This window comes from Reyranella sp. (assembly GCF_017305915.1).
Lineage (GTDB): Bacteria > Pseudomonadota > Alphaproteobacteria > Reyranellales > Reyranellaceae > Reyranella.
The window spans coordinates 225,830-278,840 of sequence record NZ_JAFKJN010000005.1 but is presented as its reverse complement, the minus strand read 5'-3'; the positions used below and the strand labels follow the sequence as shown (position 1 = coordinate 278,840).

The window sequence follows — 53,011 nt, the reverse complement described above, 5'->3', positions numbered from 1 at the left end:
CGGGGCGACAGGCTCGGCGCATGCATAAGTACGTCGTTCCGGACGCCATCCGCGCCCGCGTGATCCGCCTGCAGGGCAAGCCGTTCGCGCTCGACCGCATCGATGCCGCGCGTGCCGCGCTGGTCGTGGTCGACATGCAGAATTACTACGTGGCCGAGGGTTTTCCCAACGAATCGCCAAACGCGCGGGCGATCGCGCCCAACATCAACCGCATGGCCGCGGCGATGCGCGCGGCGGGCGGGCGCGTCGTCTGGATCCAGACCGATTCGGCCGAGGCGCTCGCCAAGTGGGGCAACCATCACAAGTACAAGCTCACGCCCGAGAACGCGGCGCGCCGGCTGAAGCTGCTGTCGGCGAGCGACGAGGGCTTCAAGCTCTACAAGGCGCTGGAGCCCAAGCCGGACGACCTTTACGTGCGCAAGATCAAGTTCAGCGCGCTGGTCGGCGAGTCCTCCAATCTCGATGCAGTGCTGCGGGCGCACGGGATCGAGATCCTGCTGATCGCCGGCACCAAGACCAACGTGTGCTGCGAATCGACGGCGCGCGACGCCTCGATGATGGAGTACCGCGTCGCCATGCTGTCCGACGCCAACGCCACGCTGACCGACGAGGAGCACGCCGCCGCGCTCAACGGCTTCCAGATCTCGTTCGGCGACGTCATGACCGTCGACGAAGCCCTGGCCCGGATGGCGCCGGCCCAGAAGCGCAGCGCGGCTTAGCGCTCATATTCCTCTCCCCCGAACGGGGGAGAAGAGGAAGACTAGCTGCCCGGGATGATGCCCGGCTTCATCGCGATGCAGTGATCGGCGATCGCGCCGGGCGTGGTGGGCCACACCCGGTCGAAGTCCTTGTGCCCCTTGATGCGGCGGAAGATGTCGCGCAGCACCCTCAGGCGGTGTGGCTGGCCCATGATGAAGGTGTGCAGCGAGATCGCCATAACCAGCGGCCGCTGCACGCTCTGCTCCAGCATCTCCTCGAACTGGCGCAGCACCACCTCGCCATAGACCGGCGCGTCCTGGCGGAGGTGGATCACCGACAGGTAGTCGTTGGTCTCGACGGCGTAGGGCACGTTGAGCAGCGGGCCGGCCCGCGTCTTCATCCAGTAGGGCTGGTCGTCGCACGGCCAGTCGACGATGTACCTGTAGCCCGCCTCCTTGAGCAGGTCGGGCGTCACCAGGCTCTCGGCCTGCAGGGGCGTCATCCAGCCGGCCGGCGCCTTGCCTTCCTTCTTGGTGATGGCCTCGGTCGCTTCCCGGATCAGCGCGCGTTCCTCGGCCTCGGGCCGCTGGCCGGGCTCCTCGGAGTTGGTGCGGCCGTGGCCCATGATCTCGTCGCGCGGCCGCTTCTTGAGCGCCGCCATGATCTCGGGATGGGTGTCGTAGAGGTAGGAGTTGATGTGGTGGCCGAGCGGAATCTCGAACCGGTCGGCCATCTCCAGCATGTGCCAGATGCCGACCCGGTTGCCGTACTCAAGCCAGCACCAGTTGCGGTGATCGGGATAGGGCAGGGGATTGCCGAAGGTCGGGCCCTTCAGGCCGAAGCCGAAAGTCTCGACGTTCAGCGCCACCCACAGCGCGAGCCGCTTGCCGCCCGGCCATGAATAGTCCGGGCGGTTGGGCAGCGGGACGTAATCGAAGCGACCGTGGACCGGCAGCGGCCGGTTCACGGCTTCACTTTCCGCTGCAGCATGGTCTCGTAGACGCGCAGGACCGAGGAGCTGTCGTCCGGCCCCCAGCCCATGCCCTTGGCGAGGCGCTGCAGGTTGTGGGTCGAGGCGCCCTGCTGCAGCGGCACGCCCAGCTCGTCGCCGAGCTCCAGCGCCAGGTGCAGGTCCTTGTAGGCGAGGTCGAGCGCGAACGACGGCGGCGAGTAGTGGCCCTTCAGCGCCCGCAAGGTGAAGTTCTTGATGGCGTTGGAGTTGCCGCTCGAGCTGGCGATCACGTGCAGCAGCTTCTCGGGATCGAGGCCGTAGCCGGTGCCCAGCATCATGCCCTCGCACAGCGCGGCCATGTTGCAGAACGACAGCATGTTGTTGACCAGCTTGGCCACCGTGCCGCTGCCCAGCCCACCCATGTGGATCACGTTGGCGCTGAACGACTGCAGCACGGGCAACGCGTCGTCGAACACCTTCTTGTCGCCGCCCACCATGATGGCGATGGTTGCGGCCTCGGCGCCGGTCGTGCCGCCGCTCACCGGCGCGTCGAGCATGGCGATGCCCTTGTCGGCGAAGGCGGTGCCAATCTTCTTCACCATCGACGGCGCGTTGGTGCTGAGGTCGATGTAGGTCTGGCCCTTGCTGATATTGGCCAGGATGCCGCCGTCGCCCATTGCCACCTTCTCGACATCCCGGGGCATGGGCAGCGAGGTCATGACGATGTCGGCGCCCTTGGTCGCCTCGGCGACAGACTTGGCCCCCGTGCCGCCCAGATCGGTGCAGGTCTTGAGCGCCGCCGGGTTGAGGTCGAACACCGTCACCTGGTGGTTCGAGCGCTTGATGATGTTGCGGCACATGGGCCCGCCCATGTTGCCGACGCCGATGAATCCGACCTTCATGGCCATCTCCCCAAAAAAACTGCGACCGGCGCACTATATACGAGGGATGGACCAGTATTCGCCTCTCCCGGCCCGCGATGCGGACCGCGCGCAAGCGCGCGACGCGGATCGTGCTCGGGCGCTCGCCCGCATCAAGCTGGTGGCGACTCTGCTGCTGCTCGCGATGGCGGCGCTGTTCATCGTGGCGCGGCATTACGAGCCGGCGCACTGGGCCTGGGGGTACGTCGCCTCGTTCGCCGCCGCGGCCACGGTGGGCGGGCTGGCGGACTGGTACGCCGTGGTGGCGCTGTTCCGCCGGCCGCTCGGCCTGCCGATCCCGCATACCGCCATCGTGCCGCGCAACCACGAGCGCATCGCCGACAATCTCGGCAACTTCATCGAGACCAACTTCCTGGCGCCCGAGGCGGTCGAGCAGAAGCTGGGCGAGGTCGACTTCGCGAGCCACATGGCGACTTGGCTGGCCGACCGCGGGCGCAGCGCCGCGCTCGCCGGCTTCGTGATCCGCATGCTGCCGCAGGCGCTGGCGGCGATCGACCAGGGCGGCCTGCGCCAGTTCTTCGGCGAGCGGGTGCAGACCGAGCTGCAGCGCATCGAGATCGCGCCGCTGGCCGCGGGGTTGCTCGGCGCCGCCACCGAGAAGGGCCAGCACCGGCGCCTGTTCGACGAGCTCCTGAACGTGCTCGACAGGCTGCTCAAGAACAAGAAGACGCTCGAGGCCCTGCGCGAGAAGATCCGCGACGAGATCCCCTCGGTCTTCAACTGGTATCGCGCCGATGCCTATGTCCTGAAGAAGATCGTCGCGGCGACGACCGACTTCATCGACGAGGCGCGGGCCGATCCCGGCCATCCGCTGCGCAACGACTTCGACAAGTTCGCCAGGGGCTTCGCCGAACGGCTGCGAACCTCGACGTCGTTCGCCCGCCGCGCCGAGGAGCTGAAGCGCGATCTGCTGGCCCGGCCCGAGGTGACGGCGCTGGCCGAGGGGGCCTGGGACAGCCTGCGCGCTTTCCTCGAGCGCGATGTCGCGAGCGACGACTCGCAGGTCCGCCGCCAGCTCGAATCGATGCTGTTCGAGCTCGGCGCGCAGCTTGCCCGCGACGCGGCGGTGCGGGCCGAAATCAACCGCGGCGTGGTGGAGGTGCTGGGCGATTTCGTGCAGAGCCAGAAGAGCGGCGTCGGCCGCTTCATCGCCGACCAGGTGAAGTCGTGGGATATCGGCGTGCTGATCGGGCGTATCGAGCTCGTGGCCGGCCGCGACCTGCAATACATCCGCTTCAACGGCACGCTGATCGGCGGCCTGGCCGGTTTGGCCTTGCACGTCCTGGAACAGGGGTTGAAGCTTTGACAGCAATGTCCTCTCCCCCGTTAGGGGGAGTGGTTAGGTGAGGGAGAATCGACGTGCGTAGCCCCTCACCCGTCCTCTCCCCCTGACGGGGGAGAGGTGAATGAAGGGGAGGAAGTCGATGGACCGGTTCTGGCTGAAGAATTATCCGCCGGGCGTGCCGGCGGATGTCGACCCGTCGGTCTATCCCAGCCTGGTGTCGCTGCTCGAGGAGAGCTTCGGCAAGTACCGCGACGCCAAGGCCTATATCTGCATGGACAAAGCCATCACCTTCGGCGAGGTCGATGAGCTGTCGAAGGCGCTGGCGGCCTGGCTGCAGAGCCGCGGCCTCGCGAAGGGCGCGCGGGTCGCGATCATGATGCCCAACGTGCTGCAGTATCCCGTCGCCGTCGCAGCGGTGCTGCGGGCCGGCCTGATCGCCGTCAACGTCAACCCGCTCTACACTGCGCGCGAGCTCGAGCATCAACTGCACGATTCGGGCGCCGAGGCGGTGATCGTGCTGGAGAACTTCGCTGCGACCCTGCAGCAGGCGCTGGCCGGCGGCACACCGGTGAAGCACGTCGTCGTCGCCGCGATGGGCGACCTGCTGGGCTTCCTGAAAGGGGCGATCGTCAACTTCGTCGTGCGCACGGTGCGGAAGATGGTGCCGGCCTGGTCGCTGCCCGGCCATTTCGCCTTCAACGCGGCGATCGCCGCCGGCCGCTCGATGAGCCTCGCCAAGCCGGATATCGTGCCGGACGACATCGCGGTGCTGCAGTACACCGGCGGCACCACCGGCATCGCCAAGGGGGCGATGCTGTCGCATCACACCATCGTCGCCAACCTGCTGGCGTCGGAGGCCTGGATGCAGCCGGGGCTGAAGCGCCGGCCGATGAGCGGCCAGCGCACCATCGTCTGCGCGCTGCCCCTCTATCACGTCTTCGCCTTCATCACCTGTGGCCTGCTCGGCATGCGCACCGGCGCGGTCAACCTCCTGATCCCCAACCCGCGCGACATTCCCGGCACGGTCAAGGAGCTGGCGAAGCACCACATCAACATCTTCCCGGCGGTGAACACGCTGTTCAATGCGCTGGCCAACAATGCCGAGTTCGCCAAGCTCGACTTCTCGGGCCTGCTGATCTCCAACGGCGGCGGCATGGCGGTGCAGGAGGCGGTCGCCCGCAAGTGGCTCGCCGTCACCGGCTGCCCGATCGTCGAGGGCTACGGCCTCAGCGAGACCTCGGCCGGCGTGACCTGCAACCCGACAGATTCGGATTCCTATACCGGCACGATCGGCCTGCCGATGCCCAACGTCTGGATCGAGATCCTCGACGACAACGGCAACACGCTGCCGCTCGGCCAGGCGGGCGAGATCGCGATCAAGGGGCCGCAGGTGATGAGCGGCTACTGGCAGCGACCCGACGAGACGGCCAAGGTCATGACGCCGGATGGCTACTTCAAGTCGGGCGACATCGGCGTCATGGACGAGCGCGGCTACGTCAAGATCGTCGATCGCAAGAAGGACATGATCGTCATCTCGGGCTTCAAGGTTTTCCCCAACGAGATCGAGGATGTCGTTGCCAGCCACCCAGGGGTGCTGGAGTGCGCCGCCGTCGGTGTGCCGGACGAGAAGTCGGGCGAGGCGGTGATGCTGTTCGTCGTGCGCCGCGACAAGAGCCTGACCAAGGAGAAGCTCGCGGCCGACTTGGCGAAGGAGCTGACCGGCTACAAGCGGCCGCGGCACATCGAGTTCCGCGACGAGCTGCCCAAGACCAATGTCGGCAAGATCCTGCGCCGAGAGCTCAGGGACGAGGTGCTGAAGAAGGCAGCCTGACTGCACCCCGGGGCGCCGGAACCTGCCGGGGCCTTTCGCGTTGCCGCGTCAGGCCTTTTCCAGAAGGAGCGCCCCCATGGTTCGCACCGCTTTCGCTGTCGTGGCCCTCGGCCTTGCGGCCGGCGCCTGTTCCTACAGTTCGACCACCACCGCCCAGATCCCGACGGCCCCCGGCCCGATCGTCGTCGCGTCGCCCGCCGGCCAGGCCTGCGTCGACTACGGCTTCGTGCCGGGCACCATCGCCTACAATCGCTGCGTCGAGCGCGCGGAAGCGGCTCGTGTCCGCGGCCGGGTGGCGGTGATCACCGCCGAGGCCGATGCACGAGATGCCTGCGCCTCCTACGGCCTGGAGCCGGGCTCACCGTACTTCAACCGCTGCGTCGGTCGTGAGATGGATGCCCGCCGCATACGGGCCGACCAGGCGGCGGTCTATGTCCCGGCGCAGGTCGCCGCCCCGCCGGTCCCGCCGCCGCCCCCGGCCGGCGTTCAGGCCTTTAGGGATGAGTATGGTTTCCGCTATGATGGCCAGGGCAACCGGCTCGACGCGCGGGGCAACATCATCAGCCCGGCGTCGACCCAGCCCTAGAGTTCTGGCCATGGGGGAGTTTGATGGCGTCTGTTCGTGTCGTTGCCGCGCTGCTGCTGAGCGGCGTCAGCCTGGGCGCCTGCAATCTCCCTGTGCCTGACTACAAGACGATCCCGTATCCGGCGCCGTACCGCAAGGAAGCGGACGGCGCGGTGCTGGACAACGAGGACATGAGGCTCGACGCCCAGGGCTACCGCCTGGACAAGCAGGGCCGGCGCATCGGCGAGGTCGACGTGCAGACCAAGACCTCGGGCGAGAGCTCCAACGCCATGGCCGGCTACTACATCAGCAGCCGCGGCGCCAACGCGCCGGGCAACGTGATGGTGCCGAGCGAGGGCGCCAACACCGGCGCGGGCTACGGGCCGGGCAGCGCCACCATCACCCCCGGCGTCGAGCCGACGGCTCCGATGATGCCGCCGGCAAGCGGTCAGCCTGTGCCGCTCGCGCCGTCGCGGTAGCCGCTACTCGATCCTGACGCCGGCGGCCTTGATGACTGGCGCCCACTTGGCGATCTCGTCCTTGATGAACTTGGCGGTGCGCTCGGGCGAGGTGTCGGTCGCCGGCACCGCGGCAATATCCTCCAGGAACTTGATCATGTCGGGATCCTTCATCAGCGTGCGCGACGCCTTGTCGAGCACGTCGACCACCGGCTGCGGCGTGTTCGCGGGACCCAGGACCAGGTTGAAGGTATAGGCCTCGTAGCCTTTCACGCCGGCCTCGATCATGGTCGGGATCTCGGGCGCGATCGGTGCGCGCTTGGCGTGGGCGTAGGCGAGGATGCGCAGCTTGCCGGCGCGATGCTGCTGCAGCGTGGTGCTGAAGGTCTCGAACATCCAGGCGACGTTGTCGGACATCACGTCCTGTAGCGCCGGTCCCGAGCCCTTGTACGGCACGTGCACGACGTCGATGCCGCCGACCTCGCGCTTGAAGTACTCGGTGGCGAGATGGAGGATCGAACCGTTGCCCGACGAGGCGTAGGAGTACTTGCCCGGGTTCTTCTTCATCAGGTCGACCAGGCCCATCACCGAATCGGGCATCGACGGATGGGTGACCAGCACCAGCGGGTTGACGCAGATCGAGGAGATCGGCGTGAAGTCCTTCACCGCGTCGTAGGCGGGATGGACGAAGGCGGTCGGGTTGACCGCGTGGGTCGAGGACGGCGCGAACAGCAGCGTGTAGCCGTCGGCCTTGGCGTTCTTGACCTCGACCGCGCCGATCGAGCCCGCGGCACCGGCCTTGTTGTCGACGATCATGGTCTGGCCGAGCAGGCCGGTCATCTTCTCGGCGACCTTGCGGCCGATGATGTCGGTCGGGCCGGCCGGCGCGAAGGGCACGACCAGGCGGATGGTCTTCTCGGGGTACTTGGCCTGGGCGCGGACGATCGATGGGGCTGCCAATGTACCCAGGCTCGCAACCAAAAGATCTCGACGTTTCATTGACTTATCTCCCGTGGGTCACACCAAGAGCGCCGCATCGGCGGGCGCCGTTTCACTCCCGGTGCAGACCTTAGACGAGGTCGCCACGGCCACGCCATAGCGCCGGGGCGGCCTCGCCGATCCGGTTACTCGACCCGGACGCCGGCCGCCTTGATGACCGGTGCCCACTTGGCGATCTCGTCCTTGATGAACTTCGCGGTGAGCTCGGGGCTGGTGTCGGGCGTCGGCGCCGCCGCGACGTCGTTCAGGAACTTCACCATCTCCGGGTCGGCCATCAGCTTGCGCGAGGCTTGATCGACCGTGTCGACGAGCGGCTTCGGCATGTTGGCAGGGCCGAGGATCAGGTTGAAGGTGTAGGCCTCGTAGCCCTTCACGCCGGCCTCGATCATGGTCGGGACATCCGGCGCGATCGGCGCGCGCGAGGGGTAGGCATAGCCCAGGATGCGGATCTTGCCGGTCCGATGCAGCGGCAGCATGGTGGCGAAGGTGTCGAACATCCAGGCGAGCTGGCCCGACATCATGTCGTTCAGGGCGGGCGCCGACCCCTTGTAGGGGATGTGCTCGACATCCATGCCGCCGACCTCGCGTTTGAAGTACTCGCCGGTGAGATGGAAGATGCCGCCGGTGCCCGACGAGCCGTAGGAATACTTGCCCGGGTTCTTCTTCATCACGTCGACCAGGCCCATAACGGTGTCCGGCATGTCCATCCGCGCCGCCAGCACCGCCGGATTGACGCAGATCGAGGAGATCGGCGTGAAGTCCTTGACCGCGTCGTAGAGCGGCTTGGCGTAAGCGGTCGGGTTGATCGCATGGGTAGAGGAGGTCGCGAGCAGCAGCGTGTAGCCGTCCGGCTTGGCGTTCTTGACCTCGACGGCGCCGATCGACCCGGCGGCGCCGGCCTTGTTGTCGACCACCCAGGTCTGGCCCGTCAGGCCCGACATCTTCTCGGCGACCTTGCGGCCGATGATGTCGGTCGGGCCGGCCGGCGCGAAGGGGATCACCAGGCGGATCGGACGGTCGGGGTATTTGGCCTCGGCGCGAACGATCGCGGGGGCTGCCAGCGCGCCCAGGCCGGCAACCAGAAGATGACGACGCTTCATTCTGCTACTCCACGCTACACACCATCGGCCCCCTTGGGCGCCGTTGCCCCTCCTTAGACGAAGCTCCCTTGACCCGCCAATGCGCCATCGTCACAAGACCCGTCGATGGCTGTTGTCCGTTTCGCGCCGAGTCCCACCGGCCTGCTGCATGTCGGAAACATCCGCGCCGCCCTGTTCAACTGGCTATTTGCACGGCGGCATGGCGGCAAATTCATCCTGCGCCTGGACGACACCGACCGCGCCCGCAGCAAGGCCGAGTTCGAGGCCGCGATCGAGTGCGACCTCGGCTGGCTGGGGCTCGGCTGGGATACCAAGGAGCGGCAGTCCGACCGGCTGGCCCACTACGACCGGGCGCGCGATGCCCTGATCGCCTCGGGCCGGCTCTATCCCTGCTACGAGACGCCGGAGGAGCTGGAGTTCAAGCGCCGCCGCCTGCTGGCGCAGGGCCGCCCGCCGGTCTACGACCGCGCCGCGCTCAGGCTCGACGAGGCTGCGCGCCGGGCGCTCGAAGCGGAGGGCCGCAAGCCGCATTGGCGCTTCAGGCTCGAGGCGACCGAGGTGAGATGGGACGACCTGGTGCGCGGACGGCAGCATGTCGACGAGGCGAGCCAGAGCGACCCGGTGCTGGTGCGTGCCGACGGCTCGTACCTCTACAGCTTCACCTCGGTGGTCGACGACATCGCCTTCGCCATCACGCATGTGATCCGTGGCGAGGACCACGTCACCAACACCGGCGCGCAGATCCAGATGTTCGAGGCGCTCGGCGGACCGCTGCCGACCTTCGCCCACCTGCCGCTGCTGGTCGATGCAGCCGGCGGCGGCTTGAGCAAGCGCATGGGTTCCTTGTCGATCGCCGACCTGCGCGAGCGCGGCGTCGAGCCGCTTGCGATCTCGGCGTTGCTGGCGCGGCTCGGCACCGCCGACCCGGTCGAGCCGGTGACGTCGCTCGAGCCGCTGATCGCGTCGGTCGACTTCGCCCGCGTCGGCCGCGCCGCAGCGCGCTTCTCCGAAGAGGAGCTGGCGCATCTCAGTGCCCGCACCTTGCACGCGATGCCGTACGCAACCGTGCGCGACCGCCTGCCGTCCGACGTGACTGAGCCGCTGTGGCTCGCCGTGCGCGGCAACCTCTCGACGCTCGACGATATCGCCCTCTGGAAGCAGGTCGTCTCGGGGCCGATCGCGCCGGTGGTCGAGGATGGACCGTTCCTTGCCGAAGCGGCGGACAAGCTGCCGGCCGAGCCGTGGGACGATACGACCTGGAAGCAGTGGACGTCAGGCCTCGGCCGCAAGGGCCGGGCGCTGTTCCATCCGCTCAGGCTGGCGCTGACGGCGCAGGAGACGGGGCCGGAGATGGCCAAGCTGCTGCCGCTGATCGGCCGGGCGCGGGCCGCGGCGCGGCTGCGCGGGCAGCCGGCCTGAAGCAGAAGATTCTGCACGCCATGGTTTGCGCGGCACAAACGCTTCGTATAAAGAGGCCGCATGTCGTTCGTCTTCCTCCCGCGATGTTTCGAGGCCTGACGCCCGTTCCGGGCCGGTCAGCCATCGTTCACGTCTGCAATCGGGAGTAAGGGACGATGTCCCTCAAAGACCAACTGGTCGTCTACAACACGCTGTCGCGCGAAAAAGAGCCGTTCGTGCCGATCGATCCGGCGCATGTGCGGATGTATGTCTGCGGCCCGACGGTCTACGACTACGTCCATATCGGCAATGCGCGGCCCGTCGTGGCGTTCGACGTGCTCTACCGCCTGCTGAAGCGGCGCCATCCGCGCGTCACCTACGTGCGCAACATCACCGACATCGACGACCGCATCATCGTGCGCTCCGCCGACAACAAGGAGACGATCGAGTCGCTGACCGCGCGCACCGGCTCGGCCTACCAGAACGACATGAAGCGGCTGGGCGCGCTGCCGCCCGACCACGAGCCGCGGGCGACCCAGTATGTCGGCCAGATGATCGAGCTGATCGCGCGGCTGATCGAGCGCGGCCATGCCTACGCTGCTGAGGGCCACGTGCTGTTCAGCGTGCCCAGCATGGCGGACTACGGCCGGCTGTCGCGCCGCAGCCGCGACGAGCTGGTCGCTGGCGCGCGCGTCGAGGTCGCGCCCTACAAGAAGGACGCGGCCGACTTCGTGCTGTGGAAGCCGTCGACCGCGGCGCAGCCGGGCTGGGCGAGCCCGTGGGGCCGCGGCCGGCCGGGCTGGCACATCGAGTGCTCGGCGATGAGCGGCAGCCTGCTCGGCGAGACCTTCGACATCCATGCCGGCGGCATCGACCTCATCTTCCCGCACCACGAGAACGAGATCGCGCAGAGCCGCTCGGCGTTCGGCCACGCCATCATGGCGACCTACTGGATGCACAACGGCTTCGTGAACGTCTCGGGCGAGAAGATGAGCAAGTCGCTCGGCAACTTCTTCACCGTGCACGAGCTGCTCGACCAGTTTCCGGGCGAGGTGATCCGCCTGCTGCTGATGACCTCGCACTACCGTCAGCCGCTCGACTTCACGCACGAGGGCCTGCAGCAGGCCAAGGCGACGCTCGACCGCTGGTACGGCGCGCTGCGCGGCACGGCGGTGACGCCGGCCGACGCGGTGCCGGCCTCGGTCGAGGATGCGCTGTCGGACGACCTCAACACGCCGCTCGCCATCAGCGCCCTGCACCAGCTCGACGATCCGGCCGCGCTGCTGGCCGGCGCGCGAGCGCTCGGCCTGCTGCAGCAGGAAGCCGAGTCCTGGTTCCGCTGGGCGCCGACCGGCAGCGGCGGGCCGACCGAGGCCGAGATCGAGGCCGCGATCGCCGCCCGCCAGGCGGCGCGCAAGGCCAAGGACTTCAAGGAGTCCGACAGCATCCGCGACGAGCTCAAGGCCAAGGGCGTGATCCTCGAGGACGGGCCGAAGGGTACGACCTGGAAGCGCGGCTAGCCGGCGGCCGCGTCCGGCCCGCAATCCGGTGGCGGCCGGACAGCTCCGATGTCCATTCATAAGGGTTTTCTCGAGAATCCGGGAATCCGGCGCCACCCCCCAGGCCGGACGCGTCCGGACGCCCCGGACGCGCCGGACGAGAGACTGCAATTAGTTTTCCGCTCTTAGCGCCTCTCGAACAGGACGCTCTGCACGGCGCGGCCGAAATAGCCGTCGCGGTCGGCCAGCCGCGCCGCAGCGATGCCGATCGAATCGGGGCCGGCCCAGGTCTCGGCGTCGAGCAGGATCCAGTCGCCGACCGGTTCGCGAGCGAGGCTGAGGGTCAGGTCGCCGTTGATGAACGTCCAGGCGCGGAAGTCGAGCACCGCCGAGGTGCCGTTGCAGAAATCGGCGGCGATCGCCGCGCGCATCAGCGGCGAAATCGGCGCGGCTTCGACGATCGGCCGCTCGGCGCGATACCACACCGCCGCCGAGCCGGGCAGGTGGAAGGAGCCGCGCGCGATGCGCATCGAGATGCCGCTCAGGAACGGCGTGTGGGCCATGCCGAGGGTCTTCGGATCGCGCAGCATCTCGGGCGCGCGCATGTCGTGCGGCGGCGTCGAGGCCGTGCTCGGCAGCGCGCGCTCCGCGCGGCGGATGCGCAGCGCCGTCGCGCGCACGACCTCCGTGCCGTTCGCCAGCAGGCGCACCTCGGCGAGCTGGATTTTCTTGCCCTCGCGCAGCACCTTGACGTCGAGCGAGAGCGGCGCCACCGGCACCGGCCGCATCAGGTCGACGGTGAGCCGCGCGACGCGCATCGGCACGGGCGCGGGCAGGCGCTCGACGGCCCAGCAGATCAGCGACGAGGGCGCGGCACCGTGTTGCAGCTTGGGATCCCACGGGCCGCCGGCGAAGGCGCTGGTTTCGACTGACTCGCCGTCGACGCGGTAGATCGCTTCCATCAGGGGCGCCCTCATAGATTTCCCCGCGGCGGCCGGCAATACCGCGCAGGTAATGAGCCCTTGACTCTCTTCTGTATTTAACTAACTTGTTAAATATGGATGCGCTCTCCCAGACCTTCTCGGCACTGGCCGATCCGACCCGCCGCGCCATCCTGGCCCGCCTTGCCGACGGCGAGGCGACGGTGGGCGAGCTGGCGGAGCCGTTCGAGATGTCGCTGCCGGCGGTGTCGCGGCACCTGAAGGTACTGACCGCGGCCGGCCTGATCGAGCGCAGCACCGAGGCGCAATGGCGCCGCTGCGCGATACGCGGCGAGGGCCTGCGCGCCGCCGCCGACTGGATCGAGTTCTATCGCCGCTTCTGGGAGGAATCGTTCGACCGGCTCGACGCTTTCCTGTCGCGCACCGCGCCGAAGCCGGACGCCCCGAAACCAAACGCCCCGAAATCGACCAGGGAGAAACGCCGTGGCCGCCGCTCTTGACGACAAGACCCTGCGGATCGTGCGCGTGTTCAACGCGCCGCGCGAACGCGTCTTCGACGCCTGGGTCGTGGAGGACAACTTCATCCAGTGGATGTGTCCGCCCAACGTCCATGTCGACGAGGTGAAGCTCGACGTGCGCCCGGGCGGCGCCTGGCATCTGCGCGGCCGCAACGCGTCGCGCAACTTCGTGACCTCGGGCAGGTATGTCGAGGTCAAGCGGCCCGAGCGCCTGGTCTTCACCTGGGCGCATCACGCGACCGACGACAAGGCGAGCCCGCGCGGCCACGAGACGACGGTGCACCTGGAGCTGCGCGCGCTGGGCGACAAGACCGAGCTCACCCTGATCCACGGCCCGTTCGCCGACACGCCGAGCTGCAACGCCCACTTCGAGGGCTGGACCGGCTCGCTCGACAAGCTCGAACCCTACCTGCGGAGGACTGCATGACCGCGCATCGCATTGTTTCCCAAGCGGAATGGCTCGAGGCGCGCAAGGCGCTTCTGGCGAAGGAGAAGGCGTTCACCCAGCAGCGCGAGGAGCTCGCCCAGGAGCGCCGCGCGCTGCCCTGGGTGAAAGTCGAGAAGGACTATGTCTTCGACGCGCCCGAGGGCCAGGTGACGCTTGCCGACCTGTTCGACGGCAAGGGCCAACTGATCGTGCAGCACTTCATGTTCGGCTCCGACTGGAACGAGGGCTGCCCGAGCTGCTCGTTCTGGACCGACAACTTCAACGGCATCGACGTGCACCTGGCGCATCGCGACACCGCCTTCGTGCTGGTGTCGCGCGGGCCGATCGACCGGCTCGAGGCCTATCGCAAGCGCATGGGCTGGAACCTGCGCTGGGTGTCGTCGCTCAACAACGACTTCAACTTCGACTTCGCCGTGTCGTTCCCGGGCGAGCCGAAGGAGCCGGTCTATAACTTCGGCACGATCAAGCCGTACGGCCAGGAGACGCCCGGCCTCAGCGCCTTGCGGCGCGGCGACGACGGCGCGATCTATCGCACCTATTCGACTTACGCCCGCGGGCTCGACATGTTGAACGGCACCTATCAGCTGCTCGACATCACGTCCAAGGGCCGCGACGAGGAAGGCCTGTCCTTCTCGATGGCCTGGGTCCGCCGCCACGACAAGTACTAGGCCCGAACCCCAGGTCCGAATGAGGAAGCTCAGCATGGATACCGTCATCGACACCCGCACCCTGCGGCTGGTTCGCGTCTTCAATGCGCCGCGCGAGCGCGTGTTCGCCGCCTGGACCGATCCCGATCAGTTCATCCAGTGGATGTGCCCGCCCGGCTTCGGGCTCGACCGCTGCGAGCTCGACGTTCGCCCGGGCGGCGCCTGGCGCGCGCACGGCTACAAGCCGGACGGCTCGCACTTCGCGAAGTCCGGCGTCTATCGCGAGGTCAAGCGGCCCGAGCGTCTGGTCTTCACCTGGGCGCACCACGGCGACGACAGCTTCGCCAGCCCGCGCGGCCACGAGACCACGGTCGAGGTGACCTTCCGCGCGGTCGGCGACAAGACCGAGCTCACGCTGGTGCAGGGTCCGTTCATCGACCTGCCGAACTTCAACGGGCACAACGAGGGCTGGAACGGCGCCTTCGACAAGTTCGCCGCTTTTCTGGACGAGGGAGAATGATCATGGCCATGCTCAAGATCCACGGGCTGTCGCCCAGCACCTTCACCCGCACGGTGCGGCTGGCCTGCCACGAGAAGGGCATCGACTACGAGATGGTCGACGCCATGCCCAACAACATCGGGCCGCTCAATCCGTTCGCCAAGATTCCGGCGATCACGCACGGCGACGTGACGCTCTACGAATCGATCGCGATCCTGCGTTACCTCGAGCGCGTCTTCCCGGGCCCCAGGCTGTGGCCGGACGACGCGGTCGCCGCGGCGCTCTGCGACCAGTGGGCGAGCGCGGTGGCCGATTCGCTGGCCAACGCCTCGCTGCGCTACTTCGCGGCGCGCGCCGGCTTCCTGCCGGTGCCGGCGGAGATGGCGCAGAAGTACCTGGCCAAGACCGTCGAGGTCGTGCCGATCTTCGACCGCCAGCTCGGCAAGCATCGCTTCCTGGCGGGCGAGCAGCTGACGGCGGCGGATCTCTATCTCTACCCGCTCTACGCCTATTTCCCGGACGTGCCGGAGCTCAAGGCGATCGCCGACAAGGCGCCGAACTGCAACCGCTGGGCGGCCGAGATGACGGCGCGCCCGAGCGCCAAGGCCACCGAGCCGAGCTTCAAGCCGCAGATTGCCGCTTGAAACCAGGCCTGCGGTGCTCACCTAATGGGCGAACTATTTGGGGAGATCGCCCATGAAAGCCACCTGGCAAGGCAAGGTCATCGCGGAGAGCGACAAGACCGTCGAGGTCGGCGGTTACGTGTACTTCCCGCGCGACGCGGTGAAGATGAACCTCCTGAAGATCGCGCCCAAGACGGCCAACGACCTCAAGTGCCCACACGGCGTTCAGTTCTACGACGTGGTCGAAGGCGGCACCGCCAGCCCGCGCGCGGCGTGGTCCTACGAGGCACCGCAGGCGAAGATGAAGCCGGTCGATCACTGGATCGGCTTCTGGGAAGACGTCGCGGTCGCCTGATCGTCGTTTGCAACGCCGGCTCCCTTCGGCACAGTTCTCGCTGACTGTGCCCGAAGGGAGGAACCCCTGTCGAAATATCGCTTCCTGCTGATCAACGCCTTCAGCCTGGCGCCCGGCAGCGATTTCAAGCTGCGCTCGTTCTCCGGCGCGAAGGAATCGCAGCTCTATAACTACGAGGACGTGAAGCCCTTCCTCGAGGGCATCGACTGGGACCTCCATCCCGGCGCGCCGTCGACGCACGGCAACTGGCCGGTCCAGAGCAAGTGGGAGTTCATGTCGGTCGGCTACAACCGCCAGGCCGTCGTGCGCGAGGCCTGTGCCAGCGGCAAGTACAACGCCATCGTGCTGCTGGGCGGCGGCGATCCGGGCTACTTCGAATCGCGCGAGATCGGCCGGCAATACCGCATCCCGGTGACCTCGTGCGCGCATGCGCAGATGCACATGGCGGGCCTGCTGGGCAACAAGTTCGGCATCGTCGATATCGGCGAGACCCACAACATGCAGATGTACCACCTGGTGGTGCAGTACCGCATGACCGACCGCTGTGCCTCGATCCGCAACATCAATTATCCGCTGCCCAGCCCCAACTTCCCCAACGACAAGCCGATCGAGGTCGAGCGCGATCGCGCGTTGAACGGCGCGCAGTCCGGCATGCTCGATGCCGCGGTCACCGAATCGATCGCGGCGATCGAGGAGGATGGCGCCGAGGTCATCGTGCTGGGCTGCTCGGCTGCCTACTGGATGCAGCCGCTGCTGCAGAAGAAGCTCGCCGAGATCGGCTGGGACGTGCCGGTGCTCGAAGGCTATCGCTGCGCCCTGGGTGTCGCCAAATCGCTGGTCGATCTCGGCGTCGATGCCAGCGGCCTTGCCTTTCCCGGCGAACGTCCGGCGAAATGGCGGCGACGGAAGGTGTTCTGACCATGACGCTCACACGAAGGCTGTTTCTCGCGGCGACCGGCGTCGCCGCAACAAACGCTGCCCGCGCCGCCGGCTATCCCTCGGACACGATCAGGGTCGTGGTGCCGCGGGCGCCGGGCGGCGGCACCGACAACCTGATCCGGCTGATGCAGCCGGGGCTGGAGAAGAAGCTCGGCGTGTCGATCCTGATCGAGAACAAGCCGGATGCCTCGGCGGTCGTCGGCGCGCAAATCGTCAGCAAGGCCAAGCCCGACGGCAACACCGTCCTGCTGGCCGACAACGCGCTCTACCAGAATCCGGCGATCCTCGAATCGCTGCCCTACGACACGCTCAAGGATTTCAGCGCCGTCACCATGGTGGCGCAAGGGCCGGTGATCCTGATCGTCCATCCCGACGTGCCGGCCAAGGACCTCAAGGAACTGATTGCGCTCGCCAAGACCAAGGAGCTGAGCTTCGCCTCGGGCGGCATCGGCGCTTCGACCCATCTGGTCGGTGTCATGGTGGACCTCAAGGCCGGCGTGAAGATCCTCCACGTGCCGTTCAAGGGCTCGGGGCCGGCGCTGAACGCGCTGCTGGGCGGCCATGTGACGATGCAGTACGGCGGCATCAACTCGGCGGCGCCCTACGTGAAGTCGGGCAAGGTGCGGGCGATTGCCGTCACCGGCGCGCACCGCGATCCCTCGTTGCCCGACGTGCCGACCTTCACCGAAGCGGGCTTGGCCGGCGCCGACGTCACCAGCGTCTGGGGCATGCACGCCCCGCTCAACACGCCGATCGAGATCCGACGCGTCCTGCGCGACGCCATCGCCGAGGTGCTGCGCGATCCGGCGCTCGCCACGAAGCTCGCCGAGTTCGGCTACGAGCCGATCGCCAACACACCCGAGCAGCACCAGGCGCAGACCGTCGCCCTGGTGAACCAGTGGATCGAGGTCGGGAAGACCGTGAACCTGAAGGAGTAGGGCTGGGAGCGCACCACTCCAGTGGTGCTCAATTGGACCGCCGGCTTCCAGCCCGCTCATGAGCGCGCAGGATGCGCGCGGTCCAAAAGAGGAAGAGCGGCACTGGAGTGCCGCGCTCCCAGCAGGAAGACTACCTGGCCGGCGCGATCGCCGTCACCAGCAGCGGCGTCGAGAGCCCGATCACCACGTCGCCGACCTTGATCTTCTTCAGCATGTCCTGCTTGGCGATCGAGGTCGCGGCATAGGTGCGGATCGGGCCGCCGCGGCCGTCGATCACCGATACCTTGTTGTTGGCAAGGTCGACCGCGGTCACGGTCATCGTCAGGCGGCCGATGTCGGTGTCGGTCGAATCGGGCTTGCCGCCTTCCTTGCGCGCCTCGCGCGAGCCCGGGCCCTTCTGGCGCAGGTTCAGCAGGGTCACCACCTCGTTGTAGGTGATGTTGGCCTCGGCATTCTCCTGAACCTGGTCGAGGTTCTTGACGCCGTCGCCGACGGCGACGTTCAGCAGCCGGCCGTCCGGCGTGGTGAAGACCACGGTGCGAGTCTCGGCGTCGATCGATTCGACCCACGCCTTCACCGTGACGTTGTTGGTGAAGGACACGCCCGCGCGCGGCACCGCCTGGACCTGGCCCTGCGCCATCGCCACGCTCGCGCCCGAGACGAGCATCGCGGCGAGAACCGAAGTGCCAATCGAGCGGCCGATCGAGCGGATCGTCATGTCTTACCCCCGTGAAACCTTGAACGCCGCCGGACAATAGCGCCCCGGCTCGCGGGTGCAACCATGAAGGCGCCAGTTGCGGGCGTCAGCCGAGATGGCCCAAAACGGCCTTGGCCACCGCTTCCGGCTGGTCGAGATAGGCGAGATGGCCGGCGTTGGGGATGGTTTGCACCCGCGTCGCGCCGTCGATCCCGGCTGCGAACTTTTTCGCATAGCTGGGCGGCAGCACCCGGTCGGCCTCGCCCCACAGCACCAGGGTCGGCGCCTCGATCAACGGCAGCCGCTTCTCCAGCTTGGTGTTGCCGAGCGGCCAGAAGGCGCGGGCGGCGGCCTCGGCGGCGCGCGTCATCTCGATCGGCCATTCGATCGAGTTGGCGCCCTCGGGCGGCGCCACCAGCGCCTCCCAGTGCTTCGGATCGGCGCACATCAGGGCCGGAACGTTGTCCTTGCGCTGCGCCCACGGATCGGCGGCCGGCTCGGCCTCGTCGAACAGGCCGAACGGCGCGATCAGGGCGAGCTTGCGGACATGGCCCGGGAAGAGCGCCGCCATCTCGGCGGCGAACGAGCCGCCGACCGAGGCGCCCACGAGGTCGGCGCCGGCGAGGCCTGTCTTGTCGACGATCTGGCGCACCGCCAGCAGCCAGTCGAGATGGCTGTCGAGCGCGGTGTGGCCCTGGGCGCCGCCCGGATAGCCGGGCAGGGACGGCACGATCACCGTGCGCGACTTCGCCAGCGCATCGAGGAACGGCACCCAGCGCGGCAGGCCGCCGAAGCCCGCCAGGAAGCCGAGCTTGGGGCCGCTGCCCTTGGTCCAGACGCGGCAGGGGAAGCCGTTGACCTCGACGGTGGTCGTCTGCGGTTCTGACAAGGTCTACTCCGCGGCGACGGTCTGCGGACGGAAGGCGGGGACGGCGGCGCGCTGGCCTCTGGCCATCGGCTTGGGCCACCACTTGTCCTCCCAGTCGGAGAACAGGTCTTTCACGTGCGGCATCACCTTCTCGGCGAAGAGGCGCGTGTTGTACTGGGTCGTCTGCTTGCTCATGTTGCCGTACTGCAGCAGCAGCATCAGATGGCCGACATTGAGGCTGGTGCCGACATGGCGGATCTGCTCGATCACCTCGTCGGGCGAGCCGATGATGACATAGCCGCCGTCGACGATGTCCTTCATGTTGGTCGCCTTGAGCGCCGCCTTGGTCGCGGGATTGGCGAGGTTCGCCGCCTTGGTCATCATGCCTTCGATGCCGGCGCGCTGCGTCGCCTCGGTGGTGTAGCCCGGCGGCAGCGCGAAACGCGCATCGACATGCAGGCAGCGGCCGTAGAAGTACTCGGCCGGCTCGCTGTAGAGGTCGAGCGCCTGCTGGCGTGACTCGGCGACGCCGACGAACTGCAGGAAGCCCGCGCGGTAGGGATTGCGATCCTTGCCGAGCTTGGCCATCTCGTTCCAGAAGCCGTTCATCGTGGTGAGGCCGGCCTTGTAGCCGTAGTACGAGAGGTAGCAGTAGACGTAGTCCATCTCGGCGCACCACCGCCACGTCTCGATCGAGCCGCCGCCCGGGATCCAGATCGGCGGATGCGGATCGTTCTGGATCGGCCGCGGCCAGATGTTGACGTAGCGCTGCTGGTTGAAGCGGCCGGAGAAGGCGAAGGTGTCCTTCTCGGTCCAGGCGCGCTTCACCAGGTCGTGCGCCTCGTAGTAGCGCTCGCGCAGCAGGCTCGGGTTCTGGCCGTAGGCGTAGCAGGTGTCCATCGGCGAGCCGACGGGGAAGCCGGCGATCAGCCGGCCGCCCGAGATGCAGTCGATCATCGCGAACTCTTCGGCGACGCGCGTCGGCGGATTGTAGAGCGCGAGGCTGTTGCCCATGACGCAGAGCGCGGTGTCGGTGGTGCGGCGCGCCAGCGACGAGGCGATCAGGTTGGGCGAGGGCATCAGCCCGTAGCCGTTGGAATGGTGCTCGTTCACGCAGATGGCGTCGAAGCCGCATTCGGCGGCGTATTCGAGCTCGTCCATGAAGTCGTTGTACATGTGGTGCGCTCGGCGCGGGTCGAACAGCGACGAATGGATGTCGACCCACACCGACGGATGCTTCTTGTTGAAGTCGTCCGGAAGCTCTGTGTACGGCATCAGATGGAACCACATGAGCTTCATTGCGCGTCCTCCCGGTGACTCGGACCGTAGCGAATAAACGTTCGTTTACCTCTAACCCTCTGTCAATACGTGACTCTTGCTCCGCGCAATAATATTGTGTTCAAGGAACCTTCCTGTGCAGGAATCGTATTTTGTGCGTTGCAACTTCGCGCGTGCAGCAATAGCTTGTCGCGCTGCAGGAGGAGGTTTCCACTCATGTCCGTGGTCGCCATGACGGCTCGCAATCATCCCACCGCCAGCCAGCCGGTGAAGGATCTCTACGAGGTCGGTGAGATCCCGCCGCTCGGCCACGTGCCCAAGAACATGTACGCCTGGGTGATCCGGCGCGATCGCCACGGCCCGCCCGAGCAGTCGATGCAGCTCGAGGTCGTGCCGACCCATACGATCGGCGAGGACGAGGTGCTGGTCCTCGTGATGGCCGCGGGCGTCAACTACAACGGCGTCTGGGCAGGCCTCGGCCTGCCGATCAGCCCGTTCGACGTCCACAAGCAGCCGTTCCATATCGCCGGCTCCGATGCCTCGGGCATCGTCTGGGCGATCGGCGCCAAGGTGAAGCGCTGGAAGGTCGGCGACGAGGTCGTCATCCACTGTAACCAGGACGACGGCGACGACGAGGAGTGCAACGGCGGCGATCCGATGTTCTCCACGTCACAGCGCATCTGGGGCTACGAGACTCCCGACGGCTCGTTCGCGCAGTTCTGCAAGGTGCAGGCGCGCCAGCTCATGAAGCGCGCGCAGCATCTGACGTGGGAGGAGAGCGCCTCCTACACGCTGACGCTGGCGACGGCCTACCGCATGCTGTTCGGCCATCGTCCGCACATCCTGCGGCCGGGCCACAACGTGCTGGTGTGGGGTGCCGCGGGCGGCATCGGCTCGATGGCGGTGCAGCTCATCGCCACCGCGGGCGCCAACGCGATCGGCGTGATCTCCGATCCGTCGAAGAAGGACTTCGTGATGAGCCTCGGCGCCAAGGGCGTCATCAACCGCAACGACTTCGATTGCTGGGGCCAGCTGCCCGACGTCGACGACCAGGCGGGCTATGCCGAGTACATGAAGAAGTGCCGCAAGTTCGGCGCCGCGATCTGGGAGCACACCGGCAAGGGCAACGACGTCGACTTCGTGTTCGAGCATCCCGGCGAGCAGACCTTCCCGGTGTCGTGCTTCATCGTGAAGCGCGGCGGCATGGTGGTGTTCTGCGCCGGCACCACCGGCTACAACCTGACGATGGACGCCCGCTTCGTGTGGATGCGCCAGAAGCGCATCCAGGGCAGCCACTTCGCCAACCTGCTGCAGGCCAGCCAGGCCAACCAGCTCGTCATCGAGCGCCGCATCGATCCCTGCATGAGCGAGGTGTTCGACTGGGCCGACATCCCCAAGGCGCACACCAAGATGTGGAAGAACCAGCACAAGCCCGGAAACATGGCCGTGCTGGTCTCGGCCAAGCGCCCGGGCCTGCGCACGCTCGAGGACGCGCTGGACGACTGACGCCGCATCCTCGCGGCCCAGGGCATCAGCTAGCGCCGCTGCAGGCTCTCGAGGAAGGCGACCGATTTGGCGAGCGCCTGCTGCGCTTCCGGCCGGTCCAGGTCGAACTGGTACTCGTGAAAGAGCGGCGGCTGGGTGTCGGTCGGGAAGATCAGCCGCTCGACCCGCACGCCTTGCTTCTCCAGCGCGTCCGCCAAGGCGATCGACTGCCGCCGCAGGTCGTCCTTGCTGCCGACCGAGATGAAAGCCGGCGGCAAGTTGCCGTTCAGGCGGTCGATCACCCACGCCGTCGCGAAGACTTTGTCGTTCAGGAAATCGCGACTGCCGCTGTAGGCCCAGAACTCGATGGTCAGCACCGTGTTGTCGACGTCCTTCGGCTCCATTCGATAGATGCCGCAATAGAGCAGCAGGCCGGCCAGCTGGCCCCGGCCGAGGGCCGGCGCGATATGGAGCAGCTCCGCATACGACGGCTGTGCGGTGAACGTCGCCAGCTGCAGGGCGATCTGCGCCCCGGCCGAGTCGCCGGCCAGCACGATGCGCGACGGATCGATCTGCAGGCGATCGGCCTCCTGCATCAGATAGCCGAGCGCTTGGTTGACCTGCTGCACCGGGGTCGGATAGGTGGCGCCCGGCGCCAGCGCATAGTCGATGGCGACGACCGTGAAGCCCTTGGCGGCCAGGATACGGGCGTAGGGGGCGATGTGATCCTTGCTGCCCGCCACCCAGCCGCCGCCATGGATCCACACGACCGTGAGCCGCGGCCGCGGCGGGCCGGCCGGATGGAAGACATCGAGCCGGTCGCGATAGTCCGTTCCGTAGCGCTGGTCGAGGATCGCCGTCACGTCCTGCGGAACATGCGGCGCCAGCTTGCGCACCGTCTCCCGGCCGGCCGCGTCGAACTCGTGGCGCAACAGCAGGGCGCGCGGCCAGGGCGTCAGCAGATAGAGAGCGGCCGCCGTGGCGGCGACGACGGCGACCACGCCGGCCACCCAGAGAAACAGAAGCTTCACGCTGGCGGTTGTGGCCGCCCCCGGCCATGCTGACAAGCGTGCAGCAGCAAATCTCCGTGATCACGCTCGGCGTCGCCGACCTCCCACGGTCGCGCCGCTTCTATGTCGAGGGCTTCGGCTGGAAACCCGTGCTCGAGGTTCCCGACATCATTTTCTACCAGATGAACGGCCTGATGCTCGGCACCTGGCTCGCCGCGTCGCTGGCCGAGGATTCGCGCCGCCCGCCGCCAGCCGGGCCCGGCGCTTTCTCCTTGGCGCACAACGTGACCAGCAGGGAAGCCGTGCAGCCCGCGCTCGACCGCCTCGTGCAGTTCGGCGGCACGCTGCTGCGTGCGGCCGACGCTCCGCCGCATGGCGGCTTCCGCGGCTACGTCGCCGATCCCGATGGCCATGCCTGGGAAATCGCCTTCAATCCGGCGTGGCCGATCAGCCCCGAAGGCTACGTCACCTTCGGCACCTAATAGGCGACCTTGTCCTTGTTCTTGTGCATCCAGACCGGCTTGTAGCCGCCGCGCCAGTCGGGCGGCATCTCGACCGGCCGCGTGTCGAAGCTGGCGAAGCGGGCCGGCAGGCCGCGCACGATGTCGCCCTGGTGCGGGCTGGGGATCGGGCTCGGCGTGATCGGGAACGAATCGGCGGAGGAATAGACCGGCAGCAGCAGGGGCCGCGCCGCCGTCTCCGTGTTGGGTGCCGAGCCGTGCACCGCGCGGCAGTTCAGCAGCAAGGTCGTGCCCGGCCCACCGGTGATGCGCCGGATCTTGTCGTCGGTCAGCCAGCCGAGATCGCGGTCGCGGATCTTCACGACGTAGTTGCCGTCGTCGTCGTACATCGAGAACAACGGTCCGTCGTGGCTGCCTTCGGCGACGCTGAGCGGGCCCTGCTCGGGCGTGCAGCCGTCGATATAGACGCCGATCGTGACCGGGCTGAAGTCGGTGTGCGGCCAGGCCGGGATGTCCTGGTGCCAGCTGAAGCCGCGGCTGCCCTTGCCCGACTTCACGTTGAGCTTGGCGTGATGGAACTTCACGTCGGGGCCGACGACATCGGCGGCCAAATCGGTCATGACCGGGTCGGTCATGAACTCCCAGAAGGTGGGATGCTGATCCTGCGGGCTGGCCACGCGATGCAGCCGCGGGTCGTTCGCCGAATGGCCTTCCTCGAGCACGTAGATGCTGTCGGTTTGCGTCTTGGCGCGGCTGCAGTCGAGCAACTCGGCCATCGCGGCGCGCAACCGCGCCAGCCAGCGCTCCGGCACATAGTCGGGCAGCGCCACGAAGCCCTTGTCGAAGAACTGCCGGCGCTGGGCGGCGGTCAGGACGTTGGTCGGATGCTGCAACACGTCTTGCGGCTTCATGGCGTCCTCCGGTCTTGGTTGTTGGGCCCGATTGTGCCTAGCGGTCGGCGTCGGCCGCAATGGCCGCGGCGAGCGCGTTGAGCGGCGCGCCGTATCGCCTGCCGGCTTCGTCCTCGGTCATCGCCGAGCGGATGAAGCGCATCGACAGGCAGCCCATCACCCGCTCGCCGTCGCGGATCGCCACGCCGATGCCCTGCAAGCGGCCGCTGCGCGGCAGCACCGTGAAGGCGTAGCCGTCGCTCCTGATCCTGGCGAAGGCCGCCGCGAGCTTGGCGTCGGGTTTGACGCCGAGATGGCGCAGCACGCCGCGCCGCTCCTCGGCCGGGCAGAAGGCGAGCCAGGCGCGGCCGAGCGCGCTCGACAGCAGCGGGCTGCGGCGCTGCAGCGCCGTGCGCTCGAAGGACATCGGGCTCTCGGTCGCCGTCGAATGGCGGATGGTCATCGCCCGGTCGCTGATCGTGCCGAGATAGAGCGGCCAGCCGTAGCGCCGCGTGAAGCGGCTCATGTGCGGCGCGGCCGCGTCGATCAGGCGGTCGACGAAGCGGATGCCCTGGGCGAGGCCCAGCACCTTGTCGGTGAGGCGATAGCCCGCCTCGCGCGAGATCCGCGTCGCATAGCCCAGCTCGACCAGCGTCTTCAGCAGCCGCACGACGGTCGGGCGGGGCAGGTGCGTTTCGCCGGCCAGCACCGCGACCGTGCCGCGCGGCCGGCGGCTCAGCGCCTCCATGATGGCGAAGCTGCGACTGACGGGTTCGATCATCCTGGAAAGGCTATTCCGTAATACGAACTTTGTCGACGTGTGGCGCGCATTCCGCCGCGGGCCTGCCTATCTTGCGGGCATGTTCGATCGTCGCCGGTTCATCGGGGCAACAGCGGCGGCCTTGGCCGCTCCCGCCGTCGTGCGGGCGCAGAGCTGGCCGCCGAGCCGCGTCACCGTGGTGGTGCCGTTCCCGGCGGGTGCCGCGACCGATATCGGCGCGCGCATCTATGCCGAGCAGCTCTCGGCGATGTGGGGCCAGCCGGTGGTGGTCGACAACAAGGGCGGCGGCAACGGTATTCCGGCCGCCGAATCGGTGGCGCGCGCCAAACCCGACGGGCTCACGATCTTCGCGACGTCGGCGATGACCCAGACGGTCAATCCGGCGATCTACGACAAGCTGCCGTACGATCCGATCGCGAGCTTCGAGGCGATCACGCGCCTCGGCACCTCGCCGTTCGTGCTGCTGGTCGACAGGAACAGCCCGATCGACACGCCGGCCGCGCTCACCGCCAAGCTGAAGGCCGAGGCGGGCAAGCACAATTACGGCGCCGGCGCGCTGCCGGCGCGCGTCGCGTCGGAGCTCTACAAGTTGGCGGCCGGCGTCGAGGCCGTGTACGTCGGCTACAAGAGCAACCCGCAGGCGATCCCCGACGTGCAGAGCGGCCTGCTCACCTTCATGATGATCGACACGGTCAACGCCAAGATCGCGATCGACCGCGGCGCGCTGAAGGGCCTGTTCGTCACCGACACCACGCGCTACGGGCCGCTGCCCGACGTGCCGACGGCGGCCGAGGTCGGCCTGCCCGACGTGCTGCTCACCACCTGGACCGGGCTCTATGCGCCCAGGGGCACGCCGCGCGAGGTGGTCGACAAGATCAATGCCGACGTCCGCGCCGTCGCCGCCAAGCCGGCGGTGCTGGAGCGGCTGGAATCCATGGGCACCGGCCCCAGGCTGATGAGTCCCGACGAGTTCGCTGCCTTCACGCGCTCGGAAAAGGAGCGCTGGGGCAAGATCATCCAACGCGCTAACATCAAGCTCGAGTAGGAGATTGCCATGCAAGGATCCCTGAGCGGCCGCCAAGGCCCCCGCATCCGCCACGTCGCAGACGAGAGCGCGCCCTACGAGACCATCGCCATCGACAAGATGACGCCGATCATCGGCGCGGAAGTGAGCGGCATCGATCTCAGCAAGCCGCTCAGCAACCGCCAGCAGGACGAGGTCCATCGCGCGCTCGCCGAGAACTCGGTGATCTTCTTCCGCGACCAGCACATCACGCCCGACCAGCACGTCGCCTTCGGCCGCCTGTTCGGCGACCTGCACGTCCATCCCGCGGCGCCGCACGAAGCGGGCCGGCCGGAGCTGATGGTCATCCACGCCGACAAGGACAGCCCGCGCGCCAACGGCGAGGGCTGGCATACCGACGTGAGCTGCGATGTCGAGCCGCCGATGGGCAGCATCCTCTACATCAAGAAGTGTCCGCCCAAGGGCGGCGACACGCTGTTCGCCTCGATGTACGCCGCCTACGACGCGCTGTCGGACCGCATGAAGACCTATCTCGACGGCATGACCGCGTTCCACGACGGCGAATCGGTCTATCGCGGCCTCTACAAGAACTACGGCGTCGCCGAGAAGGAGCAGTATCCGCGCGCCACCCACCCCGTGGTCCGCACCCATCCGGTGACCGCCAAGAAGGCGCTCTACGTCAACCGCGGCTTCACGCGCTACCTGATCGGCGTGCCGCGCGACGAGAGCGACGGCATCCTGAACTACCTCTACCAGCACATGGAGAACCCGCTGTTCCAGTGCCGCTTCCGCTGGCAGGAGAACTCGATCGCCTTCTGGGACAATCGCTGCGTCCAGCACCGGGCGATGTGGGACTACTGGCCGCATACCCGCAGCGGCAACCGCGTCACCGTCGCGGGAGACAAGCCTTACTAGCCCTTGTCGTCCTGAGCGGAGCGAAGGACCTCATGGCATTTCGAGCGGAATGCCGGTAGCAATCGCCATGAGATCCTTCGCTTCGCTCAGGATGACAGGGTTGTGCTGGTAATCTTCGATTGCGACGGCGTGCTGGTCGACAGCGAGCCGCTCGCTAACAAGAGCTTTTCGGCAGCGTTGAGGCCGCACGGCCTCGACTGGACCGTCGAGGAGACGATGCGCCGGCTGATGGGCCGGTCGCTCAAGTCGTGCGTCGAGATCTGCGAGGCCGAGCTCGGCCGCAAGCTGCCCGACGACTTCGTCGAGAAGATGCAGGAAGTGACCTACCGCAGCTTCCGCGAGGCGCCGCTGCAGCCGGTGCCCGGCGTGAAGGACGCGGTCGTGGCGTTGCAGGAGGCAGGGCTCGCGACCTGCGTCGCAAGCTCGGGCTCGCCGGAGAAGATGGAATTCACCCTGGGCCTCACCGGCCTGTGGGAGCTGTTCGACGGCCGCATCTTCAGCGCCAGTCAGGTGCCGCGCGGAAAACCGTTTCCCGATCTCTTCCTGCATGCCGCGATCGCGATGAACGAGCAGCCGTTCGACAGCATCGTGGTCGAGGACTCCGTGCCCGGCATCCAGGCCGCACGCTCCGCTGGCATGCGGGCGCTGGCCTATGCCGGTGCGCCCTACGCCGATCGCGAGAGTCTTGCGAAGGCGGGCGGCACGCTGTTCGACGACATGGAGCAGCTGCCGGGGTTGTTGCTGTCATGACCGCGACCGGCTCCTGGTCGATGGGCGCCGGCACCGCCGAGCGCGTGATCGTGGTCGGCGCCGGCATGGCGGGCCTGGTCGCGGCGCGGCTGCTGCACGACTCGGGTTTCACCGTGACCGTGCTGGAAGCGCGGGCGCGCGTCGGCGGCCGCACCTGGACCGACGAGTCACTGGGCGCGCCGCTCGATCTCGGCGGCTCGTGGGTGCACGGCGTCGACGGCAATCCGCTCGCCCTGTGGTGCGAGAAGCTCGGCATTGCCCTGGTCGAATCGCAGGGCGATCGGCTGCTGATCGATCCGCGTGCCAAGGTGAAAACCCGCGACGGCCAGCGCAAGCGCGCCGTGCTGGGCCGCATCGCCTTCAAGACGGCGATGGAATGGGCGAGCTGGAAGAGCAAGGCGATGACGGCGGCGCGCGGGCCGCGCTCGATCTCGGTGAAGGAGGCGGTCGATCCGCTGCTCCACGCCTCGTGGCTGCCGGAGATCGACCGGCTGGTCATCTCGACCTTCATCGAGGGCAGCGAGGGCGTGCAGGGTGCGCCCTACGACGCCGTCGCGGCCGAGGAATGGTTCCCGACCGAGGGCCTCGACCGCAACGCACAGCCCCGGGGCGGCTTCGTCGGCCTGACCGAGGATGCCGCGCGCCAGCTCAGCATCCGGCGCAGCGCCGCCGCCGAGCGCATCGTTTGGACCGACCGCGGCGTCACCGCGATCCTGCAGGGCGGCGAGAGGATCGAGGCCGATCGCGCGGTGATCGCCGTGCCGCTCGGGCTGTTGCGCGCCGGCCTGCCGGCGCTCGACCCGCTGCCGCCCGTCGATCAGCAGAAGGCGATCGCCACCCTGGGCTATGGCGCCGGCATCCTGGGCAAGATCTACCTGCGCTTCCCCGAGCGCTTCTGGCCGGAACAGCCGAAATGGTTCGGGCGTTTACCCGACAGTCCCGACCGGCGCGGCACCTTCAACACCTGGGTGAGCCATCACCACGAGACCGGCCTGCCGATCGTGCTGAGCTTCTCCAACGGCGCCACCGCGGCGCGCCTCGACCGCTCGGCCAGCGACGAGGAGGTCAAGGAGGTCGCCATGTCCTCTCTGCGCAAGATGTTCGGCGACAAGATCCCCGAGCCGGTCGGCATGCTCTATCCGCGCTGGCTGTCCGACCCGTGGTCGCGCGGCGGCTATTCCTATCCCGGCGTCGGCAGCGCGCCGGAGGACCGCAGCGTCTATGCCCGGCCGCTGGGCAGCCGGGTGTTCTTCGCCGGCGAGGCGACCGAGCCGGTCGAGTATGGCACCGTGCATGCGGCCCTCTGGTCGGGCGAGCAGACGGCCGAGGCGGTGTTCCGGGCCGCTACCGGCGTCGACGCCTCGCGCGAGATGCGGCCGTGGGCCAAGGCGCGGCTGGGAGCGGGACGGCACAATGGGTGATAGAGTCCGACCATGCACACCGCCAACACCATCTTCTTCATCCTGGTGATCGTCTCGGGCCTGGCGACGCTCGGCGCGCTGTTCGCCGGTCTGGTCAGCATGAGCCGCGGCCCGACCAACAGCCTCGAGCGCGCGCGCGGCAGCAACAAGCTGATGTGGTGGCGCGTGCGGCTGCAGTTCCTGACGATCATCTTCATCCTGCTGTGGTGGATGACCAAGGGCTGACCATGGTCAAGCTGACGCGCATCTACACCAAGGGCGGCGACAAGGGCGAAACCTCGCTCGGCCGCGGCGAGCGCGTGGCCAAGCACGACCTGCGCGTCGAGGCCTACGGCACCACCGACGAAGCCAATGCGGTGATCGGCTTGGCGCGCGCCGCGATCGAGCGCACGGTACGGGACGATGCCCTGCGCGCGCCTGTCGACGACATGCTGAAGCGCATCCAGAACGACCTGTTCGACCTGGGCGCCGATCTCTGCACGATCGAAGGCAAGGCGGGCGAGCAGGCGCTGCGTATGCTGCCGTCGCAAACCGAACGGCTGGAGAAAGAGATCGACGCCATGAACGCCGAGCTGGCTCCGCTCACCTCGTTCATCCTGCCCGGCGGCAGCGAGGCGGCGGCGTGGCTGCATCTCGCGCGCACCGTGACGCGCCGTGCCGAGCGCTGCATGACCGCGCTGGCGGCCGAGCAACCGGTGAGCGCCGAGGCGATCAAATACATCAACCGCCTGTCGGATCATCTGTTCGTGCTGTCGCGGAAGCTCAACGACAATGGCGGCTCGGACGTGCTGTGGGTGCCCGGGGCGAACCGCTGATTCGTTGCGACTGCGTCTTGTAAATCGTTGAAAGTATTCACAAAACGCTTTCACCCTGCGATTTTGTGCAGTGCGCCATAGCCTTGACATCATCGGCGGAACGCCCCTACACGAAATCCCCTTCGCCGGACGGTGTGTCCGGCCCTCACTCACCGAGCAGGCTCCACCCGATGAAAGTGCTGGTCGCGGTCAAGCGGGTCATCGACTACAACGTCAAGATCCGCGTCAAGGCCGACAAGACGGGCGTCGAGACGGCAAACGTCAAGATGTCCATGAACCCCTTCGATGAGATCGCCGTGGAAGAGGCGATCCGCATGCGAGAGAAGGGGGCCGCGACCGAGGTCATTGCCTTCTCCGCCGGACCGGCCCAGTGCCAGGAGACGATCCGCACCGCGCTCGCCATGGGCGCCGACCGCGGCATCCTTGTCCAGACCGACGCCGAGCTGCAGCCGCTGGCCGTCGCCAAGCTGCTCAAGGCCGCGGTCGACAAGGAGCAGCCCGGCCTGGTGATCGTCGGCAAACAGGCGATCGACGACGACTCCAACGCCACCGGCCAGATGCTGGCCGCGCTGCTCGGCTGGTCGCAGGGCACCTTCGCCAACAAGCTGACCGTCGCCGACGGCTCGATCGAGGTGAAGCGCGAGGTCGACGGCGGCCTCGAGAACATCAAGCTCAAGATGCCGGCGGTGATCACCACCGACCTGCGCCTCAACGAGCCGCGCTACGCCTCGCTGCCCAACATCATGAAGGCCAAGAAGAAGCCGATCGAGACGCTGGCGCCGGACGCGCTGGGCGTCGATGTGGCGCCGCGCCTCAAGGTCCTCAAGGTCGAGGAGCCGCCGAAGCGCAAGGCCGGTGTGAAGGTGAAGACCGTCGCCGAGCTGGTCGACAAGCTGAAGAACGAAGCGGGAGTGATCTGACTATGGCCGTTCTCGTTGTCGCTGCGCATGACAACAAAGCCGTGCGCACCAATGTCGCCAACGCGGTGACCGCCGCGGGCCAGATGGGCTCCGACGTCGCCGTCCTGGTCGCCGGCAAGGATTGCGGCGAGGCCGCCAAGTCCGCCGCTGCGATCGCCGGCGTCGCCAAGGTGCTGCAGGTCGAGGACGCGGCCTACGCCAACTGGCTGGCCGAGGACCTCGCGCCGCTGGTGGTGAAGCTGGCGCCGAACTACAGCCACGTCGTCATGGCGGCCGATTCGGTCGGCAAGAACCTGGCGCCGCGCGTCGCGGCGCTGCTCGACGTCGGCCAGATCTCGGAGGCGATCCAGGTCGTCTCGCCCGACACCTTTGTCCGGCCGATCTATGCCGGCAACGCGATGGCGACCGTGCAGAGCGCCGACAAGGTCAAGGTCGTGACCGTCCGCCCGACCAACTTCAAGGCGGCGGCGGGCGGTGGCCAAGATAGCGCTTCTGCGGCGATCGAGCAGATCGGCGGCGAGGGCGGCAAGGGCCTGTCCTCCTACGTCGGCGCCGAGCTGTCCAAGAGCGAGCGGCCGGAGCTCACCTCGGCCAAGATCGTCGTGTCGGGCGGCCGCGGCATGGGCAGCGGCGACAACTTCAAGATCCTCGAGGCCCTGGCAGACAAGCTGGGCGCCGGTCTCGGCGCCAGCCGGGCTGCGGTCGATGCCGGCTACGTCCCCAACGACTACCAGGTCGGTCAGACCGGCAAGGTGGTCGCTCCCGACCTCTATATCGCCGTCGGCATCTCCGGTGCGATCCAGCATCTCGCCGGCATGAAGGACAGCAAAACCATCGTGGCCATCAACAAGGACGAGGAAGCGCCGATCTTCCAGGTCGCCGACTATGGTATCGTCGGCGACCTGTTCCAGATCGTGCCGGAACTCACCGCCGCGGTGGACAAGAAGTAGCGCTGGAGTAGCCCGTCATGGAGATCAAGCGCATCGGCGTCATCGGCGCCGGCCAGATGGGAAGCGGCATCGCCCATGTCTGCGCGCTCAAGGGATTCGACATCCGCCTGATGGATGTCGACCAGCCGCACCTCAACTCGGGTGTCGAGGCCATCAGCCGCAACATGGACCGCCAGATCGGCCGCGGCATGATCCGGCCGGAGGACAAGGACGCCGCGCTCCGCCGCATCCAGACCGGCACCGACTTCAAGCAGTTCGCCGAGTGCGACCTGGTCGTCGAGGCGGCGACCGAGAACGAGCAGGTCAAGCGCGACATCTTCAAGAGGGTCTGCGAGGGCCTGCCGCCCAACGTGCTGCTGGCGACCAACACCTCGTCGATCTCGGTGACGCGCCTGGCGTCGGTCACCGACCGCCCCGGCAAGTTCATGGGCATGCACTTCATGAACCCGGTGCCGCTGATGGGCCTGGTCGAGCTGATCCGCGGCATCGCGACCGAGGAGGAGACCTTCCGCTCGGTGCGCGACGTCGTCGTTAAGCTCGACAAGAAGCCGGTCAATGCCGAGGACTTCCCGGCCTTCATCGTCAACCGCATCCTGCTGCCGATGATCAACGAGGCGGTCTATGCCCTGTACGAGGGCGTCGGCAACGTCGAGGCGATCGACACCGGCATGAAGCTCGGCGCCAACCATCCGATGGGCCCGCTCGAATTAGCCGACTTCATCGGCCTCGACACCTGCCTGTCGGTGATGCAGGTGCTGCACGAGGGTCTGGCCGATTCCAAGTACCGGCCGTGCCCGCTGCTGGTGAAGTACGTCGAAGCCGGCTGGGTCGGACGCAAGGTGAAGCGCGGCTTCTACGACTATTCCGGTGAGCGTCCCGTCCCGACGCGCTGAACGCGCGATCCCGTAAATGATCGCGATCCCGCGAAGCATCGCGCGGATCCCGCTGCTGCGAGGACTCGTCCGGGTGGTATTGGCCGCCTGGGCGAACGTCTTCTACGGCCGCTACCTCGTCGAGCGCCGGCAGGGGCTGACCCTGCTGCTCGACCGCAGCAACGCCGTCGACTGGCTGCTCCATACTTCCGGTACTTGGGAGCCGGAAAGCGTCGAGCGGCTGTTCGCACTGGTCGAGAAAGAGCGGACCCACTGCCCCGACGGCGCGGTCTTCCTCGATATCGGCGCGCACTGGGGCTTCTACGCTCTGCTCGCCCATCGCAAAGGCTGGTTCGAGCGCATCGTCGCCTTCGAGCCCGACCCGGCGAACTACGCGCAGCTCCAGGCCAACCTGTTCCTCAACCAGGCGAGCGCCGCGATCGAGGCGCTGAAGCTCGCCGCCAGCGACCGCGAGGCGACCTTCGGCCTGCGGGTCGACAGCCGCAACCGCGGCGGCACGCAGCTCGTGGCGGCGGGGCGCGACACCGTCACCTGCCAGGCGGTGCGGATCGACCAGCGGCTCGACTTCGCGGGCAAGCTCCTGGTGGTGAAGATGGACGTCGAGACCCACGAGGAGGCGGCGCTCGACGGCCTGCTCTCCCTTCTCGCGAAGAACCATTGTGTTCTGCAGATAGAGGTCTGGACCGGGGCGGAGTCGCGGGACGATGATCGGCCGCGACGGGTGATCGAACGGCTGGCGCGGCTCGGCATCCGGCATGTCGACACGTTCGACAGCGACTATTTCTTCGTCTCGGAGCGGAGGGGCAAATGAAACGGAGGCTGTTGGTTTTGACGGCGGCGGCGTTCCTGCTGCCGATGGCGTCGGCCGACGCCCAGTGGGTGTTCGTGGCGCGCAAGGCCGCGCAGCGCATCCATCACATGACCGAGGGCGGTGTCGGCGGCCAGCCGGGCTACGACTTCGCCTCGGTGGTGCTCGAGGCGCCGGCCGATCGTGTGTTCAAGATCGCGCACGAGCGCGCCCAGAAGAACCACCAGGTCCGCATCCTGATGGCTGACCCCGTCGCCCGCCGCCTGCAGGTCGCCGAGGGCGACCGCACGGCGACGCTCAACGTCGTCGAGCTGAGCGAAGGTGTCTCCCAACTCCTGATCGCCGGCCGATCGCGGCCGAACGAGCCGGCCGCTTCCTCGCAGATCGTCGCCGCCGTGATGCGCATCTGCGCCGAGCTGGGCAAGACCTGCGAGCTCAGTCGCTAACGTCTTCTCATGCTCTTCCGGACCGCGGGCCTCCAGGCCCGCGGTCCGGAAGACAAGACGCAGCCCAGCCAGTAACGTCCTGCCATGACCCAGCCGATCCGCATTGCCGTCCTCAACTTCGCCCACGAGACGGTGACGTTCCTTTCGAACGACACCACGCTCGCCGACTTCGTCTTCGAGGGCTCGCCGGCCAAGGGCGAAGCGCTGCTCTCCTGGATGCCGGGTTCGTACATGGGCGGCTTCGTGAAGGTGGCACGCGAGCACGAGGGCGTCGAGTTGGTCGGCATCGAATCGCCGCTGTGGCCCAAGACCGGCACCGGCTCGGGCTGGATCACGAACGAGGCCTACGAGCATTTCCTCGGCCGCCAGATCGCCGAGCTCGAGGCCGGCGGCAAATGGGACGGCGTCTATCTCGCCCTGCACGGCGCGATGGGCGTGCGCGGCGTGCCGAGGCCCGAGGCCGACATCGCCCGCCGGGTGCGCGAGGTGGTCGGCCGCGGCGCCTTCATCGTCGGCACTTTCGATCCGCACGGCAACGAGGACGAGGAGTTCCTGAAGCAGGCCGACATGGCCTTCTGCGTGAAATACTTCCCGCACTACGACGACCGCCTGCAGGGCGAGCGCGCCGCCCGCATGCTGATCCGCGCCATTCGCGGCGACTACAAGCCGTCGACCGTCACCGTGAAGGTGCCGATCCTGGCGCCGAGCGTCATGCAATGGACCGGCGCGTCGCCCTGGATGGATCTGGTGCAGCGCGCGCTCACCTGGGAGGCGCGCGAGCCCGACCTCTACGTCAACGTCTTCTTCAGCTTCGCCTTCGCCGACGTGCCCGACGTCGGCATGACCATCGAGGCGATGAGCAACGGCAATCCCGAGCTCGCGCGGAAGGCAGCAGACGACATGGCGGCCTGGGCGTGGCGTCGCCGCAAGGACCTGTTGAGCACCGCCAAGGTCCATCCGATCCCCGAGGGCGTGAAGCTCGCCAAGGAGGCTCACGCCCGCGGCGACTGGCCGGTAGTGCTGGCCGACCATTCAGACCGCTCGGGCTCGGCGACCTGGATCCTTCAACAGGTGATCGCGCAGGACCTCAGTGACGTGATGATCGCCACCATCGCCGACCGCAAGGCCGTCCAGGCGGTCAAGGCCAAGGACCTGAAAGCCGGCGACGCCTTCGACATGGAGATCGGCGGCCTGGCCGACGAATCCGCCGGCGCGCCGGTCCGGGTGAAGGGCACGATCGCGCTGGTCGCGCACGCCTTCGGCCGCGACTGGGTCAGTGTCGCCTTCGGCAAGAACAATCTCGTCGTCCTGAGCGAGTACCTGACGCAGATCATGTACCCGTCCGACATCGCGGGTTTCGGCGCGGACAAGTTCAAGGTCTTCGCCATCAAGTCGCGGGTGCACTTCCGGCGCGGCTTCGACGATTCGGGCTTCGCCAAGACCATCCTGCTGGTCGAGCCCGAGCAGCCGTTCCTCGGCACTGTGCGGCTCGACGCGCTGCCCTACAAGAACGTCGACGTCACCAAGTTCTATCCTTTCGGCGACGTCAGCTTCCCGTCCCGTGGACGATGAGCCTGAAGCCCTCGTCGCGCGTCGGGGCCGCGTAGTGGCGGGTGAACTGCTCGTACTCGGCGTCGCTCACCTGGAACGGATGCTCGCCGGAGCTGTTGCGCTGGCGTAGCCGCTGCTTGCAGATCGCGTCGGGCGTGTCGAGCACGTGCAGCTCGTGGTCGACCCTGGCCAGGTCGATCAGTTCCTTCATCCAGGCGCGCTGCTTCACGGTGTTGGCCGGGAAATCCAGCACCACCGACAGGCCCTTGCCCAGGATGGCGACGATGTGCGGTGTCATCGCCGCCCGCAGCCGCGCCGAATACTTGCCGTAGTCCTCGATCGTCTTGAGGTCGTCGGCGAACAGGGTCGAGGTCCAGTGATCCTCGCTGATCAGGAGCGTCTGCGGCCGTGCCGCGAGCTCACGCGCCAGGGTCGACTTCCCGGAGCCGATCTTGCCGGAGAGGAGATACAAGGTAGGCATGGCCTAGGATAACCCCAACGTCACGGCGATCACCGCCACATATCGTCCGACTTTTGCGATCGTGACCAACGCCAGGAAGATCGGCAGCCGCTCGCGCAGCACGCCGGCGACGACCGTGATGGGATCACCGATGATCGGCGCCCAGCTCAGCAGCAGCGACCACCGTCCATGGCGGCGATACCATCGCGCCGCGCGGTCGAGGGCCGGACCGCTCGCCGGAAACCAGCGCCGGCTGCCGTAGCGGTCGATGGCGCGGCCCAGGACCCAATTGATCGTCGATCCCAGGACATTGCCGACGCTCGCGACTACGAGGACCAGCCACGGCGAATGGTCCGAGAGCAGCATCGCCACTACGGCCGCTTCCGACTGCAGCGGCAGCACGGTCGCCGCGGCCAGCGCGACCAGGAAGAGGCCGGCATAGGCGAGCACTAGAACATCGTGCGCGTCGGCGTGATCGCGATGTCCCTGATGCAGATGTGCGGCGGCAGCTTCCAGCAATAGAGCAGGATGTCGGCCGGCTCCTCGGCGGTCATGAAGTCGGGATTGCCCAGGCCCTCGCGGTACTGCTTGAAGGTGATGCCCATGCCGGCGTGGATGTTGGTGCGGATGTAGCCGGGCGCCACGTTGATCACCCGCACGCCGTTCCTGCCTTCGGCCTGCTGCAGCGATTCGGAGAAGGCGCGCACGCCGTACTTGGTCGCGGTATAAGTGACGGCGACCGGCGCGGTCTTGCGGTCGCTGACCGAGCTGATGTTGAAGATGGTGCCGCTGCCGCGCGCCGACATGTCGGCCAGCACCGCCTTGGTGCCGTTCAGCACGCCCTTGAGGTTGACGTCGATCTCGTGCGCGAACGCCGACGGCTCGACCTGCTGAAACGCGCGCGCATCGGCGAGCCCGGCATTGTTCACCAGGCAGGCGGTCTTGCCGAACCGTGCTTCGGCGCCGCGGATGGCGTGCTCGAGCGCGTCGTAGTCGGCGACGTCGGCCTCGGCATAGGCGGTGCAGTCGGCGGGCAGGCCGTCGACCGGCTTCATGTGGCGGGCGATCAGCAGCAGCGCATGGCCCTCCCTGGCGAAGGCTTTCGCAAGCGCCAACCCGATGCCCGAGCTCGCCCCGGTGACGACGACAAGGGGTTCAGCCATCGAGCAGCCTCCCGTAGCCCTCGATGCGGTCGTCGATGCCGGCCAGCCGCAGCGCATGCCACAGCGTCGCCTGCGTCGAGGTGATGACCGGCTTGCCGAGCTTTTGCTCCAGGCGATCGATGACCGTGTGCGAGCGCGTGTTGAGGCAGGTCATGATCAGCCCGTCGGCCCGCGGGTCGAAGCCGCGCATGCCGAGATCGAACAGCGTGTCGGGGGAGGGCTCGGCCAGGGCAAAGCCGTCGGTGATGCCGAGGCAGGCGCCGCCCACGACGGTCAGACCGGCGTCCGAGAAATAGCGGTGCTCGGCGTCGTCGACTTCCTTGGTGTAGGGCGAGACGATGCTGACCGTCGAAACGCCGAGCGCCTTGGCCGCGGTCAGGATGGCATGCGCCGCGGTGGTCGAGGGCGTTCGGTGCTCGTGCTCGATCTCGGCGCGCAGATGGGCGTCGTAGGCCAGGCCCTGCACGATCGAGGAGGCGGTGCAGCCATAGGCGATCGCGTCGGGGAAGACGCTGGAGAGCTGACGGATCGCCGCCTTGCCCTCGTTGCGGTCCATCTCGATGAAGGTCTCTGGCGTGGTCGCCGGCGGGATGAACATGCGCGCCGCGAAAATGCTCACGCCGTCGGGCGCGACCTTCTGCGCCCAGGGCTCCATGACCGTGTTGACGCTGGGCACGACGATACCGATCCGTGCCCGCTGTCCGTCGCCTTCGAGGTGTCGTCTCGCCATGGCTGCATCCTGCGGCTAGGATCGTCTCAACATCAAGACTGCAGAACGCGGAGGAATCCCATGGCGATCGAGATTCTGGAGATCCATCACACCGGCGTGCGCATCGACGCCGGCGCGAACAAGCTCTCCGACACCGAGACCTTCTACAAGAGCGTGCTCGGCCTCGCGCGCGACGAGAAGCGGCCGACCATTCCCGGCATCCCCGGCGCCTGGATCAACGTCGGCGAGGTCGGCCAGATCCACCTGATCGGCGGCGACCAGCCCTCGCCGGTCGCCAAGGGCCCGGGCGAGGACCCGACGCGGCCGCACATCGCCTTCGCCGTGAAGGACATCGTGACGACCCGCAAGGAGCTCGACCGCATGGGCGTGCACTATTGGGTGATCGAAGGGCTGACCAGCCCGGATTCGACCCAGGTCTTCATGAACGATCCTTGCGGCAACATGGTCGAGCTGCACCAGGTCGACAAATGCCGCTGCCGCGCGAGCAACCGCGCGTGATGAAGTGCTTTCCTCCCCTTCGCGGATTCCGCGAAGGGGAGGTGCCCGCGTAATCGCGGGCGGAGGGGTCATGAGCCGCAGTCTGTGACTCATGACCCCTCCGTCGCCTCCGCCTTTTCGAACTTCGTTCGAAAAGGCGCAGACGGCGACACCTCCCCTTGCCGGCCTCCGGCAAGAGGAGGAAGGCTGATCTACTCCGCTGCCCTCGCGGGCACGGCGCTCGGATGCAGCGCTGCGTCGAGGCGGTGCTTGTAGACCTCCTGCCACGCGCGCTGGTCGTCGCTGACGAAGTAGCCGCTGCGCGCGCCGTGATAGAGGCTGGCGTCCTCGATGCCGGGCGGCAGTGTGCCGTCCTCGCGCAGGGCGCGCGAGGCCCGCAGCAGGCGGCGACGGGTGCGGGTGATCATCTGGTCCGACGGCCCGAGATGCTCGAAGGTGTGGTCGACGATCGACCCCATGCTCTCGGTGATCGCCTGGTCCTGCAGGTGGATGCCGTCGATGCCGCTGTAGATGCGGTTGGTGCGCTGCGCCTCGCGGTCCAGGCCCCAGTCGTTGGCGGCGTTGTCGGCCATGCGCCAGCGACCCATCCAGCCGGTGGTGTTCGGCAGCAGCCGGTTGCCGCGGCTGGTGCCGCCGATCGGCGTGCCGTCCTTGTAGGCGGGCTGCGGCAGGCTCATCGCGCTGTTCGCGCGCTTCCACCAGAGGAAGACGTACATGCAGTTGTTGTCGTCGATCGGCACCCAGCCGCGCGCATGGGCGTGGCTGTCGAACTCGCCGTTGGGCGCCTGGGTCCAGAACGGCAGGAGGAAGTTGGCGAAGCGCCAGTAGGTGCGGCCCTGTCCGGCCGAGCGGAAGCCGGCATACTGCGTGCCCCACGGCGCATCGGCGACATGGAACTCGGGCGCGCGGTTGGTGACGGTGAAGTAGAACGGCTCGCTCTCGTCGAGCCGGCTCGCATCGGCGTGGCCGCCATGCAGGTAACCGAAATGCGCGGTGTCGATCTCGCCCTCGATCGCCTGCAGGTAGTTGCAATCGCGCTGGATCATGCCGACGTTGATCTCGTCGTCCGGCGCATCGAGGATCTGGAAGGCGGGCAGGGGCGGCGCCTCGCGCGCGCCCATGTAGACCCAGACGACGCCCGCGCGCTCGACGGCCTGGTAGGCCCTGGCACAGACCTTGTGCTTGAAATCCTGGTGCGCGGGCACGCTCGGCATGTCGATGCACCGGCCCGAGGTGTCGAATTTCCAGCCGTGATAGAGGCAGCGGATGCCGCCTTCCTCGTTGCGGCCGAGGAACAGCGAGGCGCCGCGGTGCGGGCAGCGATGATCCATCACGCCGACCTTGCCGCCGGTGTCGCGGAAGGCGATCAGCTTCTCGCCCAGCAGCATGAAGCGCACCGGCGGGCCGTCGCGTTCGAGTTCCGATGATTTCAGGGCCGGCATCCAGTAGAGCCGCATCAGACAGCCCATCGGCGTGCCGGGGCCGGTCTGGGTCAGTTCCGCGCCTTCCGCTGCGGTCGTCATGGCGGCCTCCTGTTCAGTTGGGCCAGACGGGACGGTGATAGCCTAGAGGAACCGACGGCCGCGCCCAACAGGCCGGCGTCTCGGAAAGCTGTACAGCCGGTCTGAGATGACGGAGCGGCCCCGACGGCGTCTCGGTCACCATCGACCAGCGCGCGAGCTCCTCCTGGGTGAACTCGGCCGGGATGCCCTTGAGCGCGCTCTCCGGCACCTCGCCGAGATCGACCAGCCACTTGCCGACCTGGGCGAGCGAGATGCGCACCAGCCAGCTGCCGCCCTGCTCGGCGCGGCGGGCCAGCGCGATCATGGCGCCCGTCGCCATCAGATAGCCGGTGCAATAGTCGATCGCCGACAGCGGATAGAATTGCGGCCCCGCATCCTTGCCGGGGAATAGGGCGCCCTGCCGGGAGGTAATTCCGCTGACTGTCTGCACCACGGTGTCGAAGCCGCGGCGCGACGCCCAGGGACCCTTATGACCGAATGCCGACAGCGAGACGTAGACGAGGCCGGGCCGGAGCTTGACCAGCTCCTCGGGCGACAGGCCGCGCGAGCCGAGCGTGCCCGGCCGGTAGCCCTGCGAGAAGACGTCGGCCTGCTGGATCAGCCCGCGCAGGGTCTCGAGCTGCGCCGGGTCGCGCATGTCGAGCTGGGCCGACAGCTTGCCGTGGCCGGTGTCCCATTCCTGGTAGCCGAGGTTGGGCAGGTGCGCGGCGGTGATCTTCATCACCTCGGCGCCGTGCTCGGCGAGCGTGCGGGCGCCGGTCGGCCCGGCGAGCACGCGGGTGATGTCGACGACCTTGATGCCGCTGAGCGGCCGGTCGCCCCTGGGGAGAGGCTCGACCGGCGCATCGCCGATCTTCTCGATCTCCATCAGCGGCAGGGAGGCGATGGCGGCGGCTTGCGGGTGCGTCTTCCATTCGTCGGCCGAGCGCACCATGCCGCCGGCGCCCTTGCCGGCGATGATCGCCTCCTCGAGGTCCTGCGCGTTCCAGGTCGCCACGGCCTTGGCGACGGCGGCGCGACTCTCCTCGGTCACGCCCAGCACCTTGAGCGCAGCGGCCCGGTGGTTGGGGAAGTTGGTGTGGAGGTAGCTCCAGCGTCCGCCCTTGGCGGGGTAGGTGCCCATGACGCTGTGACGAGCATGGCTGAGCTCGCCGTCGCCCAGCTTCATGTAGGTGCCGCTGCGCATCGACGCCGTCGCCTGGCGCACATCGACGGCGACCTGCTGCAGGCGACCGCTGCGCATCTCCCAGAGCTTCGCGGCGGCGAGGCCGGCGGCGGCGATAGTCGCGGCACCGGCGACGCCGACCTTGAACGGCGTCGGTACGGTCGGGTCTGTTCCGCCGCTGAATGTGACGTTGGTCACGCTTCCGGGCCATCCGGTGGCGGGAAGGATGCGATCGAGGGCTTCTTTGGGCGTGGTCATGACCCACAGCCTAGCGATTCTTGGCGCAGGTGAAACGCACGAAACGCGAATCCCCCGTTACACAATCTGCGGGAAACCGGCGCTTCCTAGAAGGCTGAACCCATGGCTCCCCTCCTCAGGTGCTCAATGTATCAGGTGATCGGCGCCGCGTTCTGGCTGGCGGCAGGCATCTTCATCGGCAACGGCGATCCCATCGTCGGTTTACTGGCCGTGCTGTGCGGTATCGTCTGGATCGCCACCATGCCGGCCGTCGAGACCACGAACTCGCCGCGCCGTTCGCGGATGCTCATCCGCCTGGAGTAGCCGCCTTCATGAGGGCAAGGGCCTCGGGCTTGTCCCAGTCCGCCTCGCCCTCCAGACGGCCGATCTCGCGGCCGTCGGGATCGATCAGCACGGACGTCGGCAGCACCGAGATATCGAGCGCCCCCATCACCTTCTTGCCCTTGTCGAAATAGATGCCGAGGTTGGCGAGCTTCTTGTCCTCGTAGAACGGCGCCACCTTGCGCCGCGTCGGCCCGTCGAGCGACAGCGGCAGGACGGCGAACCTGTCCTTGCCCATCTCGGCCTGCAGCTTGTCGAGGCTCGGCATCTCCTTGACGCAGGGCGCGCACCAGGTCGCCCAGAAGTTCAGCAGCACCGTCTTGCCCCTGTAGTCGGCAAGCGTCAGCGGCTTGTCGTCGGCATCGGTGAAGGCGAGGTCGCTCAGCGGCTTGCCCTCCTTGGCCAAGGCGAACCTGGCTACCGTGCCGGTGAGCTGCTCAGGCCCCAGCCTGGCTAATGCGGGGATGGCAAAAAAAGCCGGGGCTGCAGCCAGTAAGAGCCTGCGGCCCATGAGGAAATCGGTACGCGGATGTGCCATAAGCCCGATTCATGGCACGGAAGACGACCAACAAAAAGGCAGCCCCGAACACGATGTGGGGAGGTCGCTATGCGCTCGGTCCCGCCGAGATCATGGAGAAGATCAACGCCTCCATCGGCTTCGACAAGAAGCTCTACGCCCAGGACATCGCGGGCTCGGCAGCGCATGCCGACATGCTGGTGGCGCAGGGCATCCTGACCGCCAAGGACGGCCGCGCCATCAGGCAGGGCCTCGCCCGCATCAAGGACGAGATCGAGCAGGGCAAGTTCAAATTCTCGACCAAGCTCGAGGACATCCATTTCAACGTCGAGCAGCGGCTCACCGACCTGATCGGCCCGGCGGGCGGCCGCCTGCACACCGCGCGCTCGCGCAACGACCAGGTGGCCCTCGATGTGCGCTTGTGGACGCGCGACACGGTCGACCGGCTCGAGGCGATGCTGCGCGATTTGCAGGCCGCGTTGATCGACCGTGCAGAAGAGTACGCGTCGACCATCATGCCGGGGTTCACCCATCTGCAGACGGCGCAGCCCGTCACCTTCGGCCACCATCTGCTGGCCTATGTCGAGATGTTCGGCCGCGACCGCAGCCGCTTGCGCGACTGCCGCGAACGCATGAACGAATCGCCGCTCGGCGCCGCGGCGCTCGCCGGCACGCCGCATCCGATCGACCGCCATCGCACCGCGAAGGCGCTGGGCTTCGACCGGCCGATGGCCAACTCGCTCGATGCCGTGTCGGACCGCGACTATGTCGTGGAGTTCCTGTCGGCCGCCTCGCTCTCAGCCGTTCACCTGTCGCGGCTCGCCGAGGAGATCGTGATCTGGTGCTCGGCGCCGTTCCGCTTCATCGCCCTGTCGGATGCCTTCACCACCGGCAGCTCGATCATGCCGCAGAAGCGCAATCCCGACGCCGCCGAGCTGATCCGCGGCAAGGTCGGCCGGATCATGGGCGCGTTCGTGGCGCTGTGCACGCTTCTCAAGGGCCTGCCGCTGACCTACGGCAAGGACATGCAGGAGGACAAGGAGCCATTGTTCGATGCCGCCGACTCGATCGAGCTCTGCGTCGCGGCGATGACCGGCATGATCCGCGACCTCAAGGCCAACCCGGCGCGCATGCGCGCCGTCGCCTCGGCCGACTACTCGGTTGCGACCGATCTCGCCGACTGGCTGGTGCGCGAGGTCGGCCTGCCGTTCCGGCAGGCGCATCATGCGACCGGCGCGCTGGTGGGGAAGGCCGCGGCCAAGGGCGTCGATCTCGACAAGCTCTCGCTGGAGGAGATGCAGGCGATCGAGCCCCGCATCACCAAGGGCGTCTACAAGGTCCTGACGGTCGAGGCCTCGGTCGCCGCCCGCAAGAGCTACGGCGGCACCGCGCCGGCCAGCGTCGCGCGCGCGGTCAAGGACGCGCGCAAGAGGTACTTGTCATGAGCCGCAAGAGCTTTCCTCCCCAGTCATCTGGGGAGGTGTCAGCGTCTTACGCTGACAGAGGAGTCATGAGCTTCAACCGGGGTGCTTATGACCCCTCCGCCCCCGATTACGGGGGCACCTCCCCATCTGAATGGGGAGGATGCGCATGAGCTTCTTTGCTTACGATGCCGACGGCGACATGCAGGCCGAGGGCGTGGCGCTCAAGACCATCGCCCAGCAGGTCGGCACGCCGTTCTACTGCTACTCCGCCGGCGCGCTGCGCGCGGCGTGGCAGGAGTTCGATCAGGCGATGAAGGGCCACAACGCCTCGCTCTGCTACGCGCTCAAGGCGAACTCGAACCTCGCCGTCATCAAGCTGTTCGGTGATCTCGGCACCGGCGTCGACATCGTCTCGGTCGGCGAGATGCACCGCGCGCTGGCGGCCGGCATCCTGCCGAAGAAGATCGTCTATTCCGGCGTCGGCAAGAAGCCGTCGGAGCTGATGGCCGCCCTCGAGGCCGGCGTCGGCCAGATCAATGTCGAGAGCTCGTCCGAGCTCGAGACCCTGAACGCCGTCGCGGGCCAGCTCGGCGTCAAGGCCGAGATCACCATCCGCGTGAACCCCGACGTCGATGCCAGCACACATGCGAAGATCACCACCGGCCGCAAGGAGAACAAGTTCGGCATCGACATCGACCTGGCGCGCGATGCCTACGCGCTCGCCGGCTCGCTGCCGAACCTCAAGGTGGTGGGCGTGGCGATGCATATCGGCTCGCAGCTCACGACGCTCGATCCCTACCGCGATGCGATCGCCAAGGTACGCGCGCTGATCGGGCAGCTCCGCGCCGACGGCCATCGCATCGACCGCTTCGACATCGGCGGTGGCCTGGGGATCGTTTATGCCGACGAGAAGCCGCCTTCGATCGCCTCCTTCATGCAGCTTGTAGCCAAGGAGACCGACGGTCTGGGCTGCGAGCTCACGGTCGAGCCCGGCCGCCGCATGGTCGGCGAGGCGGGCGTGCTGGTCGCCGAGGTCATCCTGGTGAAGCCCGGCGTGTCCAAGACCTTCGTGATTGTCGACGCCGCCATGAACGATCTCATCCGGCCGACGTTGTACGAGGCGTGGCACGACATCGTCCCGGTCCGGCGGCCACGCCCCGATGCCGCCACGATCCGCTGTGACATTGTCGGGCCGGTGTGCGAGTCGGGCGATTACCTGGCACAGAACCGTGATTTGGCTCCACTTTCTGCCGGAGACCTCGTCATGGTACGCTCGGCCGGTGCGTACGGTGCGGTGATGGCCTCGAGCTACAACACCCGGCCGCTGGCGCCCGAGGTCATGGTGGATGGCACGCGATTTGCGGTCGTCCGTCCCAGGCCCTCGATCGACGAGATGCTCTCTTCGGAGCGGTTCCCGCCCTGGATGGAGCCCGCGTAAGAAAGGACTCGATGGACGCCACCGAAGCCACCCCGATCGCCGCGCCTGGTGTCGAGCGCAAGATCGGCCTGGCATGGGCGGCGCTCGCCTGGGAAGGGCTGTGGCCGCGGCTGATGCCGTTGCTCGCCATCGCCGCCCTGTTCGTCGCGGCGGCGCATCTCGACCTGTTCGGCGGCCTCGATCCCTGGGTCCATACCGGCGTGCTCGCCGCCCTGGCGCTGGGCGTCATCGGCATCGCCTGGTGGCGCTTCCGTACCTTCGCCTGGCCGGTCCGCGCCGAGGCGATCCGCCGCCTCGAGCAGGACTCGGGCGTGCCGCATCGGCCGCTGCTCGCGGTGCAGGACCAGCTCGCCATGGGCGGGCACGACCGCATGGTTGCCGCCCTCTGGGAAGCCCATCGCCGCCGCGAGGCCGAGCGGCTGGCCAGCCTCAGCAACGGCCCGGCGCGTCCGGGCCTCGCCAAGTTCGACACCTGGGCGCTGCGCCTGGTGCCGTTGCTGGCGCTGGTCGTCGCCGTCGCCTCGGCGGGCGGCTGGCGCGCCGATCGCATGGCCGCGGCCTTCACGCCGGCCTTCCCGCCGCCGCCGCCGGTCGTCGCCAACCTGTGGATCGCGCCGCCGGCCTATACCGGCAAGCCGCCGATCTATCTCGACATGGCCGACAAGGACAAAGTCCTGCGCGTGCCGGTCGGCAGCAAGCTCGCAGGCTTCGTCGATGACGTGCGCGGCCGCCATCCGCCCAAGCTGGTGATCGACGGCAACGAGACCGAGTTCGGCACCGTCTCCCAGGGCAAGTACCAGGTCGAGAGTGTCATTACCGAAGGCAGCAAGATCAGCCTGCAGGCGCGCGGCGACGAGCAGGCGCGCTGGAAGCTGCACGTCATCCCCGATCTCGCGCCGACCATCGAGTTCTCCAAACCGATCGGCGTCGACAAGTGGTCGACCAGGATCGAGTACATCGGCGGCGACGACTTCGGCATCACCGGTGTGCAGCTGCAGATCCGCCTGCACGGCTCGGTGCTGGGCGCCGAGATGCTCGACGACGGCGAGGAGCCGGAGGTCATGCGCATCGACCTGCCGGTGCCGGGCAACAGCAAGAAGGTGAGCGACGCCTTCGTGCGCGACCTGACCAGCCATCCGTGGGCCGGCCTCAAGGTGCGCGTCATGCTGTTCGCCACCGACGCGCTCGGCCAGAAGGGCGCCAGCACACCCGAGACCTTCCTGCTGCCCGAGCGCGTGTTCAACGATCCGACGGCGCGGGCGCTGATCGTGCTGCGCAAGCAGCTGACCCGCAACCCCAAGGGCCTGCGGCTCGACGTGGCCGACGGCATGCGGCTGGTGCAGGCGCACCCGGCGTCCTACCGCGACGATCCGGTGGTGCAGCTCGGCCTGCGCGTCGGCGCGGCGCGGCTGGCGGCGGATGACTCCAAGCCGACCGTCGTCGACAGCCAGAAGCTGCTGTGGGATCTCGCGATGCGGCTGGAGCAGGGCGCCACCACCGACGCCGAGCGCGCGGTCGAGCAGGCCCGCCAGGAGCTGCGTGACGCCATGCAGCGCCAGGCCGGCGACGAGGAGATCGAGAAGCTGATCCAGCAGCTCTACAGCGCGATGGACCGCTGGCAGAAGGAGATGGCCGAGCGGATGAAGGATCCCGAGGAGCGCCGCCGCATGGAGGAGCAGGCGCAGCGGATGGATCCCAACAACACCATCACCGGCGACGACCTGCAGAAGATGCTCGACAAGATTCGCGAGATGGCCAAGAACGGCCAGCGCGAGGAAGCCAAGCGGCTGCTCGAAGAGCTGCGCAAGATGATGGAGAACGCCACCCCGATGATGGCCCAGCCGGGCCAGCGCGGGCAGCAGCGCCAGCAGCAGGGCCAGAACGGCCAGGGCAACCAGCAGGGCCGCGAGATGATGAACCAGCTCGACCGGCTGTCGCGGCGCCAGAACCAGCTCTTGGGCGAGAGCGAGCGCGAGGGCCGCCAGCAACAGCAGCAGGGTCAGCGCGGCCAGCAGGGCCAGCAAGGGCAGCAGGGTCAGCGCGGCCAACAGGGACAGCAAGGTCAGCAGGGTCAGGGCCAGCAGGGCGAGGGCCAGCAGTGGGGCGAGAACCAGGGCAACCAGCAGGGCCATCTGCGCGGCCAGCTCGGCGACCTGATGAAGAAGCTCGACGAGAATGGCATGCCGATGCCCGAGTCGCTGGGCCGCGCCGAGCGCTCGATGCGCGAGGCCGAGGACGCGCTGCGCCGCGGCGATCCGCGCGAGGCCAGCCGCGCCCAGCGCCGCGCGCTCGACAACCTGCAGCAGGGCATGGGCGACATGGCCGAGCAGATGCGCCAGCGCGGGCCGGGCAACGGCCAGGACATCGCCGAGATCGAGGAGCGCGAGCGCCGCGGCGAGGATCGCGACCCGCTCGGCCGCTCCGACGGCAACTTCGGCGATTCGGTCGACACCGGCGTCGACAAGGTCCCGCTCGAGCTCGAGCGCCAGAAGAGCCGCGAGATCCTCGACGAGCTGCGCCGCCGCGCCGGCGAGATGCAGCGCCCGAAGGAAGAGCTCGACTACATCGACCGCCTGCTCAAGACCTACTAGAGCCGCCGACCGGAATGTGCCCGTGAAACCCGGATGATCCGGCCCGGGCCGCCGGTCGTACCTCGTGATGAGCACCAAACGACTGTTTCAGGCTTGCGTGGCGATCGGCGGATTGGTGCCGGTGATCGCGGGTGCGTGGGGCGTGCTCGGCGGCCTGGAGGGCAGCCACGCCGGCCCGATGAGCCAGGAGCGCTATCTCTCCGGGCTGTTGCTCGGCATCGGGCTCGCCTTCTGATCGACTATCCCCGGCATCGAGACCAAGGCGGCGACCTTTCGCCTGCTCACGATCATCGTCGTGGTCGGCGGGCTCTGCCGGCTGCTCGGCGTCGAGCTGGGCGACGGCCTGTCGGCATCGGTCGTCGGCCCGTTGATCGTGGAGCTCGCCGTCACGCCCTTGCTCTGCCTCTGGCAGGCGCGGCTGGTGCGGTCATGAGCGGCGTGCCGTCGGCCCTGCGACGCCTGCGGTTGGCGATCGTCGACAAGATCGAGGACGTCCTGGCCAAGCTCTATGCGTGGGAAATGGCCGATCCACCGCCGCACTACGAGCGCGTCGACGACGATCGCGCCCGCTGACCTGCCCGCTTGCCCCTGAACCGGCGGAGCGAGCTGCGGAAAATCCCGAGTCGCCTTACGCCGGCATCCGGAACGTGAAGCGCGTCTCCGCCACGGTCGACTTGACCGTCAGGGTGCCGCCATGGGCGCGTGCGATCTCCGAGGCGATGTAAAGGCCGAGCCCGAGGCCGCGCTGGCCCGGCACGACGGCGCCGCGCTCGAATGGCCTGAATAGATGCTCCAGCGCGGCCGGGGGGATCGGCGGCCCGCCGTTGGTCACTGCCAGCTCGAAGCCGGTGGGGCCGCTGGTCGCCAGCAGCCGTACCGGCTGGCTGCCATCGCCATGGATCAGCGCGTTGGCCAGCAGGTTGGAGGCGAGCTGCCCGACGCGCCCGGGATCGCAGAGCACCGGCGCGGCAAGGTCGAACGCCGTCTCGATCGGCGGATCGGGCCGCACCGAGACCAGCTCGGCGGCCACCTGCGTCAGCACCGGCGCCAGGGCGTGCTTACTTCGGTCGAGCGTCAGGCCGCCGCCCATGCGGCCGCGCGCGAAGTCGAGCACGTTGTCGATCATCGTCGTCATGCGCTTGGCGCTGCTCTGCATCATCGCCAGGATCGCGCTGGCATCCTTGCTGAGCGGCAGCTTGCCCAGCAGATGCGCACCGGCGTCGATCGAGGCCAGCGGATTGCGCAAGTCATGGCCGAGCACGGCGATGAACTGCTCGCGCAGCTCCGACGTGCGCCGCTCGTCGACCAGCGTCAGGTTCGCGGTGTCGAGCCGGTCCTGCGCCTCGAGATGGCTGGCGATCAGCTCGGCGAACAGCCGGAACATGCCCACCACTTGCGGCGTGCGCAGGGTGGCCGGCCGCGGATCGATGGCGCAGAGCGTGCCGAAGAAGCCCTTGCCCGGCAGCACGATGGGCACAGAGATGTAGCTCTGGAAGCCGTACATCGCGGGCGTCGGATGCCCACGATACGCCTCGTCCCGGCCGACATGGTCGATCACGACCTCCTGGCCGCTCCGCCGGATCTCGTTGCAGATCGTCGTCTCGACCTTGAGCTCGCCGTGGGGCTTCAACCCGAAGGCGATCTCGTCGCGTACCTGGCAGGCGACCCAGCGATCCTCGGTCACCCGCGCGACGGCGGCGAAGCCCATGCCGGTGGTTCGGCAGACGACTTCCAGGATGGTTTCGACGGCGGGAAGACGCAGCACCGCTTCGACGTCGGCGCGGAGGTCCTGGCTCATGCTTTCTTTTAGCGGCTGGGGGGCGAGCCGGCGAGGCCGCCGATTGGCGAGCGTTCCGACAACCGTTAGCCCATCGGTCGCCGGAAACGCCCACTGGCAAGAGGACCGCGGCACAACAACGTGCGTCATCCGCGAAGGATGCTCAGTGGATGTGAAGGTTTTCCAGCGCCCGCATGAGCTGGCGCGACGTGTAGGGCTTGGGCAGGAAATGCCCGCGCTCGGGAAGCTGGCCCTTCTCGATCTTGACGTGGCCCGAGGTCAGGATCAGCTCGACCGGCGGCCAACGATCGCGGATCGATGCGGCGAGCCGCAGTCCGTCCATGTCGCCCGGCAGATCGATGTCGGTGAAGACCGCGCGGATGTCCGCAGTGCTCTCCAGGCGCTCAATCGCCTCGTCGGCCGAGCCTGCCTGCAGCGTGGCGTAGCCCGCTTCCTCGAGCAGCATCACCGCGTGCAGGCGCAGCAGGGGCTCGTCTTCGACGACAAGGACGGTGGCATGAGACAAGAATCACCCGATGATTGAAGACACGCGAAAGCTCGCGCGCACTCCCTCTGCCGGATAACGAACGGTCACCACCGCTGTTCCTGAGAAACCCGATTCGATGAGGCGCGGCTGAACCGACGCGCGGCTGATCCTTCAACGTGTCCAGCCGGTTGAGCGCGTGGAGAAGCTGGAAGAGCTTATCGAAACGGCGCTCGTCCTGATGACCGCCCTGCAATGGGAGCCGTGCGATCGCGGAAGCCGGCCTCCTCTTCCGCGCGCAATGAGGCATCCGTGCCGGCGGCGCTGTCAGTGTCGCCGATCCAGGTGCCTATCGCCCAAAAAACGACACTCAAGGTGGCGAACGCGAGAATGCCAATGCCGGCAAACTCCATCCAACTCGGGGAGCGGCCAGTCGGCCAAATGTCCAGAAGAGTGACGACAAGAAGAAACAGCGATACGATCAGAAGCACTCTAAGCGTCCACCTGTAGAATAGTGGCACAGTGCCTGGCTCCGTTTTTGCTGCTAAAACCGACCAACGCCCTCCGCGGAGTGCGAGTTGCTGCAGATCGACTGATCATCGCCGAGGTTGCGTGTCGCCGTGCATATCTCCCTGCGGTGATGCGGGTACCTGACGGCGGGGGTCGTCGCCTCACTCGACCGCCATCGAAGCGGCCTTCTGCCGGTATTTGAAACGGCCGCGCAATCATCGCGACCGTCTCTACGAAGCCCGCCCACGGAGATGTGATCAGTTTGTAACCGGCATTTGCCGCACCGGCATATGCCGTTCGGCTGATTCCAGCCGAACGGAATATGCTCTAACCGCTACCGGTCTCCCGTCGCCCGTGCCGGGCCAGCCGCTGCGCCCACAGGCGGTGCTTGCCCAGCTCCGGCAGTCCCACCGAGCCGCACTTCTCGCAGCGGAAGCGGGCGCCGGCGACCAGGCGGTGGCGCAGCGCCGGGGCATCGCCGTCGATCACCTTGCGGTGGCTGCAGTTGGGGCAGGTGACCTCGATCTCGAGCTGCTCGCGGGCGAGTTCGCCGAAGGTCAGGCGCGGGGTGCCGAGGGCCATGGCAAGGACATGGTCCGCTGCGTCGGCCGGCGCAAGACGGCCGGGAACAACCGGCGCCGGGGCGGCGTTGACAGGACGTACGGGAGTGAGCACCCGTACCCTGACAGAGCGAAGCCCGCCCCGTCGTCTCCCCCGCGGGGCGGGCTTTCTTTCCTCAACGGATCAGCCGAACCAGGACGTGTCGCGGGTCTTCTTGCCGTAGTGGCGCTCGTGGTCGGGCGAGTGGCCTTCCTTGCGCGGAGGCTGGCCGGGCGAGGCGGCGGAGGGGGCCGCCTGCAGGGCCTGGCGGCCGAGCGGCGTGATCTTCCAGCCTTCGGGCGTCTCGTCGATCAGCTTGTAGAGCGCGAGGCGGCCGCGCACCGGCGTGGCCAGCTCGCGCGTCGCCCCGTGCGCCGCCATCTCCTCGAGGGCGGCCCGCTCGGTGTCGCTCAGGCTGGGAAAGATCATGGCCCCCGAGCAACGTCGGCATGGGGTGCGCGGTTGCACATCTGGCGGGCCAGGCCCGGCCCGACCACAAGACCTACGAGGCGGTCTTCTCGACCACGCCGATATAGGGTAGGCCGCGGAAGCGATGCGCCCAGTCGAGCCCGTAGCCGACCAGGAACTCGTCGCCCGCCTGGAAGCCGGTGAAGTCGGCCTCGAGCGGGGCGCGCCGCTTGTGACGCTTGTCGAGCAGGGTGCACACCCAGACGCGATGCGCGCCGCGCTCCTTCAGCAGGTTCTTGGCGAAGCTGAGCGTCAGGCCGGATTCCAGGATGTCGTCGACCAGCAGCACGTCGCGGCCGCGCACGTCGTCGACGATGTCGCGCACCACCCGCACATTACCGCTGGTCTCCGTGCCGGTGCCGTAACTGGACAGTGTCAGGAAATCCATCGACCAGTTGGCGCCGGCGCGGCTCAGCGCCCGGATCAGGTCGGCGGCGAACACGAAGCTGCCCTTCAGCACCGACACGACCAGCGTGTCGGCCGGAAGCTGCTGGGCGAGGTCGGCCGCCATCTCGTCGACCCGGGTGGCGATCTCGGCGGCCGAGATGCGGATCGAAACCTGCGGGCGGTCGGTTGTCATTCGATCACCGGCACGATGTCGGTGGTGCCGGCCGGCGGGTCCTCCAGCACCTGGCTGAAGCTCGCCCGGCTGCCCGGCTGCAAGGGCCCCTCGACCAGCGGGAAGGTCTTCTCGCCCAGCACGTCGTCGTTGCGCTTGAAGGTGACGCGCAGCTGCGACGTCGAGCCGGCCGTGGTGCCGTTGTTGACCACCTCGCCGCGCACGACGTAACGGCCGTCGACGACGTCGATCTTGCTCTTGGCCAGATCGATCTCGAGCTGCGGACGCGGCGACGCTGCCGGCGGCATGGTTGGCTTGGCAGGAGCAGGGGCGGGAGCAGTAGCGGCGGCGGTCGCCGGAGCCGCCGGCTCTTCTGCGGGGATCAGAGCCGCGATCTCGTCGTGAAAGGCGAACATGCCGCCGCCGACCAGCAGCAGCACCACGCCCGCGGCGATGGCGACACGGCGCCATACCGAGACCTTGGGCGGGATCACGACCGGCAGCGCGGCGCCCCGGGTGGTCGGGCGGATCACCATTTCGGGAATGGGTTCGGGGTCGGGCGCCGACGGGCTCTCGGACGTCGCCGCAGCCTCGGGGGCCGCTGCGCTCTCCGACGTCGCCGCGCTCTCCGCCGCAGCCGAGCTTTCGGCTGCCGCCGCATTCTCGGGCGCAGGCTTGGCCTCGGCGGCCGGCGTAGGCGTAGGCGCGGCCGGCGGTCTCGCGACCTTCTCGAACCAGCGATGGCTGCAGCGCGCGCACTGGACGGTGCGGCCCGCGAACCCGATCTTCTGCGGATCGACGGCGTAGCGCGCCCGGCAATTGGGACAGGTGACGACCATGATTACCGGGAGCGGGCTTCCCACCACATAGGCTTGCTGTTCGACATTATGCCACCAATACTGGACCGACAAGCAATGACAAGCCCCG

At 67.8% G+C, this 53,011-nt stretch carries 63 protein-coding genes (1 of these 63 only partly in view); 38 read left to right on the top strand and 25 right to left on the bottom strand.

What is annotated here, in order from left to right; genetic code table 11:
• Positions 1 to 20 precede the first annotated feature (20 nt).
• A complete protein-coding gene (locus tag J0J01_RS01410; protein WP_296378342.1) occupies positions 21 to 719 on the top strand; it encodes an isochorismatase family cysteine hydrolase in 699 nt (232 codons plus the stop codon).
• A gap of 41 nt (positions 720 to 760) precedes the next feature.
• On the opposite strand, the gene J0J01_RS01405 is transcribed toward J0J01_RS01410, so the two are convergent.
• Positions 761 to 1,666: a polysaccharide deacetylase family protein gene (locus J0J01_RS01405; RefSeq protein WP_296378341.1), complete on the bottom strand. Its 906-nt coding sequence runs from the start codon at positions 1,664 to 1,666 to the stop codon at positions 761 to 763.
• Entirely contained in the window at positions 1,663 to 2,553 is an 891-nt protein-coding gene (locus tag J0J01_RS01400; RefSeq protein ID WP_296378340.1) for an NAD(P)-dependent oxidoreductase, read from the bottom strand. The genes J0J01_RS01405 and J0J01_RS01400 overlap by 4 nt, the downstream gene beginning before the upstream one ends.
• A 46-nt stretch (positions 2,554 to 2,599) precedes the next feature.
• Here J0J01_RS01400 and J0J01_RS01395 point away from each other — a divergent pair, with 46 nt between their 5' ends.
• The 4 genes from J0J01_RS01395 to J0J01_RS01380 all read left to right on the top strand — a co-directional run bounded on the left by J0J01_RS01395 (position 2,600) and on the right by J0J01_RS01380 (position 6,752).
• Entirely contained in the window at positions 2,600 to 3,898 is a 1,299-nt protein-coding gene (locus J0J01_RS01395; RefSeq protein WP_296378339.1) for a DUF445 family protein, read from the top strand.
• 118 nt (positions 3,899 to 4,016) lie between these two features.
• Positions 4,017 to 5,708: a long-chain-fatty-acid--CoA ligase gene (locus J0J01_RS01390; protein ID WP_296378471.1), complete on the top strand. Its 1,692-nt coding sequence runs from the start codon at positions 4,017 to 4,019 to the stop codon at positions 5,706 to 5,708.
• A gap of 76 nt (positions 5,709 to 5,784) precedes the next feature.
• Positions 5,785 to 6,294 (top strand): hypothetical protein, encoded by a 510-nt coding sequence (locus J0J01_RS01385; RefSeq protein WP_296378338.1) that lies wholly within the window; start codon positions 5,785 to 5,787, stop codon positions 6,292 to 6,294.
• Positions 6,295 to 6,317: 23 nt separating this feature from the next.
• A complete protein-coding gene (locus J0J01_RS01380; protein WP_296378337.1) occupies positions 6,318 to 6,752 on the top strand; it encodes a hypothetical protein in 435 nt (144 codons plus the stop codon).
• A 3-nt stretch (positions 6,753 to 6,755) separates the two neighbouring features.
• Here J0J01_RS01380 and J0J01_RS01375 read toward each other — a convergent pair whose 3' ends face one another.
• Complete coding sequence (locus tag J0J01_RS01375) at positions 6,756 to 7,730, bottom strand: tripartite tricarboxylate transporter substrate binding protein (protein ID WP_296378336.1); 975 nt, start codon at positions 7,728 to 7,730, stop codon at positions 6,756 to 6,758.
• 125 nt (positions 7,731 to 7,855) lie between these two features.
• Positions 7,856 to 8,830: a tripartite tricarboxylate transporter substrate binding protein gene (locus tag J0J01_RS01370; RefSeq protein ID WP_296378335.1), complete on the bottom strand. Its 975-nt coding sequence runs from the start codon at positions 8,828 to 8,830 to the stop codon at positions 7,856 to 7,858.
• A gap of 105 nt (positions 8,831 to 8,935) precedes the next feature.
• On the opposite strand from J0J01_RS01370, the gene gltX reads away from it, so the two are divergent.
• On the top strand, positions 8,936 to 10,249 hold the full coding sequence (gltX, locus tag J0J01_RS01365) for a glutamate--tRNA ligase (RefSeq protein WP_296378334.1): 1,314 nt from the start codon (positions 8,936 to 8,938) through the stop codon (positions 10,247 to 10,249).
• Between the two features lie 155 nt (positions 10,250 to 10,404).
• Positions 10,405 to 11,748, top strand: coding sequence for a cysteine--tRNA ligase (gene cysS, locus J0J01_RS01360; protein ID WP_296378333.1), 1,344 nt, complete (start codon positions 10,405 to 10,407; stop codon positions 11,746 to 11,748).
• A 164-nt stretch (positions 11,749 to 11,912) separates the two neighbouring features.
• Here cysS and J0J01_RS01355 read toward each other — a convergent pair whose 3' ends face one another.
• Entirely contained in the window at positions 11,913 to 12,689 is a 777-nt protein-coding gene (locus J0J01_RS01355; protein ID WP_296378332.1) for a thioesterase family protein, read from the bottom strand.
• Positions 12,690 to 12,784: 95 nt separating this feature from the next.
• Between J0J01_RS01355 and J0J01_RS01350 the strand changes: the two genes are divergently transcribed.
• The 8 genes from J0J01_RS01350 to J0J01_RS01315 all read left to right on the top strand — a co-directional run bounded on the left by J0J01_RS01350 (position 12,785) and on the right by J0J01_RS01315 (position 17,635).
• Entirely contained in the window at positions 12,785 to 13,168 is a 384-nt protein-coding gene (locus J0J01_RS01350) for a metalloregulator ArsR/SmtB family transcription factor (RefSeq protein ID WP_296378331.1), read from the top strand.
• Positions 13,152 to 13,613 (top strand): SRPBCC domain-containing protein, encoded by a 462-nt coding sequence (locus J0J01_RS01345; protein WP_296378330.1) that lies wholly within the window; start codon positions 13,152 to 13,154, stop codon positions 13,611 to 13,613. The genes J0J01_RS01350 and J0J01_RS01345 overlap by 17 nt, the downstream gene beginning before the upstream one ends.
• Complete coding sequence (locus J0J01_RS01340) at positions 13,610 to 14,302, top strand: DUF899 domain-containing protein (protein WP_296378329.1); 693 nt, start codon at positions 13,610 to 13,612, stop codon at positions 14,300 to 14,302. The genes J0J01_RS01345 and J0J01_RS01340 overlap by 4 nt, the downstream gene beginning before the upstream one ends.
• A 34-nt stretch (positions 14,303 to 14,336) precedes the next feature.
• The gene (locus J0J01_RS01335; RefSeq protein WP_296378328.1) at positions 14,337 to 14,801 is read left to right on the top strand and encodes an SRPBCC domain-containing protein; all 465 of its coding nucleotides are present in this window, start codon (positions 14,337 to 14,339) and stop codon (positions 14,799 to 14,801) included.
• Positions 14,802 to 14,803: 2 nt separating this feature from the next.
• Complete coding sequence (locus J0J01_RS01330; RefSeq protein ID WP_296378327.1) at positions 14,804 to 15,424, top strand: glutathione S-transferase family protein; 621 nt, start codon at positions 14,804 to 14,806, stop codon at positions 15,422 to 15,424.
• Between the two features lie 52 nt (positions 15,425 to 15,476).
• Positions 15,477 to 15,758, top strand: coding sequence for a DUF427 domain-containing protein (locus tag J0J01_RS01325; protein WP_296378326.1), 282 nt, complete (start codon positions 15,477 to 15,479; stop codon positions 15,756 to 15,758).
• Between the two features lie 180 nt (positions 15,759 to 15,938).
• Positions 15,939 to 16,676 (top strand): aspartate/glutamate racemase family protein, encoded by a 738-nt coding sequence (locus J0J01_RS01320; protein ID WP_296378325.1) that lies wholly within the window; start codon positions 15,939 to 15,941, stop codon positions 16,674 to 16,676.
• Positions 16,677 to 16,678: 2 nt separating this feature from the next.
• Positions 16,679 to 17,635 (top strand): tripartite tricarboxylate transporter substrate-binding protein, encoded by a 957-nt coding sequence (locus J0J01_RS01315; RefSeq protein WP_296378324.1) that lies wholly within the window; start codon positions 16,679 to 16,681, stop codon positions 17,633 to 17,635.
• Between the two features lie 130 nt (positions 17,636 to 17,765).
• Here the strand turns inward: J0J01_RS01315 and J0J01_RS01310 are convergent, their stop codons facing one another.
• The 3 genes from J0J01_RS01310 to J0J01_RS01300 all read right to left on the bottom strand — a co-directional run bounded on the left by J0J01_RS01310 (position 17,766) and on the right by J0J01_RS01300 (position 20,499).
• Positions 17,766 to 18,353: a hypothetical protein gene (locus J0J01_RS01310; protein ID WP_296378323.1), complete on the bottom strand. Its 588-nt coding sequence runs from the start codon at positions 18,351 to 18,353 to the stop codon at positions 17,766 to 17,768.
• An 85-nt stretch (positions 18,354 to 18,438) separates the two neighbouring features.
• Positions 18,439 to 19,221: an alpha/beta hydrolase gene (locus tag J0J01_RS01305; protein ID WP_296378322.1), complete on the bottom strand. Its 783-nt coding sequence runs from the start codon at positions 19,219 to 19,221 to the stop codon at positions 18,439 to 18,441.
• A 3-nt stretch (positions 19,222 to 19,224) separates the two neighbouring features.
• The gene (locus J0J01_RS01300; protein ID WP_296378321.1) at positions 19,225 to 20,499 is read right to left on the bottom strand and encodes an LLM class flavin-dependent oxidoreductase; all 1,275 of its coding nucleotides are present in this window, start codon (positions 20,497 to 20,499) and stop codon (positions 19,225 to 19,227) included.
• Between the two features lie 195 nt (positions 20,500 to 20,694).
• On the opposite strand from J0J01_RS01300, the gene ccrA reads away from it, so the two are divergent.
• Positions 20,695 to 21,984 carry a crotonyl-CoA carboxylase/reductase gene (gene ccrA, locus J0J01_RS01295; protein WP_296378320.1) on the top strand — a complete coding sequence of 430 codons (1,290 nt, stop codon included), beginning with the start codon at positions 20,695 to 20,697 and terminating at the stop codon, positions 21,982 to 21,984.
• Between the two features lie 29 nt (positions 21,985 to 22,013).
• Here ccrA and J0J01_RS01290 read toward each other — a convergent pair whose 3' ends face one another.
• On the bottom strand, positions 22,014 to 22,994 hold the full coding sequence (locus J0J01_RS01290) for an alpha/beta hydrolase (protein WP_296378319.1): 981 nt from the start codon (positions 22,992 to 22,994) through the stop codon (positions 22,014 to 22,016).
• 38 nt (positions 22,995 to 23,032) lie between these two features.
• On the opposite strand from J0J01_RS01290, the gene J0J01_RS01285 reads away from it, so the two are divergent.
• Entirely contained in the window at positions 23,033 to 23,455 is a 423-nt protein-coding gene (locus tag J0J01_RS01285; protein ID WP_296378318.1) for a VOC family protein, read from the top strand.
• Here J0J01_RS01285 and J0J01_RS01280 read toward each other — a convergent pair.
• Complete coding sequence (locus J0J01_RS01280) at positions 23,452 to 24,345, bottom strand: phytanoyl-CoA dioxygenase family protein (protein ID WP_296378317.1); 894 nt, start codon at positions 24,343 to 24,345, stop codon at positions 23,452 to 23,454. The genes J0J01_RS01285 and J0J01_RS01280 overlap by 4 nt on opposite strands.
• 37 nt (positions 24,346 to 24,382) lie before the next feature.
• Entirely contained in the window at positions 24,383 to 25,105 is a 723-nt protein-coding gene (locus tag J0J01_RS01275; RefSeq protein ID WP_296378316.1) for a helix-turn-helix domain-containing protein, read from the bottom strand.
• 79 nt (positions 25,106 to 25,184) lie between these two features.
• Between J0J01_RS01275 and J0J01_RS01270 the strand changes: the two genes are divergently transcribed.
• The 12 genes from J0J01_RS01270 to J0J01_RS01215 all read left to right on the top strand — a co-directional run bounded on the left by J0J01_RS01270 (position 25,185) and on the right by J0J01_RS01215 (position 35,619).
• A complete protein-coding gene (locus J0J01_RS01270; RefSeq protein ID WP_296378315.1) occupies positions 25,185 to 26,150 on the top strand; it encodes a tripartite tricarboxylate transporter substrate binding protein in 966 nt (321 codons plus the stop codon).
• A gap of 9 nt (positions 26,151 to 26,159) precedes the next feature.
• The gene (locus J0J01_RS01265; protein WP_296378314.1) at positions 26,160 to 27,044 is read left to right on the top strand and encodes a TauD/TfdA family dioxygenase; all 885 of its coding nucleotides are present in this window, start codon (positions 26,160 to 26,162) and stop codon (positions 27,042 to 27,044) included.
• Between the two features lie 102 nt (positions 27,045 to 27,146).
• On the top strand, positions 27,147 to 27,794 hold the full coding sequence (locus J0J01_RS01260; protein WP_296378313.1) for an HAD family phosphatase: 648 nt from the start codon (positions 27,147 to 27,149) through the stop codon (positions 27,792 to 27,794).
• Positions 27,791 to 29,215: an NAD(P)/FAD-dependent oxidoreductase gene (locus J0J01_RS01255; protein WP_296378312.1), complete on the top strand. Its 1,425-nt coding sequence runs from the start codon at positions 27,791 to 27,793 to the stop codon at positions 29,213 to 29,215. The genes J0J01_RS01260 and J0J01_RS01255 overlap by 4 nt, the downstream gene beginning before the upstream one ends.
• Before the next feature lie 12 nt (positions 29,216 to 29,227).
• Positions 29,228 to 29,440, top strand: a complete 213-nt coding sequence (locus tag J0J01_RS01250; protein WP_296378311.1) for a twin transmembrane helix small protein — start codon at positions 29,228 to 29,230, stop codon at positions 29,438 to 29,440.
• A gap of 2 nt (positions 29,441 to 29,442) precedes the next feature.
• Positions 29,443 to 30,030, top strand: a complete 588-nt coding sequence (locus J0J01_RS01245; protein ID WP_296378470.1) for a cob(I)yrinic acid a,c-diamide adenosyltransferase — start codon at positions 29,443 to 29,445, stop codon at positions 30,028 to 30,030.
• 170 nt (positions 30,031 to 30,200) lie between these two features.
• Entirely contained in the window at positions 30,201 to 30,950 is a 750-nt protein-coding gene (locus J0J01_RS01240; protein ID WP_296378310.1) for an electron transfer flavoprotein subunit beta/FixA family protein, read from the top strand.
• 2 nt (positions 30,951 to 30,952) lie between these two features.
• A complete protein-coding gene (locus J0J01_RS01235; protein ID WP_296378308.1) occupies positions 30,953 to 31,900 on the top strand; it encodes an FAD-binding protein in 948 nt (315 codons plus the stop codon).
• Between the two features lie 17 nt (positions 31,901 to 31,917).
• The gene (locus J0J01_RS01230; RefSeq protein ID WP_296378307.1) at positions 31,918 to 32,793 is read left to right on the top strand and encodes a 3-hydroxybutyryl-CoA dehydrogenase; all 876 of its coding nucleotides are present in this window, start codon (positions 31,918 to 31,920) and stop codon (positions 32,791 to 32,793) included.
• Positions 32,794 to 32,809: 16 nt separating this feature from the next.
• Positions 32,810 to 33,604 (top strand): FkbM family methyltransferase, encoded by a 795-nt coding sequence (locus J0J01_RS01225; RefSeq protein WP_296378306.1) that lies wholly within the window; start codon positions 32,810 to 32,812, stop codon positions 33,602 to 33,604.
• Entirely contained in the window at positions 33,601 to 34,047 is a 447-nt protein-coding gene (locus tag J0J01_RS01220; RefSeq protein ID WP_296378305.1) for a hypothetical protein, read from the top strand. The genes J0J01_RS01225 and J0J01_RS01220 overlap by 4 nt, the downstream gene beginning before the upstream one ends.
• Positions 34,048 to 34,131: 84 nt before the next feature.
• A complete protein-coding gene (locus J0J01_RS01215) occupies positions 34,132 to 35,619 on the top strand; it encodes a M81 family metallopeptidase (protein ID WP_296378304.1) in 1,488 nt (495 codons plus the stop codon).
• On the opposite strand, the gene J0J01_RS01210 is transcribed toward J0J01_RS01215, so the two are convergent.
• From J0J01_RS01210 to J0J01_RS01195, 4 genes are read right to left on the bottom strand one after another with little or no spacing between them, the layout of a single operon-like run.
• Complete coding sequence (locus J0J01_RS01210; RefSeq protein ID WP_296378303.1) at positions 35,594 to 36,079, bottom strand: ATP-binding protein; 486 nt, start codon at positions 36,077 to 36,079, stop codon at positions 35,594 to 35,596. The two genes, J0J01_RS01215 and J0J01_RS01210, sit on opposite strands and share 26 nt — an antisense overlap.
• A gap of 3 nt (positions 36,080 to 36,082) precedes the next feature.
• On the bottom strand, positions 36,083 to 36,508 hold the full coding sequence (locus tag J0J01_RS01205) for a YqaA family protein (RefSeq protein ID WP_296378302.1): 426 nt from the start codon (positions 36,506 to 36,508) through the stop codon (positions 36,083 to 36,085).
• Positions 36,508 to 37,221, bottom strand: coding sequence for an SDR family oxidoreductase (locus J0J01_RS01200; RefSeq protein ID WP_296378301.1), 714 nt, complete (start codon positions 37,219 to 37,221; stop codon positions 36,508 to 36,510). The genes J0J01_RS01205 and J0J01_RS01200 overlap by 1 nt, the downstream gene beginning before the upstream one ends.
• Complete coding sequence (locus tag J0J01_RS01195; RefSeq protein WP_296378300.1) at positions 37,214 to 37,951, bottom strand: hypothetical protein; 738 nt, start codon at positions 37,949 to 37,951, stop codon at positions 37,214 to 37,216. The genes J0J01_RS01200 and J0J01_RS01195 overlap by 8 nt, the downstream gene beginning before the upstream one ends.
• A gap of 60 nt (positions 37,952 to 38,011) precedes the next feature.
• Between J0J01_RS01195 and J0J01_RS01190 the strand changes: the two genes are divergently transcribed.
• Complete coding sequence (locus J0J01_RS01190; protein WP_296378299.1) at positions 38,012 to 38,449, top strand: VOC family protein; 438 nt, start codon at positions 38,012 to 38,014, stop codon at positions 38,447 to 38,449.
• A 191-nt stretch (positions 38,450 to 38,640) separates the two neighbouring features.
• On the opposite strand, the gene J0J01_RS01185 is transcribed toward J0J01_RS01190, so the two are convergent.
• Both J0J01_RS01185 and J0J01_RS01180 read right to left on the bottom strand, forming a co-directional pair.
• Positions 38,641 to 39,972 (bottom strand): Rieske 2Fe-2S domain-containing protein, encoded by a 1,332-nt coding sequence (locus J0J01_RS01185; RefSeq protein ID WP_296378298.1) that lies wholly within the window; start codon positions 39,970 to 39,972, stop codon positions 38,641 to 38,643.
• 13 nt (positions 39,973 to 39,985) lie between these two features.
• Entirely contained in the window at positions 39,986 to 41,335 is a 1,350-nt protein-coding gene (locus tag J0J01_RS01180) for a CoA transferase (RefSeq protein ID WP_296378297.1), read from the bottom strand.
• Between the two features lie 186 nt (positions 41,336 to 41,521).
• On the opposite strand from J0J01_RS01180, the gene J0J01_RS01175 reads away from it, so the two are divergent.
• Positions 41,522 to 41,698, top strand: coding sequence for a hypothetical protein (locus J0J01_RS01175; RefSeq protein WP_296378296.1), 177 nt, complete (start codon positions 41,522 to 41,524; stop codon positions 41,696 to 41,698).
• On the opposite strand, the gene J0J01_RS01170 is transcribed toward J0J01_RS01175, so the two are convergent.
• Positions 41,682 to 42,227 carry a TlpA disulfide reductase family protein gene (locus tag J0J01_RS01170; protein ID WP_296378294.1) on the bottom strand — a complete coding sequence of 182 codons (546 nt, stop codon included), beginning with the start codon at positions 42,225 to 42,227 and terminating at the stop codon, positions 41,682 to 41,684. The genes J0J01_RS01175 and J0J01_RS01170 overlap by 17 nt on opposite strands.
• Positions 42,228 to 42,265: 38 nt before the next feature.
• On the opposite strand from J0J01_RS01170, the gene argH reads away from it, so the two are divergent.
• The 6 genes from argH to J0J01_RS01145 all read left to right on the top strand — a co-directional run bounded on the left by argH (position 42,266) and on the right by J0J01_RS01145 (position 48,259).
• A complete protein-coding gene (gene argH / locus J0J01_RS01165; protein ID WP_296378293.1) occupies positions 42,266 to 43,678 on the top strand; it encodes an argininosuccinate lyase in 1,413 nt (470 codons plus the stop codon).
• Positions 43,679 to 43,823: 145 nt separating this feature from the next.
• Positions 43,824 to 45,095 (top strand): diaminopimelate decarboxylase, encoded by a 1,272-nt coding sequence (lysA, locus tag J0J01_RS01160; RefSeq protein WP_296378292.1) that lies wholly within the window; start codon positions 43,824 to 43,826, stop codon positions 45,093 to 45,095.
• Between the two features lie 11 nt (positions 45,096 to 45,106).
• Positions 45,107 to 47,686, top strand: coding sequence for a TIGR02302 family protein (locus J0J01_RS01155; RefSeq protein ID WP_296378291.1), 2,580 nt, complete (start codon positions 45,107 to 45,109; stop codon positions 47,684 to 47,686).
• A gap of 67 nt (positions 47,687 to 47,753) precedes the next feature.
• On the top strand, positions 47,754 to 47,921 hold the full coding sequence (locus tag J0J01_RS32670; RefSeq protein ID WP_365735564.1) for a hypothetical protein: 168 nt from the start codon (positions 47,754 to 47,756) through the stop codon (positions 47,919 to 47,921).
• A gap of 60 nt (positions 47,922 to 47,981) precedes the next feature.
• Positions 47,982 to 48,119, top strand: a complete 138-nt coding sequence (locus tag J0J01_RS32665) for a hypothetical protein (protein WP_365735561.1) — start codon at positions 47,982 to 47,984, stop codon at positions 48,117 to 48,119.
• Positions 48,116 to 48,259: a hypothetical protein gene (locus J0J01_RS01145; protein WP_296378290.1), complete on the top strand. Its 144-nt coding sequence runs from the start codon at positions 48,116 to 48,118 to the stop codon at positions 48,257 to 48,259. The genes J0J01_RS32665 and J0J01_RS01145 overlap by 4 nt, the downstream gene beginning before the upstream one ends.
• A 55-nt stretch (positions 48,260 to 48,314) precedes the next feature.
• Here the strand turns inward: J0J01_RS01145 and J0J01_RS01140 are convergent, their stop codons facing one another.
• The 7 genes from J0J01_RS01140 to J0J01_RS01110 all read right to left on the bottom strand — a co-directional run bounded on the left by J0J01_RS01140 (position 48,315) and on the right by J0J01_RS01110 (position 52,923).
• Complete coding sequence (locus J0J01_RS01140; protein ID WP_296378289.1) at positions 48,315 to 49,484, bottom strand: HAMP domain-containing sensor histidine kinase; 1,170 nt, start codon at positions 49,482 to 49,484, stop codon at positions 48,315 to 48,317.
• A 142-nt stretch (positions 49,485 to 49,626) separates the two neighbouring features.
• Positions 49,627 to 49,989 (bottom strand): response regulator, encoded by a 363-nt coding sequence (locus J0J01_RS01135; RefSeq protein ID WP_296378288.1) that lies wholly within the window; start codon positions 49,987 to 49,989, stop codon positions 49,627 to 49,629.
• Between the two features lie 176 nt (positions 49,990 to 50,165).
• A complete protein-coding gene (locus tag J0J01_RS01130; RefSeq protein ID WP_296378287.1) occupies positions 50,166 to 50,438 on the bottom strand; it encodes a hypothetical protein in 273 nt (90 codons plus the stop codon).
• A gap of 346 nt (positions 50,439 to 50,784) precedes the next feature.
• Positions 50,785 to 51,039, bottom strand: a complete 255-nt coding sequence (locus J0J01_RS01125) for a hypothetical protein (RefSeq protein WP_296378285.1) — start codon at positions 51,037 to 51,039, stop codon at positions 50,785 to 50,787.
• A 162-nt stretch (positions 51,040 to 51,201) separates the two neighbouring features.
• Complete coding sequence (locus tag J0J01_RS01120; protein WP_296378284.1) at positions 51,202 to 51,486, bottom strand: hypothetical protein; 285 nt, start codon at positions 51,484 to 51,486, stop codon at positions 51,202 to 51,204.
• A 73-nt stretch (positions 51,487 to 51,559) separates the two neighbouring features.
• On the bottom strand, positions 51,560 to 52,105 hold the full coding sequence (gene hpt / locus J0J01_RS01115; protein WP_296378283.1) for a hypoxanthine phosphoribosyltransferase: 546 nt from the start codon (positions 52,103 to 52,105) through the stop codon (positions 51,560 to 51,562).
• On the bottom strand, positions 52,102 to 52,923 hold the full coding sequence (locus tag J0J01_RS01110; RefSeq protein ID WP_296378282.1) for an MJ0042-type zinc finger domain-containing protein: 822 nt from the start codon (positions 52,921 to 52,923) through the stop codon (positions 52,102 to 52,104). The genes hpt and J0J01_RS01110 overlap by 4 nt, the downstream gene beginning before the upstream one ends.
• Before the next feature lie 75 nt (positions 52,924 to 52,998).
• Between J0J01_RS01110 and J0J01_RS01105 the strand changes: the two genes are divergently transcribed.
• Positions 52,999 to 53,011 carry the beginning of a lysophospholipid acyltransferase family protein gene (locus J0J01_RS01105; protein WP_296378281.1) on the top strand. 725 nt of this gene lie beyond the right edge of the window, so the window shows 13 of its 738 coding nt (coding positions 1-13); its start codon is at positions 52,999 to 53,001; its stop codon lies beyond the right edge, outside the window.

Bases quoted from the DNA above. Each gene is read 5' to 3' on its own strand.
- J0J01_RS01410 (WP_296378342.1), top strand. From the start codon at position 21: ATGCATAAGTACGTCGTTCCGGACGCCATCCGCGCCCGCGTGATCCGC.
- J0J01_RS01400 (WP_296378340.1), bottom strand. From the start codon at position 2,553: ATGAAGGTCGGATTCATCGGCGTCGGCAACATGGGCGGGCCCATGTGC.
- J0J01_RS01395 (WP_296378339.1), top strand. From the start codon at position 2,600: ATGGACCAGTATTCGCCTCTCCCGGCCCGCGATGCGGACCGCGCGCAA.
- J0J01_RS01390 (WP_296378471.1), top strand. From the start codon at position 4,017: ATGGACCGGTTCTGGCTGAAGAATTATCCGCCGGGCGTGCCGGCGGAT.
- J0J01_RS01385 (WP_296378338.1), top strand. From the start codon at position 5,785: ATGGTTCGCACCGCTTTCGCTGTCGTGGCCCTCGGCCTTGCGGCCGGC.
- J0J01_RS01380 (WP_296378337.1), top strand. From the start codon at position 6,318: ATGGCGTCTGTTCGTGTCGTTGCCGCGCTGCTGCTGAGCGGCGTCAGC.
- J0J01_RS01375 (WP_296378336.1), bottom strand. From the start codon at position 7,730: ATGAAACGTCGAGATCTTTTGGTTGCGAGCCTGGGTACATTGGCAGCC.
- J0J01_RS01370 (WP_296378335.1), bottom strand. From the start codon at position 8,830: ATGAAGCGTCGTCATCTTCTGGTTGCCGGCCTGGGCGCGCTGGCAGCC.
- gltX (WP_296378334.1), top strand. From the start codon at position 8,936: ATGGCTGTTGTCCGTTTCGCGCCGAGTCCCACCGGCCTGCTGCATGTC.
- cysS (WP_296378333.1), top strand. From the start codon at position 10,405: ATGTCCCTCAAAGACCAACTGGTCGTCTACAACACGCTGTCGCGCGAA.
- J0J01_RS01355 (WP_296378332.1), bottom strand. From the start codon at position 12,689: ATGGAAGCGATCTACCGCGTCGACGGCGAGTCAGTCGAAACCAGCGCC.
- J0J01_RS01350 (WP_296378331.1), top strand. From the start codon at position 12,785: ATGGATGCGCTCTCCCAGACCTTCTCGGCACTGGCCGATCCGACCCGC.
- J0J01_RS01340 (WP_296378329.1), top strand. From the start codon at position 13,610: ATGACCGCGCATCGCATTGTTTCCCAAGCGGAATGGCTCGAGGCGCGC.
- J0J01_RS01335 (WP_296378328.1), top strand. From the start codon at position 14,337: ATGGATACCGTCATCGACACCCGCACCCTGCGGCTGGTTCGCGTCTTC.
- J0J01_RS01330 (WP_296378327.1), top strand. From the start codon at position 14,804: ATGGCCATGCTCAAGATCCACGGGCTGTCGCCCAGCACCTTCACCCGC.
- J0J01_RS01325 (WP_296378326.1), top strand. From the start codon at position 15,477: ATGAAAGCCACCTGGCAAGGCAAGGTCATCGCGGAGAGCGACAAGACC.
- J0J01_RS01315 (WP_296378324.1), top strand. From the start codon at position 16,679: ATGACGCTCACACGAAGGCTGTTTCTCGCGGCGACCGGCGTCGCCGCA.
- J0J01_RS01310 (WP_296378323.1), bottom strand. From the start codon at position 18,353: ATGACGATCCGCTCGATCGGCCGCTCGATTGGCACTTCGGTTCTCGCC.
- J0J01_RS01300 (WP_296378321.1), bottom strand. From the start codon at position 20,499: ATGAAGCTCATGTGGTTCCATCTGATGCCGTACACAGAGCTTCCGGAC.
- ccrA (WP_296378320.1), top strand. From the start codon at position 20,695: ATGTCCGTGGTCGCCATGACGGCTCGCAATCATCCCACCGCCAGCCAG.
- J0J01_RS01280 (WP_296378317.1), bottom strand. From the start codon at position 24,345: ATGAAGCCGCAAGACGTGTTGCAGCATCCGACCAACGTCCTGACCGCC.
- J0J01_RS01275 (WP_296378316.1), bottom strand. From the start codon at position 25,105: ATGATCGAACCCGTCAGTCGCAGCTTCGCCATCATGGAGGCGCTGAGC.
- J0J01_RS01270 (WP_296378315.1), top strand. From the start codon at position 25,185: ATGTTCGATCGTCGCCGGTTCATCGGGGCAACAGCGGCGGCCTTGGCC.
- J0J01_RS01265 (WP_296378314.1), top strand. From the start codon at position 26,160: ATGCAAGGATCCCTGAGCGGCCGCCAAGGCCCCCGCATCCGCCACGTC.
- J0J01_RS01255 (WP_296378312.1), top strand. From the start codon at position 27,791: ATGACCGCGACCGGCTCCTGGTCGATGGGCGCCGGCACCGCCGAGCGC.
- J0J01_RS01250 (WP_296378311.1), top strand. From the start codon at position 29,228: ATGCACACCGCCAACACCATCTTCTTCATCCTGGTGATCGTCTCGGGC.
- J0J01_RS01245 (WP_296378470.1), top strand. From the start codon at position 29,443: ATGGTCAAGCTGACGCGCATCTACACCAAGGGCGGCGACAAGGGCGAA.
- J0J01_RS01240 (WP_296378310.1), top strand. From the start codon at position 30,201: ATGAAAGTGCTGGTCGCGGTCAAGCGGGTCATCGACTACAACGTCAAG.
- J0J01_RS01235 (WP_296378308.1), top strand. From the start codon at position 30,953: ATGGCCGTTCTCGTTGTCGCTGCGCATGACAACAAAGCCGTGCGCACC.
- J0J01_RS01230 (WP_296378307.1), top strand. From the start codon at position 31,918: ATGGAGATCAAGCGCATCGGCGTCATCGGCGCCGGCCAGATGGGAAGC.
- J0J01_RS01225 (WP_296378306.1), top strand. From the start codon at position 32,810: ATGATCGCGATCCCGCGAAGCATCGCGCGGATCCCGCTGCTGCGAGGA.
- J0J01_RS01220 (WP_296378305.1), top strand. From the start codon at position 33,601: ATGAAACGGAGGCTGTTGGTTTTGACGGCGGCGGCGTTCCTGCTGCCG.
- J0J01_RS01215 (WP_296378304.1), top strand. From the start codon at position 34,132: ATGACCCAGCCGATCCGCATTGCCGTCCTCAACTTCGCCCACGAGACG.
- J0J01_RS01210 (WP_296378303.1), bottom strand. From the start codon at position 36,079: ATGCCTACCTTGTATCTCCTCTCCGGCAAGATCGGCTCCGGGAAGTCG.
- J0J01_RS01200 (WP_296378301.1), bottom strand. From the start codon at position 37,221: ATGGCTGAACCCCTTGTCGTCGTCACCGGGGCGAGCTCGGGCATCGGG.
- J0J01_RS01195 (WP_296378300.1), bottom strand. From the start codon at position 37,951: ATGGCGAGACGACACCTCGAAGGCGACGGACAGCGGGCACGGATCGGT.
- J0J01_RS01190 (WP_296378299.1), top strand. From the start codon at position 38,012: ATGGCGATCGAGATTCTGGAGATCCATCACACCGGCGTGCGCATCGAC.
- J0J01_RS01185 (WP_296378298.1), bottom strand. From the start codon at position 39,972: ATGACGACCGCAGCGGAAGGCGCGGAACTGACCCAGACCGGCCCCGGC.
- J0J01_RS01175 (WP_296378296.1), top strand. From the start codon at position 41,522: ATGTATCAGGTGATCGGCGCCGCGTTCTGGCTGGCGGCAGGCATCTTC.
- J0J01_RS01170 (WP_296378294.1), bottom strand. From the start codon at position 42,227: ATGGGCCGCAGGCTCTTACTGGCTGCAGCCCCGGCTTTTTTTGCCATC.
- argH (WP_296378293.1), top strand. From the start codon at position 42,266: ATGGCACGGAAGACGACCAACAAAAAGGCAGCCCCGAACACGATGTGG.
- lysA (WP_296378292.1), top strand. From the start codon at position 43,824: ATGAGCTTCTTTGCTTACGATGCCGACGGCGACATGCAGGCCGAGGGC.
- J0J01_RS01155 (WP_296378291.1), top strand. From the start codon at position 45,107: ATGGACGCCACCGAAGCCACCCCGATCGCCGCGCCTGGTGTCGAGCGC.
- J0J01_RS32670 (WP_365735564.1), top strand. From the start codon at position 47,754: ATGAGCACCAAACGACTGTTTCAGGCTTGCGTGGCGATCGGCGGATTG.
- J0J01_RS01145 (WP_296378290.1), top strand. From the start codon at position 48,116: ATGAGCGGCGTGCCGTCGGCCCTGCGACGCCTGCGGTTGGCGATCGTC.
- J0J01_RS01140 (WP_296378289.1), bottom strand. From the start codon at position 49,484: ATGAGCCAGGACCTCCGCGCCGACGTCGAAGCGGTGCTGCGTCTTCCC.
- J0J01_RS01125 (WP_296378285.1), bottom strand. From the start codon at position 51,039: ATGGCCCTCGGCACCCCGCGCCTGACCTTCGGCGAACTCGCCCGCGAG.
- J0J01_RS01120 (WP_296378284.1), bottom strand. From the start codon at position 51,486: ATGATCTTTCCCAGCCTGAGCGACACCGAGCGGGCCGCCCTCGAGGAG.
- hpt (WP_296378283.1), bottom strand. From the start codon at position 52,105: ATGACAACCGACCGCCCGCAGGTTTCGATCCGCATCTCGGCCGCCGAG.
- J0J01_RS01110 (WP_296378282.1), bottom strand. From the start codon at position 52,923: ATGGTCGTCACCTGTCCCAATTGCCGGGCGCGCTACGCCGTCGATCCG.